This window comes from Marinilactibacillus psychrotolerans (assembly GCF_900101525.1).
Lineage (GTDB): Bacteria > Bacillota > Bacilli > Lactobacillales > Carnobacteriaceae_A > Marinilactibacillus > Marinilactibacillus psychrotolerans.
In genome coordinates, this window is sequence record NZ_FMZD01000001.1 from 173,014 (window position 1) to 229,026 (window position 56,013).

A 56,013-nucleotide genomic window follows, 5' to 3' on the forward strand; every position below is an offset into this window, starting at 1 on the left:
TGCGTATCCTGACCATCTTCACCCACATAAGTTAGATCAAACCTTTCTGGCAATAGGAAATCTAACTGTACAGTAGATAATGTTTCTTCAATTCCAAGAGCTGTTTTCACTTGAACGTCTAATTTTGGACCATAAAATGCAGCTTCACCAATGGCTTCAAAGTACTCAAGACCCATTTCGTCAAGTGTTTCTTTTAACATTGACTGTGCTTTTTCCCACATGGCATCATCATCAAAATATTTTTCAGTGTTTTTGGGATCACGATAACTTAGACGGAATCGATAGTCTTTAATATCAAAGTCATCATAAACAGCCAGCATTAACTCAATCACTCGACGAAATTCTTCTTTGATTTGATCAGGTCTAACGAATACATGCGCATCATTCAATGTCATCTCACGAACGCGCTGCAAACCTGACAAAGCTCCACTTTTTTCATAGCGATGCATCTGACCTAATTCTGCTATTCTGATTGGCAGATCACGGTAACTTCTTACATCATTTTTGAAGACCATCATATGATGTGGGCAGTTCATTGGTCGAAGTACGAGCATTTCGCCGTCCCCCATGTCCATTGGAGGAAACATATCTTCATGATAGTGATCCCAGTGTCCAGATTTCTTATAAAAGTCAACATTTGCCATGATTGGCGTATAGACATGCTGATAGCCCATACTAATTTCTTTATCTGTAATATAGCGCTCGATCACACGGCGAATCGTTGCTCCTTTGGGTAACCAAAACGGAAGACCGGATCCTACTTCCGGCGAAAGCATAAAGATATCTAATTCTTTTCCTAATTTACGGTGATCTCGTTCTTTTGCTTCTTCGCGCATCTTTAAGAATTCTTTCAACGCTTTCTTATCAAAGAATGCTGTACCGTAAATCCGCTGCATCATTTTATTGTCAGAGCTGCCTCTCCAATAAGCACCTGCTAATGAAAGTAATTTGAAGACTTGAATACGGCCAGTTGAAGGAACATGAACACCTCTGCACAGATCCGCAAATTCACCCTGCTCATAGATAGAGATTACTTCGTCTTCAGGTAAGTCAGTAATCAATTCAACTTTATAAGGATCATTTTTAAATAAATCAAGTGCTTCTTCTCTAGAAATCTCTTTACGAACAATGGGTAAATTTTCTTTAACGATTGCCATCATTTCTTTTTCAATTTTTTCCAAGTCTTCTTCAATAATTGGCTGTTCTGAATCAGTGTCATAATAAAATCCTGTGTCAATTGCCGGACCTACTCCAAATTTCACGTCTGGATATAGCCTTTTGATTGCTTGAGCCATTAAGTGGGCAGTTGAGTGTCTTAATACTTCAAGAGCATTTTCATGATCAGGTGTAACGATCTCCAGTTCCCCGTCTTCCTTTAAAGGTTGATTATAATCAACTAACTTCCCATTCCACTTTCCAGCCAGTCCCTTTTTTTCAAGTGACTTTGCGATACTGCTCGCTATATCTTTTGGAGTTGCACCAGATTCTACTTCTTTTATAGAACCATCTGGTAGTTTAACTGCTATTTCTGACATTGATTTTCCTCCTAGTTATAATGTGATTTCATTTATTCAATGAGTTTTATAAGTTTAAAATATACAAAAAGTCCCATTGAATAAGAAAAACTTACTCAATGGGACGTGATTTATAACGTGGTTCCACCCAACTTCATAGAAAATAAGAAATACTATCTTCTAACTTCGTTCAGCTCTTTAACGCAGAGTAACGTCTGCCTTTACTTGGTTCAAGACAGCGCTCGAAAGGGGTCAATTTCAGGTTTATTATAGAAGACTTTCAGCTATTGTCTTCCTCTCTTAATAATAAATTCCTAAAAAGGTTAGCTTTCTCTAAGCTTTTTAAAATTTGATTAATAGTAGAATAACACGCTTCTTTGATTCTTTCAATACTTTTTTATTCTATGAATGTCTTCTATTGTCACCTGTCATCTCTACTTCTTTTGACAGAAACTTAATTCGTTCCATAATTCTTTTTGCTTTTAATGGTTCATTTTCCCCTCGTTGGGTTACTCTGAAGTGTTCATCTTCTAAATGAGCCATATCAAAATTAGATGAGAAAAAGGTAGGCAGCTGTTCTTGCATTCTATATTGTAATATAACGCCTAAAATATCGTCACGAATCCAACTGGACATTGAATCAGCTCCTATATCATCAATCATTAGGATTTTAGCTTTTTTGAAAATGGTCAATTTTTCTTCTGTTGTATTTTGACCTATAGAATTTTTCATTTCAACAGCAAAGCTAGGAAAGTGGACAAGTGTAGAGGGGTGCCCTTGTTCAGAAAGCTCATGAGCAATAGCCCCAAGTAAAAAAGTTTTGCCTACGCCAAACTTTCCATATAAATAAAGACCTTGTTGGAATTCATCAGGGTTTTCAAGATATTGATCAATAAAATCATATGCTCTTTCAACAGCTTCATTCCTACCTGGAGTACTTTCAAACTGATCAATACTAAAATTTTTTATGTCTTTTGGCATGTACATAGAATGAATCCTTTGATTAATTGCTGCTTGTTTTTGGCGGTTGGTTAAATCAGTAGAGGGTTCATAAGTCACATCAATTCGCTTATTGTTGATTAACAGTTTTGGAACATACCCCGGCATTAGCTCTCCACTCTGAACAGCCGCTTTCTTTTTTTCAACAACAAACTCATAAAGTTTAGCTGCGCTTCGTTCAATGGCTTCTTTATCAAGAATCTTACTGTTTTCAGCTAAGAATTTTCTTACATCCGGGTCTTTAAAAACTTCATTTCGAATAATCTCTTCATATTTTTCAGTCATCTTATTTGAATTCATCATACTATCTAATTGCTTGCGAATACTTTCCACTACTCACCACCGCCTTTCTTACGGTTACGGATGCGTTCCAATCGCTTCCTGAATTCTTCTTGTTTCTCTTTATCAACTTCTTCACCTTTATTTTCTTCTGTAGCCCATTTTGGTAAAGTTTCTTTCTTGATATAAGCTTTTTTATTATTTGTTTTTGAAGAATAGGTACTTTGTCTTGTTCGCTTTGCTTCTCTTGTATCAGTATATAACTGCTTAACTTTTTTTAACGCTTCTTCAGGTGAAGTTATACCGCTTATAGCCCAGTCATTAGCCACCTTTAGTGCCAAACTTTTTTCTAATACTGGAGCATTTTTCCCAATTAAAACATAGTTAATCAGCATATTGATTACCGAGGTGGGAAGAGAAGATTGTTCTATTAGCTCTTTAATCAGATAAAGCTCATTACTCGAAACAAAGCCGCCCTTTTGCGCTTTGATAGAACTAAGGTATTCTCCAGGTTTCACTTCTTCAGCATGAAGAATCACTTCAATCTCATGATCATTAAATCCACTCTGACTCAGACGATATCGACGGTTAGATTCTTTTGTTTTTTCCGCTTTTATTGTTTGATCTACTTTATCCGTAAACTGAACTTTATTTGCTTGTTTTCGATGGAAGTCTTGCTGGACCTCCTGAGATAATTTATTACCATTAATAGTTGAAGATTCTATGTCCGTTGCCTGAAGTACATATTTCTGAAGTTCCATTTCATCTAATCCATATATTTCATGTAACGAAAGAATGATTTCTTTTATTTCATTAGTTATTGATTTTTTATCAATGAAATGATTATTCAGTCCTTCTATAAAAAATGACCAATCAAAATCACTTTGTTTAGCTACTTCTTTAACTGCAGAAAAAGTTGCAACTTCAATAACATCTTTTTCCAAGTCAGTAGTAGTTAGTTGATTATGCTTTTGGATATTAAAATGATAAACATCTAAAAATGATTTAGTGATCTCTTCGTACTCTTCCACAAGAGGTTCTTTGCTAGTAAATTGCCGTCTAATATCTTTAAACGTTTTTTCTCCAACTTTTTCAAATAAAATCAGTTTCATCATATGATCATTAAAAAATTGTGCGGCTGTTAATGGCGGCTTTAATTCAAATAAATACTGATCTGCTTCTTTTTTACTTTTATAGACGCTTAACAATCCAAGTCCTTCTAAGCGAATTCGTGCCTGGTACAATTCAGGTATTCCCATATCAAGTATGGTCAACAATTCTGATAACGGTTTTCCACTAGTCCACTCGGCACTGCTTTGTAAAGACTCTTTTAAGAGCATATAAAGTGCATATGCAGCATTACCGATTAGCGGTTGGTATATAGTTGTTAACACCCTGACATCTTGGTCAGAAAGGGGATGTGACTCTCTTAGGATAAAATAATCTTTTGGTTTTACATGCTGCCACGGATAATTCACTGTACTATTTCCCCTTCCCTTTCAGTTAATTATACCCATTTACTGATCTTTCCGTTTTTTTTCTAATTCCTGCATTTCTTTCATGAACACTTCGATATCTTTAAATTGTCTGTATACACTAGCAAATCTTATATAGGCTACATCATCTAATTCCGCTAGTTCGTCCATTACATACTCACCTATTTTAGTCGATCGTATCTCACTATCTCCATGATCTCTAATTTTATATTCTACACGATTAACAATTCTTTCCTGTTCTTCAGCAGTAACTGGACGCTTTTCAAAAGCTCTCCTTAATCCTCTTAATAGTTTTTCACGACTAAATTCTTCACGTGTTCCATTTTTCTTAACCACTAATATAGGTGGCTGTTCTAATCTCTCAAATGTTGTAAATCGAAAGGCGCATTGCTCACATTCTCTACGTCTACGAATAGCTTTATTATCATCAGCAGGCCGACTATCGACGACTCTACTTCCGTTATTTTGGCAGCGAGGACATTGCACAGTCATCAATCCTTTTATTATAATCTTTCTGATTTTTAGTTATATTTATTATACCATAGCTTTATTCGCTGTAATACCCTTTACTAACGAGCCACTTAACGACTTGTGCTTCTGTTTCCTCTATTGTCCCTTCATTGTAAATAACAATATCTGCCATTTCTATTTTTTCCGATAATGGTAACTGAGATTCAATTCTCATTTTTGCTTCTTCAACTGTAAGTTCATTTCGTTTCATTAATCTTTTTAATTGGGTTTCTTCACTGACTGCTACAACCATTATTTCGTCCACTTCATTTTCATAGTGTGCTTCAATCAATAAAGGAATATCTAAAATAATCAATGGCTCATTTCGTGCAAGTAATTTATTTTTTTCTGAAACTATCCATTCTCTAATATGATGAACTAGACATTCATCTAGTTGCTTTCTTTTCTTTGCGTCATTAAATATAATCTGTCCTAATTTAACTCTATCAAGGCTTCCAGAATCTAATAATATTTGTTTTCCAAATATTCTAACTACTTCTTCCAATCCTTTAGTTCCAGGATCTAATATCTTTCTTGCTCCAATATCAGCATCAACAATTTTGAAATGATACTTTTTGAAAATTTGGCTAACTGTTGATTTACCACTAGCAATTCCACCTGTTAATCCTAATACATTTGCCATTATCCTCTTCCTTTATTTAAAATTGCTCTCAACCTTCACTTGTCAGTTTCTGACAATTAGGGCATAAATGGGTACCTCTTTGAGCAACTTTTATTTTTTCTATAATTGTTTGACACCTTACACACGGTAGACCTGTTCTGCCATATACTTTTAGATTAGATTGGTAATTACCTAACTCTCCAAAGACATTTTCATACGTGCGAATTGTCGTTCCACCAGCTTTTACTGCTTTGTCTATAATTTCTAAAATTGAATAAGTTAATCTAGATAATTCTGATTTTGTGAGCGTGTTCGCTTTTCGAGAAGGATGTATTTTTGCATTAAACAAAATTTCGTCTGCATATATATTCCCAATTCCTGCCACAACAGATTGATCTAAAAGGGTTGCTTTAATAGTCTTTTTTCTTTTTTTCAGTGCTTGACTTAAGGCTTCAATCGTCAAAGCCTCTTTTATAGGTTCGGGGCCTAATTTTATTAATGAAGGATGTTTAGCAATTGCTTTATAAGAGACTAGTGACATTCTTCCAAATTTCCTGACATCCAAATATCTCAGTTCTTCTCCACTATCCAACTTGAAAATAACATGCGTATGTTTTGAAATTGATGAATTGCTTTTTTCAATTCTATATTTGCCTTCCATTCTAAGATGCGAAATCAGCACAAAATCTGTTAAATTAAACAACAAAAATTTACCTCTGCGATCAATTGAATGAATGATTTGGTCTTTTATTTCATTTTTAAACTGATTTATTTCTTTAGGTTCTGCTATGATACGATCCCACAAAACAATCGCTTCCGTAATTCTTCTACCTTTCAATAAACGTTCTAGACCCTCTCTTACACTTTCTACTTCTGGTAATTCCGGCACTTGTTTCTTCCTTTCATTTTCCCATTACACATGGAAAGAAGCGAGAGTTTCTCGCTTCTCACTTTTACTATTTCGCTTCATACCAGCTCTTACCCCAACTGCTTTCAACTTTCAAAGGAACTGATAAATCAACTGCATTTTCCATTACTTCTTTAACCAGCTTTTCTAGTACAGGAATTTCTTCTTCTGGAGCTTCAAAAATCAATTCATCATGTACTTGCAGAAGCATAGTAGCTTTCATACCTTCTTCTTTAATTCTTTTAGACATATCGATCATTGCGACTTTTAAGATATCTGCAGCGCTTCCTTGGATTGGAGTATTCATAGCTGTCCGTTCTGCAAAGGTTCTTAAGTTAAAATTTCTTGAATTGATATCTGGTAAATATCGTCTTCTGTGAAATAGTGTTTCAACAAATCCTTTATCCTTAGCTTCTCTGATAATATTATCGATAAATAATTTAACTCCGGGAAAACGATCGAAATACGTATCAATATATTCTTGTGCTTCTTTTCTAGTAATATTTAAACTTTGAGAAAGTCCGTAGTCACTAATGCCATATACAATACCAAAGTTAACGGCTTTAGCATCTCTTCTCATATTAGCTGTTACTTCACTAGGATCTGCCAAATCAAATACTCGCATAGCTGTACTTGTATGAATATCTTGTTCATCTATAAATGCTTGTTTTAAATGTTCATCGTTAGAAATATGAGCTAGAACACGCAGTTCAATTTGAGAATAATCAGAAGCAAAAATCTTCCATCCTTCTTCTCTGGGAATAAAAGCTTCTCTAATTTTGCGCCCTTCTTCTAATCTAACTGGGATATTTTGTAGATTTGGATCAACTGAACTTAATCTTCCAGTTCTGGCTACAGTCTGCAAATATCGCGTATGAATTCTTTTCGTTTCAGAATTAATCACTCTGAGCAAACCTTCAATATAGGTAGATTGTATTTTAGCAATCTGTCTATATTGCAAAATAAATTCTACTATTGGAGCTTGATCTTTTAATTTTTCTAATACATCTTGTGCCGTTGAATAGCCTGTTTTAGTTTTTTTAATGACAGGGTACCCCATTTTCTCAAACAATACAATTCCTAACTGTTTAGGAGAATTAATATTAAATTCTTCTCCAGCTTCTTTGTATATTCTTGCTTCAATTGTATTTAATGTGTCAGCAAATTCTGCTTTCATTTTTTCGAGACGTTTTGCATCTACAGTAATTCCCTGAATTTCCATTTCGGCTAATACGATTGCTAATGGAATTTCCATTTCTTTCAACAGGTTCTCTTGTTCGTTTTCTACTAGCTGTTCATTCATCTGATTTGACAATGAATAAATCGCACGAACTTTATGGGCTATATGATCTCGCATTAATTCAATATTTTCAGGAACCTGTTTCTTTTTCCCTTTCCCATAAACAACTTCATCAGGCGACAACCCTTTATGATGATGTTTATTTGCAATATCAGCAACATCCCCACTGCTACTATCTTCTGCGGTAAGTAAATAAGAAGCTAATAATATATCAAACGTCACCCCATTCAGTTTAGCACCTTTCCTATTTAGTGCTACATAAGTTCTTTTAACATCATAGAGCGTTTTGCTGACTTCCTCTGATTCGATCCATTCTTTAAGACTTTCAGATTCGAAGGCTACAGAAGGTTCTGCAACATATATCTTTTGATCATTTCCCCAGCCAACAGAAACGATCTCTGAATGATGGTAATTGTCTCCCAACATTTCAATATAAAGGGCCATATCAGATTCAAACATATCAGACTTTATTTCATTTACATATTCATAGTCAATTTCTTCGACCTCTTCTGCTAACTGTTCCATGTACTCTTCTGTATCTAGTTTATTTAGGTGAGACTGGAAGTCCATTTCTTTATAAAAAGAAATGAGCTTTTCCATATCCATTCCTGTATAAGTTAAATCTTTTACGGCTATTTCAATAGGTGCTTTTAGATCAATCGTAGCAAGTTTTTTACTTAAGAAAGCTGTATCTTTTTCTTTTATTAAATTTTCTTTTCTCTTGGACTGTTTCATTCCCTCTATATTTTCATATAGTTCTTCGATAGAATGATATTCTTTTAATAACTTCAGTGCGGTCTTCTCACCAATGTTTGATACACCGGGGATATTATCTGAAGCATCTCCAGCCAATCCTTTCATATCTATAATTTGTTTGGGTGTAATACCCATTTCCTGCATAATTGAATCTGTTGTAAACTCTTTAAGATCGCTTACCCCTTTTTTCGTAATATCTACTCTGACTTTTTCAGATGCCAACTGCGTAAGATCTCGGTCCCCAGTAAGTATAACTACATCATACCCTTCTGCTTCTGCTTGCATACTGAGTGTGCCAATTATATCGTCTGCTTCATAGTTCACTAATTGATAAGATTGCAAACCAAAACCTGCTAACAGATCTTTGATAAAAGGAATCTGTTCAGCAAATTCAGCAGGCATAGTAGAGCGACCACCTTTATAATCTTCAAAAAATTCATGTCGAAAAGTAGTCTTCCCGGCATCAAAGGCTACTAGCGCATGTGTAGGTTGCTCTTTATTTACGATTACTTCAAGCATATTATGGATTCCGTACAACGCATTAGTATGCAATCCATTACGATTTTTCATTCTCTCCAGCTGACTATGCAGTCCATAAAATGCACGAAAAGCTACACTATAGCCATCTATTAATAATAATTTTTTTTGTCTCGACATGTGCTTCGACTCCTCTTATTATCCGCTCTTAAAGACACTTTTAATTTATTTTAACAAAAATAAAGAACACAAAAAAGAGAACGCCTTTGTGTCATGTATTCTTTTGGAGAATACGACTAAAAACCAAAAAACTATCCCCATCGAGATAGTTTTTAAAATATATTTAGGTTTGGGCTTTTGATTGACTCAAGAGTGTCTCAAATGCATGTTCAAATTTTTCTACATCTCCAGCGCCCATAAAGACAAAAACAGACCCTCGATGTTTTAACAACGGAGACATATCCTCTTCTCCTAATACCGCTAATCCTTTTTCTGTTTTTGCTAATAAATCTTCGATCGTAATATCCCCTGACATTTCTCTAGCAGAAGTGAAAATTTCACAGAGATAAACGTAATCAGCTAAATCCAGAGATTCACCAAACTCACTTAGAAGGGCTACTGTGCGAGTAAATGTATGTGGTTGAAATACAGCTACAATTTCTTTGTCAGGATATTTCTGACGAGCAGCATCAAGAGTTGCTTTTATCTCAGCAGGATGGTGAGCATAATCATCAATGATGACTGTATCCATTACTTTCTTTTCAGTAAATCTTCTCTTTACACCAGAAAAAGTTTTTAATCGCTCACCTACTTTTTCCTGATTTACCCCTTCATAATGACAAAATGCAATAACACCTAAAGCATTTTGAATATTGTGTTCTCCATAAGAAGGAATCGAAAACTGTCCATAGAAGTCTCCTCTTACATAAACATCAAAAGTAGAACCTTCTATTGAGCGTATAATATTTTTAGCTTGAAAATCATTGTGGTCTTGGAAACCATAGAATACTACCGGTACCGAAACTTGCAGATTCTGTAGTCTTTCATCATCTCCACAAGCAAAAACAGCTTTTTTAATTTGAGAAGCAAATGTTCTAAATGCTTCTTCTACATCCTCAACACTAGTATAATAATCAGGATGGTCATAATCTATATTTGTAATTAAAGCATAATCTGTTTTATAAGCTAAAAAATGTCGGCGATATTCGCATGCTTCTAATATAAAGTATTCTGCATCTTCAACTCCACTACCTGTGCCATCACCAATCAGGTAACTTGTTTTTTCAATGCCACTTAATACATGTGATAATAACCCCGTCGTACTCGTTTTACCATGAGAACCAGTTATAGCTATACTGGTAAACTGATTACTAAATTCTCCTAAAAAATCATGATATCTAACAACTTTTAATCCGAGCTCTTTTGCACGAATAATTTCTTCATGAGAATCAGGAAAAGCGTTACCAGCAATGACAACCATATTTTCTCTAATGTTATTTTGATGAAATACATAAATAGGTATTTTTGCAATTTCTAAGTTTTCTTGGGTGAAAAAATATTTGTTTACATCTGATCCTTGAACTTTATATCCTTTGTCATGCAGAATTAATGCTAATGCACTCATTCCGGAACCTTTAATTCCTACAAAATGATAAATCATTGATTGATCCATTTTAAAAAGCCTCCAAATTTCTACTATACGTTTCACCATATAGTCTCTTACAAGAATAAACTAGACTAATAGCATACGATTTTATACTATAATGGAAACACTTAAAAAAATCCAGTATGAAACGCTTATCTTTCAATAAGACTTCACTCATTTTCATCTGAAAAGAATCCCGGAAGATTACTTTTGAATTTGTTTTTACCTAGTTGTTCTTCGTTGATTATGTTCATCAATGACCGTTGTAGTTTCATTCTTTTATTACGTGAATTTTGGGTTTCTTTTTTCATTTCTGTTTTAAACGGTACCTTAGTCTGAGCCAAGGTCGTTTTCTTACTGGTAGATAGCGAGTTTGTATTCTTATTTTTGGGAGATAGTTTTTTCTCATCGTCAAGTTGCATTTCCCAGTATTCAGTTAGTTCAGGCGTTTCAAATTCTTCAAACATCAGAAACTCAAAATGTTCTTTTTTTAGTTTTTCTTTCAATAGCCCATAATCCCAATCCTCATTATCTTTCTTTAGAGGTTTTTTATATCCAAAAATTGGAGAGGGTACCCTACTCGCCTCAAAAGGAGGTTCTATATAATGCTTAGAACGAGGCGGATTATAGATGCTTTTTTCTTCAAGATAATCTTGAAATCCTTTTTCAATCTCATCTCTTTTGATGATATGATCAGGAAGCGTATGTGAGCTTCTCTCGCTAAACAACTCTCTATCGCCAGTAGGCTGCTGATCAGTTGACTTAAAAAAGTGTAGGTTTTCTTTTAGTCGATCAGTTGAAGGATCTGATGATTGTCTTTTTGCATGCTTGAAAAAACTTGGTCCTTCATATTCTACCATTACGCTTCCTCCTCTTCCAAAGATCATACATCACTTAGTAAATTAATGTATAATTAAAATTATTATATCATGTATATGGTTTAAATAGAGAACATTCTACCTGTCTCTTCAGATCCCTCAAGTACAAGAATCCCTTTTGATTTTTGTTCTAAACCAAGTTCTTTTGCAGAACAAACCATACCGTTACTTTTAACTCCTCGAAGCTCTCCAGGCCAGATCACAAGACCATCCGGCATAATGGATCCAGGTTTTGCAACAACTACCTTCTGTCCAGCTTTTATATTTTCAGCACCACAGACGATTTGAACAACTTCATCATTATCTATTTCTATTTTAGTAATATTCAAATGGTCAGAACCCTCTAATGGTTTGCATTCTATGACATGCCCCACTACAAATTTAGGTGAGTTATCAGCTTTCAAGGTCTCAGTCCAATTATTTAATTTAATATACTCATTCAATATTTCAACTTGCTCTTCTGTCAAAGTAACCGGACCGTTTTCAAACAAATCTAATATCTCTGAAGCGTTAAACAGATTATATCCTACTGTTTCACCTGATTCTTTCTCGTAAATTTTAGTCATATTGCCTTTTCTTTCAATCATCTGGTTTTCAATTGTACATTCTCTTAATTGAATAATTAAAACATCTTTTAATCCTTTGTTATTGTAACTTGAAATTAACATAATAATCTCCTCTTGATCTATTTGACTAGTATTTTAAATCATTTAATTGTTTTTTAATGTATCTAATGTTGATTTATCCAATGTAAGGATAACCTGTTTCACCATTTCTTTGGCTGCTTCATAATCCTTAATATTAAATAATGTTTGATGCGTATGAATATAGCGAGCACATACTCCAATAACTGCACTAGGAACACCTTGATTCATCTGATGAGCTGCTCCAGCATCTGTTCCGCCTTTAGAAATGAAATATTGATAAGGGATATTATTAGTCTCTGCTGTATCCAGTAAAAAGTCTCTCATTTCTTTTGACAGTATCATACCTGGATCTTGAATACGAAGTAAAAAGCCTTTCCCTAGTTGCCCGAATGCTTCGTCATCTCCCGCTATATCATTGGCCGGAGAACAGTCCACAGCGAGGAAAACATCAGGATCAAATTTTGAGACTGCACCTTTTGTGCCTCTAAGTCCCACTTCTTCTTGTACATTAGCGCCTGCAATCAGTGTATTCGGTAAACTTTCTTTCTGCAATGACTTCAGTGCTTCTAAAACAACTGCTACTCCATACCGATTATCCCAAGCCTTTCCAAGAATCGTCTTTCCATTTGCCATTTTAATTGTTTCTACTTGAGGAACGATTGTATCCCCCGGTCTTACCCCATATTCAAATGCTTCATCTTTAGAATCAAATCCCGCATCAAATAAAATATCTTCTACTGTTATTGCACTAGCCTGTTTTCCTTTAAGTAAATGCGGCGGAACAGATGAAGACACAACTGGGTAGTCACCTTTACTTGTCTGAAGAGTAAAGCGTTGTGCGGATACGACATAAGGATTCCAGCCACCTAATGGTACTACTTTAAACAATCCTTTTTTAGTGATGGATGCAATCATAAATCCAACTTCATCCATATGAGCAGCAATCATTAACTTAGGTGCTTGTTTTTGTTTAGAGTGTCTAATTCCAAAAATACCACCTAATCCATCTTGCTGTATTTCATCTACAAGCGGTCCCATTTCTTCACGCATAAATTGTCTAACAGAATGTTCAAATCCACTTGTCCCCTGTAACTCTGTTACCTTTTTTATTAACTCAAATGTCTGATTATTCATCGTTATCAGCCAGTGACCTATATGGCTTTCCTCCTAGTTTAATATTTTTTCTAGTTGAACTAATCGTATAAATTTTAATAGGTTTAAAACTATTTAGTTCGAATATTTACCTTTTTGGTTCATTATCTAAAGCGATCTTGTTAATTATACACAAAAATCGCAAAAATTTTAAGCCTCTTTCCTATATATTCTATTACACTCATAAAATATATATGTTAAAATAAATGAGAAACGCACTAAAGCAATTAAATTTGGAGGCTAGACTATGGAAAATAAGTTAACTGAAAAGCAAACCACCTATTTATTTGGAGTAATTGGACTCCTTTTTTCTTTCCTTTTGGGTTTTTTCCTCTATCCTAAAGTATCTAAAAAACAAGCGATTCATGCTGATTCAATATTAGAAGATATTAAATCGCAGTTTCGGGAAGAAGGACCGATAGATGGTTCCTGGATAGAATTAACTAAGGTCCCATGGAAAAAGTTTGCATATACTACTGATGTATATTATGGTGGTATTTCTCGTTTAGAAGAAAATATTCTAGTACAGTACGAGTTTATTGCAGATGCATACACAGGTAGTTTAATTGATCTTTACAGAGTATAACTAATCAAAAATGCAGTATCTACATGATCATGTAGATACTGCATTTTTATCTTCTGCCATTTATTTGCTCTCAGGGAAATAAGCTACTGTTTTATATATCCGATTTCCTTTTCTTGAAAATTTTTCTTCGTACTCAGTCATAATGTTATTTTCTACCTCGCTATTATGCAAATCAAGATATAATTCTTTCAGAATCATTCCTTTTTCAGAAAAACTAATTAATGAGTATTCAAATAACTTTTGGTTATCTGTTTTAAAGTGCAGCTCACCTTGTTCATCAAGTATGGTTTCATAACTGTACAAAAAATCTTTATACGTTAATCTTCTTTTTTCATGGCGATTTTTTGGCCAAGGATCTGAAAAAGTAAGATAAATCCTATCGACTTCTCCTTTATCAAAGAAAGACTGCAAATTTTGTGCATTAACTTGCAGCAATTGCACATTCGGTAAATCTTCTTCAATCTGCTTTTCCAATGCTGATACTATTACACTAGTCTGTAGTTCAATTCCAATATAATTGATTCCCGGATTTTGTTTAGCCATTTCGATAAGAAACCGGCCTTTTCCCATACCAATTTCTATATGAAGTGGCTGTTTCTTATCAAAGCGTTCATTCCATCTGCCTTTCCATTCTTCAGGGGTGCTCACTACATATTGCCCATATGCTAAAAGTTTATCTTCCGCTCCAGGTTTATTTCTTAAACGCATAAATTTCTCCTTTACATAAAAAGCGGGACAGAGTATACGTCTGGCCCGATTTTTAGTTATATAAATGTTATTAATCTTATAATAGCTTAATTCTAAACCGACATTAGTTGATCGATTTTCACAATTGCATTATTCATTTTAATAAATTGCCCTTTTCGGTGTGCTTCTTTGACATCCATTAGCAAGGTCATAATAACATACCAGTTAATTCTTTGAAGAAATGACTCTGATATTTCATGGTCATATTCCCTCAACCAATCGTTCCATTCTTTCTTTTCAATATAACGACTAAATAATTGCCCTATATCATATGCTAAATCAGCAAGAATTGCTGAGTCCCAATCAACTAAATATAATTGATCTTCCTCAGAGAGTAACCAATTTTTCCTAGAAACATCTCCATGACACACGCTAATTTCTGAATCTATAATAATCTCCAATTTTGTATCAATTAACCACTGATGGGCTTTTTTTAACTGAGGATGCTCTATTAATTCACTTGCAAGATTAGCTCTGTACTCTGATAATAAATCTTTAGGATGAATGAATCTGCCCCCAACTCTTTGAAGCATTCGTTTCAAACTTTCAGACTGATGAACTTTTTTTAGTATCTTAGCAACTCTAGAAGAATGCATTTCATCTTTAAAAAGATTTCGACCATTGCACCACTCTTGCGCAGTTAGAACGTCTCCGTTCCCAATTCTTTTAGTCCATATCAATTTAGGAGAAATACCTTCTAAAGAAAGAGCAGCTAAAAAAGGAGAAGAATTTCGTTTTAAAAACAACTTTTCTTCATCCTTTGTGCCCATATAAGCCTGTCCTGTATCCCCACCGATCGGGTGTAGTTTCCACCCCGTTTCTCTCTCTAACTCCATACCCACTCAATCCTTTTATCCATAATTACTTAATTCATTTTCCCGTCTTGAATCTCTTCTCTATTGTAGAAAGAATTTATGAACTCGTCAAGCGGATAGATGTTCTTTTTTATAATCTAAATACAATTCTATTGATATAGAAGGAAGTTTTCGGTATCGAATTTATTAAGCTAGAATATACTTTGTTAAAACTAACTAGACTTTTCCACATACCTTCTCAATTTCCTCTTCAAATGCTTTAGCCAGCTTTTGAGTTACTTCTCCAATTTTTCCGCCATTAACTGCATAGCCATTAATCGTGTGTATAGGCATAACTTCTATTGTCGTACTTGAACAGAACACTTCGTCTGACTCGTTTAATTGTTCTAAAGTAAAGGGTTCTTCCTTAACTTCTATTCCTAATTTTTCTGCACATTTTAACCAGACTATTTTTGTTACTCCTGGCAGGATCAGATTACTATCTGGATGTGTGTATATAACTTCGTCTTTAACAATTGCCACATTTGAAGCTGAACATTCAGTAACAATTCCATCCCTGTGTAAGATGGCTTCTTCAGCATTTTTTTTATGTGCTTCATGCTTTGCCATGATGTTTCCAAGTAAGCTGATCGATTTGATATCACATTTCAGCCAACGTATATCTTCTTCAATGACTGTTTTAATTCCTGCCTTTATTTTTTCAGCATCTCTGGGCACCACAGTGATGTTTCCTGTTATGGTTGGTAAAACACTTAGGTCTGGATAAACATGGTTCCGAGGAGAGGCAATACCTCTAGTAACTTGCAAATATAGATTGCCCGTCTCTATACCACTTTCTTCTAATAATTGGTTCATTAGTCGTTTCATCTTATCCTTTGTCTGTGGTATGGCCATTTCGATTTTACTGGCACTTGTATATAAACGATCAATATGCTCATCTATACAAAAAAACTTACCATTATATGCTCTAACTACTTCGTAGATTCCATCTCCAAACTGATATCCTCTATCTTCAGGATCGATTTTGACTTCTTCTCTTTCAACTATTTGGCTATTCCAGATTACTTTCATGTCTCTTCCTCATTTCTAAAAGTGAAATTATTCTATTTTACTTAGTCTTCTTGGTAAATAATAACTAGTAAATCCATAAATAAATATCAAACTTCCAATCAACATGATGCCACTACTATATATTTCTTGTGTAAGATTAGCTCCGATAAAGAAAATTGCTACAATGCTCAAAATTTCGCCTATCAATCTCTGGATGGATTTTATTTTACCAGTCTCAGGTACCGGGTACAATTGGAAATAAAAATTTTGTTTAAATTGCTGATAGATCGTTGTAAGTTGAAAACCGATTAAGTATAAAAATAAAATAGTCAGTATCAACTTAATGATTACTCCTGAGCTGAACAAAATCAACAAAATTCCAATCAATGTCAACCTTAAAACTAGGCCACTGTAAGATTGGTTTCGATAAAACGATCGTACAATGTAATAATAATGTGGGTCATTGTTCTTCCTTGACTGGGTTTCAATCCATTTGTCTAACCATTTCAATCTGTTTGGGTGCTGTTCTAGAAAAGTAACTTCAGTAAATAAGTTAATGAATCGGTAAATTTTTTGTAGTCTATTCTCTTCTTTTTCAATTACAATAGTCCATTGCAAACTTTTATCTTTGCTATAAATTTTCTTCAAATAATAGGTCCCCACCAAACCAAAGAAAGCTACTAAAATCAATCCACTATACAGATTTACAAATATACTAAAAATTAGTCCAACAGCACTTAGTATTTTGCTAGCACTCATCATTAACAATCGCCTAGTGTGATCTTTCTCTAAAAAAGTTATATATTGAACTTTAAGATCAAAAAATTTCAGTAATAAAGCTGTCGCTAAAAAGATTGGCCAGCTATTAAATTCAATCTTTAGAGTTACGACCAACAAGGGCATTGCAGCTGCTGAAGCAAAAGCTATTGGGATTGCTAAAAAGATAAAACTTTTCCATATATTCTTTTTAAGTATACCTTTTACTTCAGCTTCAAGTGGCAATAGAAAAACAATGTCAGCTGATTGCATTAATGTCGTTATCCTTCCAGCAGATAGGACTAAAATCATAACGATAACCAAAATAACTCTGGGTAAAATGGCGCCGTTACTTACCGTTTGAACATAGTTAGAATATCCAAAACCTCCTGCACCTAATAGCAAGAGTACGGCTAAAACAAAGTGGTCATTCAGTACATATTTCATATATCTAGAAAGTTGCTTCTGATATATTCTAGTTCTTTGTTTAAAAAGTGAAATAACGGTCATATTAAAAACCCTTCTTCATCTGCTAATCGTCCGTACATATCATCCAAACTAGCTCCGGGCATCTTAAATTTTTCTCTTAATTGTGATAATGTCCCCTTGGCATATATTTTCCCGTTATGAAGAATTACAAAAGCATCACATATTTTCTCTGCATTATTCAGAACATGTGTAGACATTAAAATAGAAGCGCCTTGCTCTTTTTTTTCGTTCAACAGCTTTAAAAAATCCCTAATTGCTAAAGGATCTAATCCTAAAAAAGGTTCATCTATGACATAGAGACTGGGTTCAATAATAAAAGCACACACGATCATTACTTTTTGCTTCATTCCTTTAGAAAAATCCGATGGAAACCATTCTAAGCGATCATCCAATCGAAATAACTTTAAAAGGGGTGTTGCGCTTTTAAAGGCTCTATCTACATCTAGTCCATATGCCATTGCAGTAATTTCGATATGTTCTTTTAATGTTAACTCTTCATACAATACAGGTGTTTCTGGTATAAAACCTATGTTTCGTCTGTATAGTGTGCTATCCATATGAATTGTTTTATCATTTAAAAAAATTTGCCCCTTAAATGGCTCTAAAAGGCCCATAATATGCTTAATTGTCGTACTTTTACCTGCACCGTTCAGTCCTATTAAGCCAACTAATTCACCATCTGCTACATTGAAAGATAGATCATTTAAAATTGGTCTTCTGGTATAGCCACCTGTAACATGTTCAATTCTTAAACTCATTTAAAGTATCCTTCCTGATGTTGTTCTTTATATTTTACCACAAGTATGAAAAGACAAAAGGAAGTTTTGTGCTTCTTTTTATCAAAATATACTCTTCTGTGATAAACTAGAATAGATTAGAATGATATAATAGAAATAAGTAAGTAAGGTTGGAGGATTAAAAATGACAGACACTATTTTTGCCAAGATTGTTTCTGGAGAAATACCAGCAAGAAAAATATATGAGAATGAACATGTTATTGCAATCATGGACTTATCTCAAGTAACTAAAGGGCATACTTTGGTTATTACAAAAAAACCAGTTCGTAACATATTCGATTATGACGAAGAATTAGCATCGAATGTTTTTGCTGTAATTCCCAAGATTGCAAAAGCTATAAAGAAGCATAATCCCGATGTTAAAGGATTAAATATTTTAATGAATAATGAAGCAGTTGCATCTCAGACTATCTTTCATAGTCATATCCATTTACTTCCCCGTTATGGAGAGAATGATGGATTCGGACTAAAATGGGAAGATCATTCAAATGAATATACACCAGAAGAACTAGATAGAATAAAAGAAAAATTAATAAAATCACTGGAGGGCTTAAAATGAAACATTTTCTATTAGGTACACTAAGTGGCGTGGTATTGGGTGGCGTATACGGCTTATTGAAAACACCTAGAACAGGAAAAGAAAATCAAGATATGCTAAAAAACTATATTGATGATACAACAAATCATGTAAAAGATGTAAACGAAAAAGTAGGAGATCTGAAGATTGCTATTCAAAATTTAACTGATGAAGGAATGAAGTTACAGACTGAGTTTATGACGGATATTCAAAATCTTTCTAACGAATATCTATATGAAGCACAACCTAGGGTAGAGAGAATCAAGCGAAAAGCAGATAAAATCAATAAAGATATTGAAGTGGCTACAGTTAATATTAAAAGCACCACAACTAAATAAATAAACAGAGAGTGTTCAGGAATATTCCTGAACACTCTCTGTTTATTATTATAAAATTTATGGTTATTCAGCGTCTTCTTCTGTGCTATCTTCTTTACTTTCATCAGAATTCTTATCTTCTGTATCTGATGTGTCTTTATCTTCCGTATCTGCTGCATCTTTATCTTCTGTCGTTCCATCTTCAGCAGGTGCTTCTGTTTCTTCTGGTTTCATATATGCACTCATTGCACCTTTTAAGTCATCATCAGCAATCTGTACATTGGCATCCTCTACTAATTTAGAAATCACTTCTAAAATATAATTTTGATCAGCCATTTTCTCTTCAACTAATGTATCGATAACATTATCCCGTTCATCTTCAAGTGATCCTTTTTCCCCAGCTTTAATCAGTTTGATTACATGATAACCATAATCAGATTTCACGGGTTCTTGGGTAATATCCCCTTCGTTTTCTAAAGCATTAGCAGCTTCTTCGAACTCAGGAACAGTTTTCCCAGGAACTAGATCCATTTCACCATTATCAGGGACTGTGGCAGTATCAGTAGAATATTCTTTAACTAACTCTCCAAAATCAGCACCATCATTCAACTGTTTAATGATATCTTTAGCAGTCGCTTCATCTTCAACTAAAATATGTGCTACTCTACTTCCAGCAGTATAATCATCATAAGCTTTTTGGATTTCTTCATCAGAAAAGTCAGCATGTTCTTTTACTGCTGTTTCTACGAGAAGAGATGTACGAATTGTTTTTTTCAGATCTTCTACGCTCATACCTTGGGCTTTGATCATTTCCTCAAAAGCTTCAGTTCCTCCGTATTGCTCAGCTTCAACCTCAAACTCCGCATCAACATCTTTTTCAGTTACTTGATCGCCATAAGCATTTTCTAAAACATCTTCTAACAACATTTGTTGAAGAACTTGTTCACCAAAAGTTTGTCCAGTTTGAGTCTTTTCAGTTTTCATGCGTTCATAAAATTCATCTTGTCTAATTCTACCATTTTCAGTAGAAGCAACTTCAGGGCTACTAGAACAACTTGCCAATAATAATCCAGAACAAGCCATTGTAGCAATTAACCATTTTTTCATATATTACTTACACATCCTACTTCATTAAGTTTTATTATCAAAAGTCAACAATTCATCTAACCAATCAGACATATTTCTGATATTGATTTATCATTTACTTATTGATATACCATACTTTGAATAATATACCATAGCATTGACTAATTTTAAACCTTCCACACCATTTAAACAGCAACTTTCATTAAAAGAACAAGAAAATCTACATAAAGGTTTAAAAATTGAATATTTCAAGAAGAAAATACGATTAAAATTATTATAAAGACTGATCTGTTAAGTTAGATTTATAAAATGAACGATTTTCCATAGCCCATATACGATCTGAAAATGATCCTTTCTCTGTTTTATTCATAGCTGACTGCATCATATTAAGTCGAGCGTCAATCTGATCAATATAATATAATACTTCTGCTTCCGGTACTTGAGGACGGACCGGAGAACCATATTCAAACTCCCCGTGGTGAGCTAGTACCATATGTTTGAGTAAAATAACATCTTCATTGCTTTCATCGATTTTCAGTTGTTGGCAAGCTTTAGAGATTTCTTCATGAACAATTACAATATGGCCAATCAATTTTCCTTCTAAAGTATATTCTGTTGCCGTAGGTCCGGTAAGTTCAACAACTTTTCCAATATCATGTAAAATCAGCCCGGAAAATAACAAAGACTGATCTAAAAAATTATACTGTTCTGTAATGGATCTCGCAATCCCAAGCATAGAGATTGTATGAAATGCCAAACCGCCCATAAAAGCATGATGATTTGTTTTTGCAGCCGGACTTTGAAAGAAATCTTTCTGATATTTATTCATAATATGTCTAACAATACGATTCATATTCGCATTCGTAATATCAAAAATCGTTTTATTGAATTGCTCAATCATTTTTTCTTTCTTTATAGGGGCTCTTTCTACATATAGTTCCGGATTTGCTGGTTCTCCTTCTTTTAATAATCGAATGGAATTAATTCTCAGCTGTGGACTGCCTTTATACTCTTCTCTTTTTCCCCCAACCTTTACAACTGTACCTGCTCTAAATTTTTTAATATCTTCATCAGATGCATCCCAAAAATTTGCAGACATTTCTCCACTCGTATCTTGAAAAGTAAATGCTAGATAAGGTTTCCCGTTTCTCGTCGTTTTTTCTTCAGCAGATTTTATCAGCAAAAAAATATTGACTATTTCATCCATATGATATTCATATAATTTTTTCTCCATCCTACTCTTCCTTTCTTGATTTGTGATTTTTACTATAATTCATTTGTTAAGAATGTTATCTGGTTTTCTTCTAAATTTTTATAAGATGTGCTGTCAAATGAAAAATAAATTACTTGTGTTTTTTTACTGATTTCTTTCAGTAACTGGTACATCCTGGCTCTTCTATTTCTGTCCAGATTGACGAATCCGTCATCTATTAGAAGCGGCATTCGAATAGTATCTTGTATATTTGCTATAAACGCTAAACGTAACGCAACGTATAGCGGTTCGGCCGTCCCCCTAGATAATTCTTCTGCTTTTAAATAATTACCGTCTTGTGTTAGAACCCATACGGTTTCGTTATTAATAACAATTTTTTTATAAGCATCATTTGTCAGGTAGGTGAAATACCGTTCAGCATCCTTTATGGTTTCTGGAAAACGGTCTTTTCTTGCATATTTTAATGTTCTTTCGATCATATAAGAAGCCAGACGTTTTGAAATCCATTTATTCACTAATTCTTGCAGAAGACTTTTTTCATTCTCAAATTCTTGTAGTAAAGCTGTATACTCTCCCCCCTCTTCTAGTTTTTTTATATTTATTTCTAATTTAATTTTTTGTTCTGTTTGCATTTTAATTTTTTCTTTGATTTTGTTAATTTCTTCTTGCAACTGCACTCTATTATTTTCTATTTCTTCCTTTGAAAATGCAAAGTTTTCTACTGATTCTGCCGGAATTTGCTCTTTAAGGATCTTTAATCTTTCTTCCTTCTCATTCTTTTGCTTCAATATACCATATAAATGCCTGAAAACGTCCTCTGAATCTGCTCCAGCTTCTTGTAACAAGTTTTGCTTTTTAACGAGGTATTCTTTTTCGGTTTCAAATAACTGATTCAGTGCCCTTCTTACTTCTTGGCTTTCGATTACATATTCTTGTAAGTGATTTTTTTCTTCTTTTACCTTGCTATAATAATTTTTAAATCGATTTACTTTTTGCTCTGGAGTATCATCTTCAGAAAATAAATTTCCCATTTTTTTAAATGGCTCCATTTTTAAAAGAATATCCTTTTCTAATTCAAGAGCAGCTTTACGTAATCTTCGCAGTTCATTTCCCTGTTCTCTCAATACGATCATTTTGTCTTCATGTTTTAAAGCATCTATTAATTCAATAGACGTATTTATGTGTTTATATTTTTTGAAATTTATCCATTGCTCCAATATATTATTTTCTCTATGATATAAGATATCTCTTTCCTTTTGATTAGACCGTTTTTCTTCTTCAAGTTTATCAATATTAAAAAGATATTGTCGCCATTGCCTACGCATTTCTTTCTGTTCTATATACTCTTCATATGTTGAAAAGTCTTGATTTTTTTTCTGGTTTCTATTTTTCTTAAGTAAGGAACTAATTAGACTTCCAACTATAATAAATACGAATCCAAAACTGGCCCAAGGCATAAATAAGTTTAACATAGCCGTAACTAATACTCCTATTATAGAAGCACTTATAAAAATGATTTCTAAAGTTGTAGTCGGCTTATTTTGTTGATTATTTTTTATTTCATCATGATACTCTTCTTCTTTTCGGAATTTTTCATTTGACCATAGTGTTTTTTCAAGCTGGTCAATATTTTCTTCTAAAGATTCTTTTTTATATTCTACTTGGAACTGTGCTTCTTTTAATGTTGTTAACATTTGCTTTACTTCATTATATTCAACTCGCCATTGGTCCACTTGATTCCGTTCAGCAACTGATAGAGCTACTGATAGTTCTTCATTGCTTTCTAATCCCTCTTGTACTTTATTCTTAATAATATTTTGCTGTAATCGATCTGCTTCTTTATCAATAAACATTTTTTCTCTAATCATGTCGCTAATAGATTCTAATTGGATAGCTAAAAAATCTATATTTTTTTCATTCTCTTGATACATTATCAATTCTTTAGAAGGTTCATATTCTTTTTGGAACTCTTTCAATGTGCCTTGAAGTTTCAGAATTTCTTTTCTTATTTCTTCAATCTGTTTATTTAAATGATTTAACTCATATAGACCATTTTCTGATAGACCAGACGTGTTTAATTGCTCAATATCTTTTTCCAGCTGACTTATCTCTAAAATGCTTTCCCAATTCTGTTCTACTTGACGAAGACTCTCTATTTGTTTTTGAAAAGTACGCTTATCGATCTCACTCTTATCTATTTCTCTTGAAATATTTTCCACTTTTTGTAGTAAATCTAAATACTGAGTATTTTTACTTTTAGCCTCTTCCATAGAAGCTTTCTTAGCTTCTATTTTTTTTAGAGCCTGGTTTATCTCAGGAATACGCCCCGTAGGTTTATATAACTGATTAGCTTGTTGTTTGAGTTGATCTGATCGTTTTAAAAACTGTTCAGTCCCTAATGCCCCTGCACTTAAAAAATATCTGCTCAATTGATCTTTTGTCATTTCTTCTACTTGCTCAATACCTTTCAAGTGAAAAGAAAAAACGGACTGATATAAATTGCGGTCAATGCCATAAATAATCTTATGTAAAAGATCATCAGACCCTGTTGATCCATCTGCCAACAAAACTTTGACATCTCCCGTCGACTTACCTTGCACTCTTTCAATACTAACTATTCCAAATCTTTCATCATCAATGATGAGTTTTCCACCATAACGACTACTATCTTTTGGTTCGTATCTTAATAAAGCACTATGACGAGTAGGAAATCCAAATAAGATACTATGAATAAAGGACATTAAAGTTGATTTCCCAGCTTCATTTTCCCCATAAATCACATGGTATTCTGGAGAAAAATCAAAAGTTTTGTCTATCCATTTTCCATAACCATAGATCGTTAAGGTTTTAATCCTCACTGTTCTCTACCCCTTTAGTATCTGAAATCATCTGTAATTCTAAAATTGCTCTTTTTATCATTTCTTCCCTATAAAACTCCGATCTTTCCTGCATCATATATGCAGATTTAGATTGCTCAAAAAAGTCTGCCGTTAATTCATTGAAAACTTTGTCATTTGATACTTCAGTGAGTACTTTTTCCCAAGCGTCTGGAAATAAAGTGTTCATATCTAGTCCTTTTTCTTGATCAGCTATTGGTGTGACTTTATACTCTGTTATCCAAAGGAATTCTTTATCATTTAACCGTTGATGAATTTCGACAAACTGATTTTGATTTATCTTTTTAAGAAAAGATTCTGTGCTATCTTTAGAAACCAAAATTTCTAGAGAAACCAGGTAACTATATATGTCATTTATTATAGGTAAAGACGCTTGAATCAAATTATAATAAGCATCTACAGTTCTTATTTTTGTAGCATCTATATTAATTTTCTTCCATATGATAGGTGCGCTAGGAATAAATTGTATTTCTGGTGAAGCATGCGTGTTCAATTCAACTAACAAGAATCCTTTTTCTTCTGTTTCTTTCTTATTTCTGCCCTGTAGATTTCCTGGATAATAGGCAGGTGGGAAATCAGAAACTTTCTCCCTTAAGTGAATATGACCTAATGCCCAGTAATCATATTTTTTCTTTCTTAACTCACTAACTGTAAAAGGTGCGTAATGAGCATGTTCACTTTTTTTGCCTTCTTGATATCCATGCAGCAACCCTATGTGAAAATCCACTTGGTTATATCTTGTAGGATACTTATTGATCATTCTTTCTGTTATCCAGCGTTTATCATAACTGAACCCAGATAAAGCAATCACTTTACCTTCCTTAGTTACTAGGTTTACTGTTTCAACAGATGTGTTAAATATTGTAACGTTTGCTGGCAAAGAGATATGAAGCGTTTCATCTCCAGCAAAATCATGATTTCCATGAATAATATAGACCGGTATATTCTGTTTTTCAAGTCTCTCCATTTCTCGCTTAAATTGAACCTGAGCTTTTACACTTCTATCCTCTAAATCATAAATATCACCAGAAAATAAAACAAAATCTACTTGATTATGTATAGACGAATAAACCAAATTTGATAGTGACTGGAACGTAGATTGCTGAATAGATTTCATAATCTCTTCAGGTATATTCTTAAGACCTGAAAATGGACTATCTAAATGTAAATCTGCCGCATGTATAAATCTAACCATTCTTTTTCTCCCATCTCCAAACCTTGGGTACGTATGTTCTTTTTAAAATGAATGAAAAGGACTCACTACTTCAGCAAGTCCTTTTCACGTGTAGCGTTATTTAAAACGTATCTTACTGATATAACTCACGTACTGGTTTTAAAACAACTTGGTTAATATCATCGATCATTTGTCCAACTTGTTTTTCAGCCTCTAACAACCCTGAGATTGTTTCATTCTGACCAATTTTCCCAGAAATTTCTTGTGCATGTTGTGCTTCTTCTTCAGTAATTTCTTGGCCACTCATTTGTTTTTGCTGTAACACTTGTTGAACACTTCTAAATTCTTCAAAAATCTTACTTGCTTCTTCATCTTTTTTTACTGCTGTGAATGCTTCTTGCAGTTTCACAAATTGTTCTGTTTCTCTAATTTCTTTCTCTAATTGATTAGCCGTGTCATAAATATTGACAGACATAGTCTCATCCCTTCATTTAGCTAGTGATTATTCACTAGTTACTTTATGATACTAGTTTATCATGAATCCATATTCCTTACTAGTCTTAATCATTATCCTCTTAATACGCTTATTTCTACTATAAACTGGTTACTGGACAGAATTTTTAAAAAAGTCTATTACCTTATCTGCACCATCTAATAGATAATTCGTTCCTTTACGAATAACTTCTTTGGTCTCTTCAAATCCTTTATTAACTTGGTCTAGTATTTCTTGACCATTATTTGTATCTGTACCTTCCTTCTCAACGTCTTCAACCGCAAATGCTGTTTGATTCGTATATGGCAAAATATGTTCCAATTCTGATTTCATAACCATGCCAACTCCTTTTGAACTATTTTCCTGAAGATAATGTTCATCTGTTGTACGATCAAATCCCATCCAACTAGTTAAAACGATATCTGGCGTCATCCCTACAATCCATTGGTCGGTTGCTCCTGTCCCACTATTAGTCTGTGTAGTTCCAGTTTTTCCAGCAACTTGATACCCGCTAGGTTGATTGTTTTGGGCTGTTCCAGAAGAATAAACATTCAGCAACATTCTATTCATATCTTCTGTTACCTTTTCAGACATGACACGTTTAGTCTTAGGATTGCGATTATCTACTACCACTGCTCCAGTAGCATCTACTATTTTAGATATGAAATGGGGTTCGGTATAGATCCCGTCATTAGCAAATGTCGCATAAGCACTCGCAATTTCTAAAGGTGAAACGCCTTTATCCATTCCTCCCAAAGCAATCGCTCCTAAGTGGTTGTCTTTGTCTGTAACAGATAGACCAAAATCTTTTAATTTCTTAATCCCTTTATTTATACCGATCTCATTTAAAAGCCAAACTGTTGGTGCATTTAAACTATTCGCTAGTGCTTCATACATCGGTACTTCACCAGAATAAGTACCTGATAAATTTTCAGGCTGATAGTTTGTTTCTCCATAAGATGTCAATTCGTCATGTAAGAGCGAATCAATTTTATATCCGCTTTCCAGTGCTGGTACATAAACCCCTAGAGGTTTAATCACAGACCCTGGTTGTCGTTTCATTTGTGTAGCACGGTTATACCCTCTGAAGGTATATTCACCGCGCCCCCCAACTACAGCATTAATTCCCCCGTTTTTTGGATTGATGGCAATCGATGCACTTTGCACAAGCGTTCCATCTGAAGCATTCGGGAAAAGATAATCATTAGCATACGCGGCATCCATTTGCTTCTGATATGCTTGATCTAAATTTGTGTATATTGTATAGCCATTATTCAATAAATCTTCTTCTGGTATGTCATATTGATAAACAGCTTCGTTGATTACAGCATCAAAGTAATATGGATAGCGGTATCCGTCTTCATCAATATACCCGTCTGATACAGCTAAGTCTGTTTGCTGAGTAGCTTCTGATTCTTGCTCTGAAATAGCCTTCGTATCAGCCATCAAACTCAACACAACGTTCCTTCGTTCAATAGCTCTATCATAATGATCAATTGGATTATAATTTGATGGTGCTTTTAACATAGCCGCAATCGTTGCAGCTTCTGAAAGAGTAACTTCAGATGCTGTTTTACCAAAATATTTATGTGAAGCATCTTCAACGCCCCAAACACCATTTCCAAAGTAAGAATTATTCAAATACATTTCAAGTATATCTTCTTTAGAGTAATGTTTTTCAATTTCGATCGCTAGAAACAATTCTCGTAATTTTCTCATAACTGTCTGATCAGAAGATAAGTAAGCATTTTTTGCTAGCTGTTGCGTAATGGTACTGCCACCACCAGTAATGCCTCCGCTTGTTATAAATCCCAATGCTGCACGACCAATTCCAATTAGATCATAGCCTCTATGTCCGTAAAAGCGTTGATCTTCAGTGGATGTAACAGCTTTTTGTATGTCTGATGATATATTTTCCAGTTCAACAAAAGTTCCTTTTTGATCATATAGCGTGCCAGCTTCTTCTCCTTTATTATCGATTATCGTAGTAGTTTGTTCTAATCCAGCACGAAGAGAATCAACATTGGCAGTCTTGGCTAGATAAGCTAAATACACGCTAAAGAACAATGAAATAATCATTACAAATAACAGAATACTTTTTGAAAGATGATACTTTTTCCAAGTACGACGAAATTTTATAAAAAAACGTTTAAGAATAGGCTTCAGCCATATCCAGAATTTATTACTCCATTTTATTAAAAAATATTTGATTTTTTTCATTTTCATTATTTTTCCCTCAATATCTTTGTGAACAAAGAAGTTACTTCATTCCCTCTTTGTAGATAAAAGTACATATATCAAGTTTATTCTGCACTTATAGCTATCGTATCAAAAAATTCCTACAATCTAAATCAGGCTAAGGTATGATTTACTGTTTTGGAGGTGTCCAGTTTTTAGAAATTTCTTTCATTTCGTCTAATATTTGGTCAATTTCGTCTTCATTTCGTGCATTTGCTCCACTAGCTAGTGGATGTCCACCGCCATCATGCTGTTTTGCTATTTCATTAATAATGGGACCTTTAGAACGTAGACGGCATCTATAATGTCTATCCGTTTGTTGGACGAACACGCCCCATGATTTTACTCCCTCAATTGATCCTGGCAAAGAAACAATTCCATTTGTATCTTTATCTTCAATATTCAATTGATTTAACGTTTGCTGAGTAATTATGATATGTCCTACACCTTCATTAGATACAGAAAAATTCTCCAAAACATAACCCATTAGCTTTGCAACTGGGGGCTTAATTACATTCATCCGATTATTTAATGCACTTGCAGAAAAGGAAAATTTCATTAATTCTGCCGCAACTTGCATTGTATAACTAGAGGTTGCTTCATATAAGAAGCGGTTCGTATCTCCTACAATTCCTCCATATAGCAACCTTGCAGCTTCAGTATTCATTTTTAATTCATCAGGGAAAGTCAACCACAGATCAGCAATCATTTCACTACAGCTGCTAGCTTCTGTGTTTACCCATTCGCTTTCGCCATATGAATCATCTAAAGGATGATGATCAATTTTAATCCATTTTTTACCTAAAGCATAATTTTTATCATCAATCCTTTTAACATTGGCTGTATCTGTAACAATGACGAGGGCATTTTCATAGTCTTCTTTTACTGGTGGGTTCATTTCTGCCAGAAATGATAAATCTCCAGTACTTGATCCTGCTGTAAACACCTGTTTCATAGGAAAAGTGTTCTTGATTATTTCAGCTAGTCCACATTGAGATCCAATTGCATCAGGATCGGGTCTTTCATGTCGATGAATAATAATAGTATCCCATTTTTTTATAACCTCTAAAATTTCTTTTTTTATTTCTCTATCTTTTATATTTGCTGGTTGTAAGCTCACAATATTTTCCTCTCGGTTTAATTATTTTCAGTGTTTTTGTAATAGCTGACAGACTACAATTGCTTTTGCAGCTAATCCATTCTCTGAATAAACTTCAATATCCAATCGCGCAGAACGTCTGCTTTTGTCAAAAATTCTTGGTTTTATCGTTAACTGACTGCCAATTTGAATTAAGTTCAAATAATGTAACTGGATTTGCTCAACTACTAAGTTCCTTTTATTTTTTTTCGATAACATCAAATAGGCTGTTTCATTGATAATTTCACTCAATACACCAAAAGATATTGTACCCATACCATTTGTCATCTGCGGCGTTACATTAAATGTGAATTCTTCATCAGAAATCTCTTTAATTAATTGATTGATCTGGTCAGCTATCGTTTCTCCTGTCTGTGGTTGACGCTGTTGCGACTGCATAGCTTTCATAATATCTTGACGAGAAACAATACCTAGCAATTTCATTTCATCTGAAACTACAGGCATAACCTCGAGTCCATCCCAAATCATCGTATGTGAAATACTAGCTACACTCATATGTGTTGTTGTATAGGCTGGTTCTCTTGTCATTACACGCTTAATCAGCATAGAATCTTCTTTACCAATGATGTCTTTAGCTGTAACAATCCCAACTAAGCGATTACTCAATCCAACAACTGGGAAACGAGTGTGCTGACTATTTTGATTAACAATACGATAATCATAAATCGTATCCTCAACTGTTAGGTAATCTGTCTGATCCAATCTGGTATAGATTGAATCAATCAGCATGATCTCCTTTTTAATCAATTGATCAGTCATAGCACGATTAATCATAGATCCCACTGTAAAAGTATCATAAGAAGTCGTCATCACCGGAAGTGCTAATTCATCTGACAATGCTATAATGTCTTGGTCAGCTCTAAACCCTCCAGTTATTAAGACTGCTGCACCATTTTCTAGAGATAGTTTTTGAGCATCTTCTCTGTTTCCAATAATCATAAGAGATTCTTCAGTAATATAACGGAGCATTGCATCTTCTTCCATAGCCCCAATAATAAATTTATTCAAAGTTTTGTTGAGCCCTGATTTTCCTCCCAACAACTCTCCATCAATAATCTTTAGGATTTCTTCAAATGTCAGATTCTCAATATTTGCTTCACTTTTATTTTCGATCCGAATCGTACCAACTCTTTGAATTGTTGTAACTAATCCTATATTCTCAGCTTCCTTAATTGCTCTATAGGCAGTTCCTTCACTTACATTCAATTCTTTTGCAATCAGCCTAACAGATAATTTATCTCCTATAGGAAGTGATTCAATAAATGATAATATCTGCTCATGTTTTGTTGACATCTGAGTTTTCCTTCTTATTCATTTTATTTTGTTTAATCCACAACGGTAAAGGAATATTTTCAAAGAGTAAAGAATCCAGGTTTGTTACAGTAATACCAAGTAATCGAACTCCTTTTGTTAATGATCCTTCTTCTTCAAAAATTCTTAACGCTATAACAAAGAGTTCATCTGCATCTTGTATATAGTTTGGAAAAGTTTTTCGTCTTGTAAATGTACTAAAATCATTATATCTAATTTTTAATACAACTGTTTTTCCATGTTTTTGATTTTTCTTTAATGCAGCAAAAGTAAGATTAGCAATTTGTCGCAAGGATTGCGTAACTTCTTCTTCTGATTTTAGATCATCCAAAAATGTCTTTTCTTTTCCAACCGACTTTCGAATTCTGTCAGATTCTACCAAACTGTCATCAATTCCTCGTACTTTCCTATAAAGAGAATGGCCCATTTTCCCAAAGTGCTCCACAAGCTCCATTTCAGTCTTTTCATAAAGATCTTCACCTTTAAATATTCCTAATTCATGCATCTTTTCAACAGATTTTTTTCCTACGCCATAATATTTCTCAATCGGTAATTGTTTTAAAAAATCTTGAGCATCATCAGGTGGAATCACGGTTATACCAGACGGTTTTTTAAAATCTGAAGCTAATTTTGCAAGAAATTTGTTATAGGAAACCCCGGCTGAACATGTTAAGCGTAATTCTTCGTATATTTCTCTTTGTATCCTTTGAGCAATTAAGGTTGCACTATTTAAATTGATTTTATTTTCTGTAATATCTAAATAGGCTTCGTCTAAAGATAATGGTTGAATTAAGTCAGTGTATCTTTTAAAAATATCTCTAATATCTCGGGAAATTGATCGATACAATTCAAAATTGCCAGAAACGAAAACACCCTGTGGACATAATTCATACGCTTTTTGAGCACTCATTGCAGAATGAATACCATATTTTCGAGCTTCATAGCTAGCAGTAGCAACTACTCCTCTACCTCCGTTTTCTTTTGGGTGTCTTGCTATGATCACAGGCTTTCCTCTAAGAGAAGGGTTTTCTCTAACTTCAACAGAAGCATAGAAAGCATCCATATCAATATGAATGATTTTTCTAGTAACATCTCGTTTAGGTTCTTCAAATGTCAAGATTCCATATTTCAAATAATCCTCTCCTTAACAAAAGAATTTTCTTAACGATTCCATTTATTCCTTATTATAATTTTATCGTTTAATTTATAAGTTTATACTAATTATACTAGAAACAAAATGAAATGACGAACCACTTGTAATAAGAACTGTCCTTTAGCCCATTGGCACATACAAAAGGCCTCCAAAAATTAGAATATTTACTCTAACTTTTGGAGGCCGGCACCGACTAGAAATAGCAATCTATTCGATACCTGTTTTACTTACCTAATATGTCATTCAATTCCATTTCATCAAGTGATGAAACATTATAAACCTGTGCTTCAAGAGAAGCAAAGTTAAAGTAATCATTTATCACAATACCCATGATTGCTTTAACTTCTTCATGGTATCTTTCTGGGCGATGGTGCTTCCACAGAAAAGTATTACAATATTTCCATAAGTCTTCAACAGTAACTTGTTGATAACCATTTTTAAAAAACTCTTCTTGCTTCATTCTCAACCACGTCTCATAATTAGAAAAAGCATGTGTTTGATAACCCAAAAAGATACCCTCCTTTGTTGATTAACTATTTAATTTTTATTCTTCTTCATTGCTTGAACCAGGTGTATTTGTACCTAATTCTTCTGTAGTAGCTCCATTGTTAGAAACCGATTCTGCTTTAGTAACGATACGTGCAATTGCACGACGCTCAAAAGTTAGATAGATTCCTTCACAGTCAAGAACAACCGTTTTGTCATCTACTGAAACTTCATCAATTACTCCGTGAAGGCCACCAATTGTGACAACTGAATCTCCTTTTTGTAATGAGTTCAGCATATTCTGTGCTTCTTTTGCGCGTTTTTGCTGCGGTCTTACCATTAAAAAATAGGCAATCCCTATAATAACAACAAAAGGTATAGCTGTGCTTAATAATCCTGCTAAAGCTTCCATTTTTTTCATTCCTCCGTTTATATCATTTCTATATTCGAGACAACTTAACTAGATTAAATCCAAAATGAGTGAATAATCAAGTATATTGGAAATCTTTCAATAGTTTATCTCATGAGTCGATTAAGTGACTATTCAATGACACTTATTACCTTATCAGATTTTGAAAGCGAATGCTACAAATATTGAAGTGATTCTAAAAGTTTTTTGCATTCGGTTTGTTATATCCATATTCTTCAAAAAATCTTTCTTTAAACTCTAATAAGTTATCTTCTCTAATTGCCTGACGGACTTTTTTCATAAGATCAAGTAAAAAATATAAATTATGATAACTTGTCAAGCGCAGTCCAAACGTTTCATCTGATTTGATTAAATGGCGAATATAAGCTCTAGAGTAGTTTCTACATGTATAGCAGTTACACTTTTCATCCAATGGTCTATAGTCTCTAGCATATTCCGCATTTTTTATAACAACTCTGCCTTTACTTGTCATCGTTGTTCCATTACGCGCGATTCGAGTTGGAAGTACACAATCAAACATATCAACTCCTCTTATCACACCTTCAATTAAAGCATCTGGTGTTCCTACACCCATTAAATATCTCGGTTTATTTTCAGGCAACAAAGGTGTAGTGAAGTCTAGTACTCTATACATTTCTTTTTTTGGTTCTCCTACTGATAATCCACCGATTGAATATCCCGAAAAATCCATACTCACAAGATCTTTAGCAGATTGTTTTCTTAGATCTTCGAAACCAGCGCCTTGTACAATTCCAAACAATCCCTGTTTATTCAGTTTTTCATGTGCATTCAACCCACGTTCGGCCCATCTGGATGTTCTTTCAACAGACTTTTTAACGTAGTCGTAGCTTTCATCGAATGGAGGGCACTCATCAAAGCTCATCATGATATCAGAGCCCAGTTTGTTCTGGATTTGAATCGCTTTTTCCGGAGACAAAAATAATTTGGATCCATCCAGATGACTTCTGAAATGTACGCCTTCTTCTTTGATATCTCTCATATCTGACAATGAGAAGACTTGGAATCCGCCCGAATCAGTCAAAATCCCTCTGTCCCAATTCATGAATTCGTGTAACCCACCAGCTTCATCAACAATATCTTCACCGGGTCGTAACCATAGATGATACGTATTACTTAAAATAATGCCCGCACCCATTTCTTCAAGTTCTTCAGGAGCCATGGTTTTCACACTAGCTAATGTTCCTACTGGCATAAACATTGGTGTTTCAAATGTTCCATGTGGTGTTTCAATTTTACCTAATCTGGCACCCGTATGTTTTTCTTTCTTTTCCAAATGATACTTTACTGGATGATCTATCATTGCAATCCTCAATTTCTATCAATTAATATTTGATTATTTTTTTAAAAACATAGCATCGCCAAAACTAAAGAAGCGATACCGTTCTTTTACTGCATGATTATAAGCTTCTAAAACAAATTCTCTTCCTGCAAATGCACTCACTAGCATAATTAAAGTTGATTTTGGCAGATGGAAATTAGTTAAGAACGCATCAACGACTTTGAAGTTATAGCCTGGCGAAATGAAAATGTCTGTCCAACCACTATCCGCTTTTAGCTTACCATCAAATTTTGTTCCAATTGTCTCAAGGGTCCGGATGGACGTTGTTCCAACAGCAACGATTTTCCCATTATTTTCCCGGGTTTTATTCAACACTTGTGCTGCCTCTTCTGTTAATTGGTAAAACTCTTCGTGCATCTTATGTTCTTCTAGGTTATCTACGTTTACCGGGCGGAATGTCCCCAATCCAACATGCAAAGTTAGAAAGACAATTTGAACTCCTTTACTTTTTAACGCAGTCAATATATCTTCTGTAAAATGAAGTCCCGCAGTAGGGGCTGCTGCAGAGCCATTTTCTTTTGCATATACAGTCTGATAGCGATCAGGGTCATCCAGTCTTTCTTTGATATAAGGAGGTAATGGCATCTCACCTAATGATTCTAATGTTTCCAGAAAAATACCTTGATAGTCAAACTCAATTATTCTACCACCATGATCTAGTTCTTTCCGCACAGTTCCGGTTAACCTACCATCACCAAATTTGATTTTTGATCCTACTTTTACTTTCTTTGCAGGTTTAGCAAGTGTTTCCCATTGATCTCCATCTATATTTTTCAAGAGCAACAATTCGATATGGGCACCCGTTTCTAGTTTTTCTCCGTGAAGTCTTGCAGGAAGCACTCGAGTATTGTTCATAACTAATGCATCCCCAGGATTAAGTTCATCCACAATATTTTCAAATTGTTTATCTTTAACCACTTTTTCATTTTTAGATAAGACCATCATTCTTGAAGAGGATCGATCTTTTAATGGGGTCTGAGCAATCAGTTCTTCTGGAAGGTTAAAATCAAAATCGTCTGTTACTAATGTCACTATTCTCTCTCCTCTTTATCCATAAACATTTATTAATTTATTTCATTTTCATTCAAAGGAATGTTGAAATGCTGATAAGCTTTTGCTGTTGCTACTCTACCTCTAGGAGTACGTTGAATAAATCCTTCTTTCAAAAGAAACGGTTCAACCATATCTTCAATCGTATCCATTTCTTCCCCAATATTTGCAGACAAGGTGTTCAAACCTACAGGTCCGCCATTATAAATTTCAATCATTGTTTTTAGTAGTTTCTGATCGACTATATCTAAACCTTGGTGATCAACGCGTAGTAAATCAAGTGCTTTAGAAGCAATCTGTTCTGTGACGACTCCTTCACCGATAACTTCGGCATAATCACGTACTCTTTTAAGCAAGCGATTCGCGATTCTAGGCGTTCCTCTAGACCTTCTGGCAACTTCAATAGCTCCGGTCTGATCAGTTTTAGTGCGCAACACATCTGAGGTTCTTTCTACAATCTCTTTTAAATCAGATTCAGTGTAATATTCCATATGTGATAATATACCGAAACGATCTCTTAGTGGAGCTGATAAATTTCCTGCTCTAGTCGTAGCACCAATTAATGTAAATGGTGGCAAAGGAAAGTGAACAGGATGAGCGGTTTCTCCCTGACCAATAATAATATCAATAAAATAATCTTCCATGGCCGAATACAGAATTTCTTCAACCACTCTTGGCAGGCGATGAATCTCATCTATAAATAGAATGCCTCCTGGCTCTAAATCGTTCAATAAAGCAACTAAATCTCCTGGTTTTTCAATAGCAGGTCCACTGGTTGTACGAATTGTTGTATTCATTTCATTTGCAATTACCATCGCCATAGTTGTTTTCCCCAGCCCGGGAGGTCCATATAATAGCACATGGTCTAAGGCTTCTTCTCGATTTTTTGCAGCTTCTATATAAATCATCAGTTCATTTTTTATTTTATCCTGTCCAATATACTGATTAAAATATTGAGGTCTTAAAGTTTTTTCCAAAGACCTCTCTGTCTCATCCATGATCTCTTCTGAACTCACTCTATCTTCATTTTCCATTATTTCACCTCCGTTTACCTTTAATACAACTTTTCTAAAGTTCTACTAATTATTTCATCAATAACCTTAACCCTTCACGAATATAAGCGTCGGTTGTAGTGCGTTCCAGTTCTTCTAATATCTTTTCTACTTTATTCACTTCTCTCTTAGCATATCCAAGAGCATATAAAGCTTCTATTGCTTCTTGTAAAGAGAGATTACTCTGTTCTGAATCAATCCGTAAATCTTCTGACAACTGTCCAGTAAAGTTGTCTACACTCAATTCTCCTAACTTTCCTTTTAAGTCAAGAACGATCTGAGAAGCAGTTTTTTTCCCTACCCCTGGAAATTTCTGTAAAAATTTTATATCCTCATGTTCTATTGCCTGAATCAATCCCATATGATCTTCGTTCGCCAATATTGCTAAAGCACTTTTAGGACCGATACCGGAAACATTAATCAGTTTCAAAAAAAGGCCTTTTTCTTCATGGGACTTGAACCCGAATAATCTCATATCGTCTTGAGAAACATTTTGATAAAGATAAATCATTACTTCTTTAGAATGATAATCGGTATATCTAAACGGATTAGCCATTAAAATATGATAACCCACCCCATACGCTTCCACTACCAAGTAGCCAGGGTAGATATGAGTGAGGACACCTTTTATGTATTCGTACATTTACGCGCTCCTATTCTAGTTAAATTCCTTATTAGTGTAACATAGAAATACCCAGCCCGAAAAATCACTTTGGGCTGGGATGACTTATGCAAATTAGTTGAATTCTGAAATGTACTCTTCGTATCCTGTTTCTTTTAATTTTGATTTAGGAATAAATTTCATTGCAGCTGAATTAATACAGTAGCGCATGCCACCTTTTTCTTGCGGTCCATCATTAAATAAGTGCCCTAAGTGAGAGTTCGCTTCATTACTTCTAACTTCTACTCTTTCCATACCGTGCGAAGTATCTCTTAACTCTTTTATGCCTCGCTTTTGTATTGGCTTAGAAAATGATGGCCAACCACATCCTGCATCATATTTATCATTAGAAGAAAACAAGGGTTCTCCACTTACAATATCAACGAAAATACCCTCTTCATAAAAATCATCGTATTCTCCAGTGAACGCTCTTTCTGTTGCACTATTTTGAGTTACTTCATATTGTTCTTGAGTTAGTCGCTGTTTCAATTCCTCTTTCGAAACCTTTTCAGTCATTAAAACCCCTCCTATTCTTTTCTATTGTACCAATTTATAGTAAGGAATAAAAGTTTGTGCTCTATTAAATTTTGCTTAATGAGGATCTTGGATTCGTTTAAACATCTTTTCCATGTCCTTATTAGTCATTTTAACAAGTACTGGTCTCCCATGTGGACAATTATAAGGATTCTCTGTATATTTCAAATCTTCTAAAAGTCTTCTGGCTTCATTGGGAGTTAAAAAATGATTGGCTTTGATGGAACGTTTACAGCTCATCATAATGGCTGTTGCCTCTCTGAATTTTGCAATAGAGATTTGATTAGTTTCAAGCAGAAAATCAATCATTTCTTTGACAATTTCTTCTTCTTGCCCAGCTTTGAACCATGAAGGATGGCTCCTAATTAAAAAACTGTTTTGTCCGAATTCCTCTAGAGAAATCCCGGCAGTCTCTAATTTATTTAAATTTTCCCGAATCGTTATAGCATCATTGGCAGGATATTCCAATACGACTGGTACTAATAGGTTTTGTTGCACAGTCCCATCTTTTTCGATTTCTTTTCTATAATATTCATATTTGATTCGCTCTTGTGCGGCATGTTGATCAATAATAAATAAACCTTCTTCATTTTGAGCAAATAAGTAAGTACCATGCATTTGACCAACATAATCTAGAATCGGAAATGACTGATTGGCTTTTGATTCATTCATTACCTTATTTGCTGTTTGTAAAGGTGTTTCATTTATATGTGTATAATTATCCTCAAAATTTTTTTCATTCAATAGATTAGAATTATTCTGATTAGTATTTGTATATTCTTTAAACTTTTCAGACTCTAGGGATGAACGACTTTTTTCTTGACTCAACATACTTGATTCACTTTGTCCGTTTACATCATCTATTTGCTGATTTTGAAGATTTACGTTGTTTTGATTGTCTCTTTTATAATCATCAAAATCTGCTGAGAGATCTGATCCGTTTCTATTATCACTTTTATTCCAGTCAAACGATGTCTGAGTCGGTTTAGCATTTTTATGACCTTCACTTGAATAAATATTACCCATTGCATTCGGTATTCGTTGTTCAACACTCATTAGGTCATTTACAGCTTTTTTGACTAATTCACCTAATTCTTTTTCATTACTGATTCGAACCTGCTGTTTCGTTGGATGAACATTTACATCCAATAGTAATGGATCCATCTCAATATTTACGACTGCTAATGGATATCTTCCCACCATCAATTTAGAAGAATAACCGTCAACTATCGCTTGTGCCAGGGCGTAATTTTTTATATGTCTACCATTAACAATGATGGTCATATAAGATTTGCTTGCTCTAGTAGATTCCGGGAGTGATACATAACCGTAGACTTTAAAATCAAAGCTAGTTGCTTCGATTTTTTTCATTGTCTTAGCTGTCTGCACACCGTATACACCCGCAATGGCTTGCCGTATATCTCCATTACCTACTGTTTTTAGTAATGTCGTTTCATCACTGAATAAACGAAAGCTGATTTCTGGATGTGCTAAAGCTAAACGGTTAATCGTATCACTTATATGCGCTAATTCGGTTTTAATTGTCTTAACATACTTCAATCTAGCTGGTGTATTAAAGAAAAGTTGTTCAACTTTTATGGATGTTCCTCTTCTGGAAGAAGCAGGTTTATCCTCTATTAATTTTCCACCTTCAAGTTTTATATGTCTTCCAGCTTGACCTTCTTGAGCCGATTCAATAGTCACCATAGAAACAGAGGCTATACTAGGTAATGCTTCTCCCCTAAAACCTAAAGTCCGTATTCGGAATAAGTCTTCATTGGAAATCAATTTACTTGTAGCATGCCTTTCAAAAGCTTGCTCTACTTCGTTTGAATGAATACCTTCTCCATTATCAGTAACTTGAATCAATTTTAATCCTGCTTCTTCAACATGAATATCTATTTGCGTACTATTTGCATCTATTGAATTTTCAACGAGTTCTTTGACTACAGAAGCAGGTCGTTCTATGACTTCTCCTGCTGCTATTTGATTGGCTAATACGGAAGACATAATTTGTATTTTGGCCATATCGATCCTCTTTTCTGAATGATTCCAAAAATTATTTTAATTCATTTTGCAGTTCATTTAATAGATTGATTGCTTCTAGAGGTGTTAAATTCAAAATATTAGCTTTACGCAAAGATTCAATAACATTCCCTTCAGCTTCTTGCTTTTGAGCTCCAAATAAGGACAATTGTTCATCCACAGCAGAATTTTCCATTGCTAAATTTATTGCAGGTTCAGGAGTTGATTGTGCTTCAATTTCTTTATTTTTAAATAAATTTTCTTCTTTTTGCTCTAGCTGAGATAAAATATCTGATGCTCGTTCAATCAAAGTATCAGGTAGCCCAGCAAGTTTTGCAACTTGCACCCCATAACTTTTATCTGCTGGACCATCAAGCATTTTATGCAAGAAAACTAGTCGGCTGTTCTCTTCTACAGCACCAACATGAATATTTTTTAATCTAGATAGTCGCTGGTCTAAAATAGTCAACTCGTGATAATGCGTCGAGAACAAGGTTTTTGCTCCGATTTCATTATGGACAAATTCTATAATTGCTTCAGCCAATGCCATACCATCATATGTTGCTGTTCCTCGTCCGATCTCATCAAATAAGAGCAAACTTCTATTTGTGGCAAATTCTAACGCATTGTTTGTCTCCGTCATTTCAACCATAAATGTACTTTGGCCGCCAATTAAATCATCCATAGCTCCAATGCGTGTAAAGATACGATCAAAGATAGGTAACTTGGCATATTGACTTGGAACATAACATCCCATCTGTGCCATAATAACCGTTAATGCTAGTTGTCTCATATACGTACTTTTACCAGACATATTGGGACCAGTAATCAATAATATATCTGTTCCTTCTTCAAGATTAACATCATTAGGTACGTAAACTTGTTCTTTCATAACTTTTTCAACAACTGGATGGCGGCCGTCTTTGATCAATATATCTTGTGATTCTGTGTTAAATTCTGGTCTTACATAATTATACGTTTCACTAATGAAAGCGAAAGATTGCAAACAATCTATTTCAGCTACAATTCCCGCTAATTTTTGAAGTCTTTTAATATGAAATCTTACTTGTTCTCTAATTTTCACAAAAAGTTCGTATTCTAGTGCTTTGGATTTTTCTTCTGCTTCTAATATTAAAGATTCTTTTTCTTTTAGTTCAGGGGTGCTGTATCTTTCCGCATTGGTCAATGTTTGTTTTCTCTGATATCTATCATCATCAATTTTATCTACATTTGCTTTGGTAACTTCGATGTAGTAACCAAATACTTTATTAAATCCTATTTTTAAATTTTTGACTCCTGTTATCTCTCGTTCTTTTGCTTCCAAATTTGCAATCCATTTTTTCCCATTGATCATAGCATCTTTATATTCATCGAGTTTCTCATTGAACCCAACTTTAATAATTTCACCATCAGTAATGGATAAAGGGGGCTCTTCTTCAATAGCCTGATCAATAAGAGTGGCGATTTCTTCAACTGGATCTAATTCCTTTAGTAAGGAATCCCATTTATGAGATGCATTCATTGAATTGATAATTTGAATAAGATTTGGTATCTGATTAAGGGAATTTTTAAGTTGAATTAAATCGCGTGCGTTCACAGTTCCAAATGCTACTCTTCCGGCTAATCTTTCTAAATCATAAATACTGGTAAGTGTGTCCGACAAATCTGTTCGTTCAAAAAAATGATCAATTAGCACATCCACGATACTTAATCGATTTTCAATAGTATTTTTACTAATCAGAGGTTTCTCAAGCCATTGTCTAAGCATCCGTCCGCCCATCGCTGTTTTTGTTTCATCTAACAGCCAGAGCAATGTACCTTTTTTTGAACCATCTCTTAGAGAAACTGTCAATTCTAAGTTTCTACGAGCTTCTTGCCCATAAATTAAATAATGCGAAGTTTCATATTCTTCAGCGGGTTGGAGGTGATCCAAACTACGCATTTGCGTACTCATTAAATAAAGTAATAGTAGATCAAGTACTGGATAAAGAGATTTATTTGAACAGTTCTCTTTTAAATTATTTAGATTTTTGTCTTCTAAGTCATCTAGATGACTTTCTGAAACGACCATGTTTAATTCATCAATTAGTTTCTGCTGAAACATTTTCTCTTGATTAACTTGAAATAAAACTTCTTTTATCTTCAGAGACTGAAGTTCTGTTTTCACTTCTTGTTCATTACTCAAACTAGTGACTTTTAGTTCACCAGTCGTCAAATCAGTATAAGCGAACAAATAATCTTGTTCATTTTTTAAAACAGCTGCGATATAATTGTTTTCTTTAGCATCTACAGAAGAGGCATTCATGACCGTTCCCGGTGTAATAACTTGTACCACTTCTCTTTTGACCATGCCTTTAGCTAATTTTGGATCTTCGACTTGTTCACATATAGCTACTTTATGCCCTAGTTCTATTAGTGTATCAATATATCTTTGTGCAGAATGATGTGGTACTCCACACATTGGGATTTGTTCTTCAGCATTCTTGTTTCTACTGGTTAAAGTTAATTCCAATATCTGAGCGACTTCGATGGCATCATTAAAGAACAGTTCATAAAAGTCTCCTAATCTATAAAACAGATACACATCAGGATATTTTTCTTTAATTTCTAGATATTGAATCATCATTGGTGTATGTTTTGTCTTTTGAGGCATTAATCTCCTCACCCCTTTTACCATAAAATTACTAGTCAAATTTCAGTTTTGCTTATTTAATCATAAAACGGTGTATCGTCATCTATTCGAATTGATTCGATTATTTTTGTCTTACCAGTTACATTATCAAATTCTATGAAACAGCCATTTAATTTTTTACGTCCGTTATCTGGCACTTCAAATCGAGCAGGAAGCTGCGTTAAAAATTTGTTAATTATCGCTTCTCTTTTCATCCCTAAAATGCCATCGTAAAATCCAGTCATCCCCACGTCCGACATATAGCCAGTTCCAGAAGGAAGAATCCTCTGATCATTTGTCTGTACATGGGTATGTGTCCCGAGTACAGCAGAAGCATGTCCATCCATATACCATCCCATAGCTTCTTTTTCACTCGTTGCTTCTCCATGAAAATCTATCAATATATGTGGGGTTCTTTTCTTAGCCTCTTCAACTAATTTCATACCAATTTGAAAAGGATCTTCAAAATCTCCCATAAAAACTCTTCCATGTAAATTGATTACAGCTAGTTCTTGTTGATTGATTTTAATATAGGCGATACCCTTACCAGGAACTCCAACTGATGAAGGATAGTTTGCTGGTCGAATCAATTTTTTAGCATCATCTATGAAATCAAATATTTCTCTTTGATCCCAAGTGTGATTTCCCATTGTTACGGCATCTACTCCATTTTGCAAAAACTCTTTATAGATTTTTTCTGTAATCCCTCTTCCTCCAGCGGCATTTTCTCCATTCACTATTGTTGCTTGAGGCTTATATTTACTCTTTAATTTCGGTAAATACTCTCGAACCATTTCTTGCCCCACTGAGCCTACTACATCGCCTATAAATAATACTTTCATTTAATATTCCTCTTCTCCGTTAGGTACTTCTTATTTTACCAGTATTTACATAATAAAATCAAAGTGAAATAATGGTTTTTGTTTTATCACTTAATAACAAACTAACCTATATCTTAAGCACAAAAAAGCTAGAACAAGTATTTTGTTCTAGCTTTTTTGTTATTTAACTATTTTGCATATTCAACGGCTCTTGTTTCGCGTATAACCGTTACTTTAATGTGTCCAGGATAGTCCATATCTTCTTCAATTTGTTGACGTACACTGCGTGCCAATTTTGCCGCCATGCTATCATCAAGTTGATCCGGTCTTACAATAATTCGAACCTCTCGACCTGCTTGAATTGCATAACTTTCTTTAACGCCTTCAAATCCGTTTGAAATTCTTTCAAGATTTTCTAGTCGTTGTAAATAGTTTTCAAGTGATTCGCTTCTAGCGCCTGGTCTGGCAGCAGATATTGAATCTGCTGCCTCTACCAATACCGCAATAATCGAACTTGCTTCTACATCACCGTGATGTGAAGCAATAGCATTGATGACCGTCTCATTTTCTTGATACTTCATAGCAAGTTGAGCACCAATTTCAACATGAGATCCTTCGACTTCGCTATCTAATGCTTTTCCAATATCATGTAACAATCCAGCTCTTTTAGCAAGCTGTATGTCTTCGCCTAACTCTGCTGCCATTACACCAGCAACTTTTGCGACTTCTATTGAATGGTTCAAGACATTTTGACCATAGCTTGTTCTGAAATATAGGCGTCCAACTATTTTAATCAGGTCAGGATGTATCGAGTGGATTCCTAAGTCAAATATAGCTTCTTCCCCAATCTCGCGGATTCGTTCATCCATTTCCTTACGAGACTTTTCAACAGCCTCTTCAATGCGGCCCGGATGAATACGTCCATCAGAAATCAACTTCTCAAGTGCCATTTTTGCTATTTCTCGACGAATAGGATCAAATCCACTTAAAACGACTGCTTCAGGTGTATCGTCAATAATTAAATCCATTCCTGTTAAACTTTCTAGCGTGCGTATATTCCGACCCTCTCGACCAATAATGCGACCTTTCATGTCGTCATTTGGTAGATTGATTACGCTAACGGTTGTTTCAGTTACTTTGTCAGCTGCAGAACGTTGGATAGCTTGAGTTATCAAGTTTTTAGCTCTACGATCCGCTTCTAATTTAGCTTTGTCTTCATATTGTTTTACCATAACAGCTAACTCACGAGATAAGTCTTTTTCAGTTTGAGTTAATATGATTGATTTTGCTTCTTCTTGAGACAATGCTGCAATTGACTGTAATTTTTCTTGTTGTTTCATGATCAATTCTTCAGCTTCATTCTCTAGATCTTCTAGATTCTTTTGTCTAGTATTCAATCGTTCTTCTCTACTTTGTAAAGAACTTTCTCTTTTGTCCATTGTGTTAGCTTTACGCTCCAGATTATCTTCTCTCTGGTCTAAACGATTTTCTTGACGTGCTACTTCAGAGCGTCTTTCTTTTAACTCCCATTCTATTTCCGTACGGTAAGAATGGATTTCCTCTTTTGCCTCCAACAACGCTTCTTTTTTCAAGGTTTCAGCTTCTTTATTTGCATCTTCTACAATGTTATCAGCCGTTTTTCTTGAATCAGCTAGTCTTTTTTCGAAGCTTCTTTTATTAAAATATGCTCCTGCAACTATTCCGATAATTAAAGTAACGATAGCGAAGGCTACTGAGTAAAATAGAGTAATCATTTGGTCACCTCCGTATCATTATTTAGTTTTACATTTTATTCATATATATAAAAGTCAGGTACGATTTATGTTAAAGGTTTTTTTGTTAAAAAAATAACCAATCTAAAATTTAATTTATTTTATTTTAACATAATTGTGTAACAGACATACTAATTTTAAAGGTCTTCAGTCAATGTGTCAATACAGTTTAAAAAAAGAGGCGTATTTTAAATAGTTTTATTGATAAAAGTTAAAATATTCTTACTTGTTTAATCGCATAATCAAATTGTGTTATTGATTTCTTTATATGCTTTTTTTTATTAATATATATAACAAAAAAGCATGATCTAAAAGCAGAAAAGCTTTTAGATCATGCTTAGAATAGTTGACTAAATTAAATATCCAATGCTTCTGGTTCAGAACTTTTAGCATCCTGTTTTTCATTATTAGAATTGTCTGTCTTTTTAGATTTGCCTTTTTCACTTGCTTTATTCAAATCATTCACAAATTTAATATCTTCTTCGCTGCCAACTTCGAAAGCAACTCGAACTTTTCTTTCAATTTCTTTCAATAAGTCCGGATGTTCTACTAGATATTGTTTAGAATTCTCTCGTCCTTGGCCGATACGCTCGTCACCATAAGAGTACCAAGCACCAGCTTTATCAATAATTTCAACTTCGGCTCCCATATCTACAAGTTCTCCCACTTGAGATATTCCTTCTCCGTACATAATATCCACAAGGGCCACTTTAAATGGTGGAGCAACTTTATTCTTAACAACTTTTATCTTAGTTTTGTTCCCCGTCATATCTTTACCAGATTTGATAGATTCTCCACGACGAACTTCTAATCTTACAGTTGAATAAAATTTCAATGCACGTCCACCAGGAGTAGTCTCTGGACTACCAAACATAACACCTACTTTTTCACGAATCTGATTGATGAATAGAGCAATCGTTTTAGTTTTATTGATTGAGCCAGATAGCTTACGAAGTGCTTGAGACATTAAGCGTGCTTGTAGTCCAACGTGAGATGCGCCCATTTCACCGTCAATCTCAGCACGTGGTACTAAAGCAGCAACAGAATCGATAACTACCATATCGACTGCCCCACTGGAAACTAAAGCATCTGCAATTTCCAAAGCTTGTTCTCCAGTATCTGGTTGAGATAGTAGTAATTCATCAATGTCTACCCCTAAAGAACTAGCATACTTAGGATCTAGAGCATGTTCAGCATCAATAAAAGCAGCAATCCCACCATTAGCTTGAACTGATGCTATGGCATGTAAAGCTACTGTCGTTTTACCAGAACTCTCTGGTCCATATACTTCAATTATACGCCCACGTGGATATCCACCAACACCTAAAGCAACGTCAAGAGCTAATGATCCAGTTGAGATTGTTTTAATTTGAGTATCAACTTTTTCTCCCATTTTCATAATGGAGCCCTTACCAAAGTTTTTCTCAATTTTGCTAAGCGCCATTTCTAAAGCTTTTTTACGATCATCTGTCATTAATTAGTTCCTCCTATTATTTCATCAGGACAATTTAATATTATCTATTAACTACCATATACAGCAACTTTTTTAAGTAGAGATTGAGAAATATCTTACAAATCTAATTGACATTGCACTATAAAGTCTAGCAAATTTTCTTCACCGTGCAAACCACTGTTCTCACTGCTACTATTATAGTTTACTGTTTTTTCAAATAAAACGCAATAGTAAATCGAACATTTATTCGCTATATTGAGCAGGATGGTTTTCTCTTATTTATAGGCTATCTTCATCACAATAAACCCTTTTACTGATGGGCATCTCTAATAAAACTCGTCTAACCAAATCTAGTGCATTTTGCACTGCCAATCTACGATTTTTATTACGTTTATAAGCAAAATGATAATGTTTAGCAAAAGATTTACTTTCATTTAGTGCAATTCCAATCCATACTGTTCCAGGTATATTTCCTTCTAAAGCACTAGGTCCAGCTACTCCTGTTAACGAGACAGCAACATCCGCTTCAAACATATCTTTAACTCTCTCTGCCATTTCAATTGCACATTCCGGACTTACCACTCCAAAATTATCAATAACTTTCTGAGAAATACCTAAGGTCTTGTGTTTATGGTCCGAACTGTAGGTAACAATCCCACCATCAAAAATAGATCCTGCAGCTAAATCACTTGAAATACTACTTAAAAATGCACCGCCAGTTAAACTTTCAGCAGCCGTAATTTTTTTTTCTTGTTCGATCAGTATATCCTTGATAACATCTGATAATGTTTTTTCTCCGTAGCCGAACACAAACTCTTTTACTTCTTTATTTATAGCTTTTTCTACTTTATTAATCATTTTATCGCATTCTTCTTTAGATTGACCTTTTGCTGTAATACGAATTTTTAGCTCTCCACCTTCTGCATATATTGCAATTGTAGGATTCATTTGATTTTGAATTACTTTTTCTAATTTTAACGCCAATTGAGATTCCGTTAGGCCAAAAAGACGGATAATTCTCGAAACTAATTTCTGCTCATCTAAAATATTATCCACAATAACTTGAGTCAAGTAATTTTCTACCATGGGTTCTAATTCATCTGGTGGTCCTGGTAGTATTATATAAGAATGGTCTCCTTTTTCTAAGAAACTACCAACTGCCAGCCCGGTATCGTTAAGTAAAGGGATTGCGCCCATTAACATTAATGCCTGTAATTGATTATTCTTTGGCATTTCAAAATCAGAATTTTTATGATACGTAATTATTTTATTTTGTGTATCTTCATGTAAGACTAACTCTACATCAAGATATTCTGATAATACTTGCTTAGTGATATCATCTTCTGTAGGTCCTAAGCCACCTGAAAGTATAATCATATCTGACCTTGACTCAGCTGCTTTTATCGCCTCTTTAATTCTTTTAGCATTATCACCCACTGTTATATGATGATAAACCTCTATACTTAGTGATGCTAGTTTCTTTGCTATATAAGCTGAATTAGTATTAACCACTTGTCCGAGTAATAATTCTGTTCCTACTGATATAATTTCAGCTCTCACTATTTTACCTCCTACATAATATATACTTACCCTTTTTTAAAAAAATAATTTTTTATAGTATAATCATTTTAACATATCCATTTTTCTACGACTCTGATTATGATTATAACAAAAAACAGGTAACTCAATTGAGGTACCTGCATTTGCTAGAAATCAATGACTAAAAGTTCCTTTAAAAAAATGTCTAGCATTATAAAAATAATCTACTCCAGAATAAATAGTGAAGATAAGACTAATGTAAAGAAGGATCGTTGCAACTGGAACTCCCGTTAGATTAAAAGGGAAATTATCAATTAGCAACAATATGATCGCAAACATTTGTGCATTAGTTTTAACTTTACCTGGCCATGATGCAGCTAGAACTGTTCCTCCCTGCTCTACTAAAAGCAGTCTCAACCCTGTTACAGCTAGTTCTCTGCAAACAATTATCGCAATGACCCAAGCAGGAGCAAGCCCCAACTGAATGAGTAAAATAAAAGCTGTCATTACGAGCATTTTATCAGCAAGTGGATCTGCAAACTTGCCAAAATTGGAGACGATATTCATTTTCCGCGCTAAGTATCCATCTAACCAGTCTGTAATACTTGCTAGTGAGAATATAACTGCCGCTAAAAATAGATGAAGTTCTACACTTGATCCAAGTAATTTAATAGTCCCAAGATCATAGGGCCATAAGACCAGTATGATGAAAATTGGAATCATAATAATTCTTAATAAAGTTAATTTGTTAGGTAAATTCATTATTTCCTCCTACGCATTCAAATGAAAGACCAGAGATCAATCGTCTTTTCCCTCTCTGGTCTTTAAAAGATTAGATCAACAGCATCTTTCGATCACTCAAATTCAAATATCAATTCCTGTCTTACAGCGTTTGCTGACTCTTCTGCATAAGAAACACCTTGATCATTCAATTGAACTGAAGTTACCGCTGCATTACCAATAACAACTGTAACCGTTGAACTATCTTGATCAAATTTTGAAGAAAGTGAATTCCCATCAGTTAACAAAGACTGGTCAACTGTTGTACCATCTACCGATACACTTACCCACGATTCTCCACCTTCAGCAGTTAAAGTAATTTGTTGTTCTGCCGGTATAGTTCCACTTACCGTAAAGTTTGTTGTTCCACCATTACTGGAAGTTTGAGTAATATTCAACTCTTCTTTCTCATCATTTTCCTCTTCTTTTGGTTCTTCCTTTGGTTCTTCTTCAGCTGGCTGGTCTTTTTGATCAGTACTATCGTCTGTTTCACTTTCAGAATCAGTACTTTCGTTACTGCCAACTTCAACGTCTTGTTTCTCAGACGTTTTATCTTGTATCACTGGTGTATCACTATCATTAGAACCTTTGACAACAGCCCAGTAAAAAACTACTGCAATTGACAATACTAATAATATAATCAAAATAGTTGGTAAACTGTCTTGTATAGTATCCATAATGCTACTACTTTTAGGCTTGGATCTTGTTTGAGTCGTTATTACTTTTTCAGAATATTCATCGTTTTTAGCTTTAGGAATGTCAGAATGATCTTTTAAAAGCTGTTCTCCATCTAAACCTACTGTATCAGCATACTGTTTAATAAATGCTCTTGCATAAAAGTTACCTGGCAATACTTCAAGATTGCCTTCTTCAACAGCGATTAAATATCTTTTTTGAATTTTTGTCATTTGTTGTAAATCATCCAGTGTATAACCTTTGGCTTTTCTAGCTTCTTTAAGCTTTTCGCCTACTTCATTCAATCTTTGTCACCTGCCCTAAAGTATTTCTTTATACTCGTTACTCAATTATTTTTATTTAGATTTTATATTTTCATATATTTGTACTCTATATACTCAATATATTGTACAGAAATGAATCATCTGTTCTAGTAAAAATGAAACAATGGAGAACGTTTCATTTCTAAAAGTATACCATATGAAAAACTTAGAGTATAGGGTGATTATTCTTACAAATTCCATAATTCTTAAGATTTTATTAGGATAACTAAAGGAGCTTTTTTTAAACTTAATGGACTATTTAGATTTAGGCAGCACACGAAATTCTGACATGTTTTCTTTATGGATATATTGTACTGCCATTTTTTCTATATCCTTCAGTTCAATAGATTCCATCAAAGGAACAATATCAAAAATTGTTACATTTTCAAATTGAAGATCACTAAACTGATGAGCAATAAATTCTAACGAATTAAATGATTGAAGAATTTCTCCAATACTACTTTTCTTAACAATCTCAAAATGTTTTTCATTCATATCTGGATTATTTTCTATTGTTAAAAGTAAATTTTTTAATATATTTATCAATTGTTCAGGTTCTTTAGTATCACCACCTACACTTAAGTAATCTATTTCTCTCTCAAAAGTATACTCATAATTAAAACTATCATCTATAAGGCCTTCATCATATAATTTTAGATAAGTAGAAGATGTTTCTCCAAATAATAATTTTAATAAGAATTCTATACCTATAAGTTGCCTTAATGCTGCTTCTCCATTTAAATGATGTTTTTTGCCTTTTATTCCTACTAACACTTTTGGTTTACTTATAGGTAATGTAATTTCTCCTCTTGGAATGACTTTAGTTTCTTCCTCACTAGGAAACTTTCTTTTAATTTCTTGAAATTCATTAAAGTTTTTTTGATTCTGATTCTGTCTGATCCATTCAATTGTTTGTTCCAATTCAAAATTACCTGTTATAAACAATTGCATATTATGTGGATGATAAAAAGTTTGATAATTTTTATATAATAGGTCTGCATTAATATCTTTTATGCTTTCAACTGTTCCTGCAATATCAACACTGGCCGGATGATTAGGATACAAATTCTCTAACAATCCAAACATAACTCGCCATTCGGGGAGGTCATCATACATCTGAATTTCTTGTCCAATAATTCCTTTTTCTTTATTAACTGATTCATTAGTAAAATAAGGTTTTTGGACAAAATCAAGCAATGTAACTAAATTTTCTTTGAAGTGACTTGTGCTTGAAAATAAATAGGCAGTTTTTGTAAAACTGGTAAAAGCATTTGCAGAAGCGCCAAAGTGTGAAAAGTCATCAAATACGTCGCCATTTTTATTTTCAAACATTTTATGTTCAAGAAAATGCGCAATACCACCAGGCATTTTCACAAATTCAGTTTCTCCTATAGGAACAAATTGCTGGTCGATAGATCCAAAATTTGTACTAAAAAGTGCATAAGTTTTATAAAAATCTGTTTTTGGAAGGAGCCTAACAGTAAGTCCATTCGGCAAAATTTCTTCATAGATCGTTTCATCCATGCTTGTATACTTTGTTCTTTCCAAATTATTCTTCCTTTCCAATTAATAAAAATTCAGCTTTTAACTGTACCTCTTTTGCTGCATTCATAACTTCTGCTTTTGTTACTCCCTCTATTCTTTCCACCCATTCTTCAATTCTCATTTGTGGCTCTTTAATTATCATACTAGCATATGCTCTTTCGATCATACTATTTGCATTATCTGCAGAATGATATAAAGAATTTTTCAATAATTCTTTCGTTTGTTTCATAGCATCATCATTAAAATCTCCTTGTTTTAGTGCATCTAATTCTCTTAAAACAATTTCTCTGACATGAGATGCTTCTTTTTGATCAATTCCCGAATAAACAAACATTGAACCAGTAAATGTATCAATCCCACTAGAAATAGTATAAGCTAAACTTTCTTTTTCTCTTACATTCATAAAGAGTTTAGAGTGAGGATATCCTCCAAATAGTCCATTAAATACCTCTCCGACATAATAATTGCTTTGATGATAAAAAATATTAGTATTAAATGCTAAATTATATCTAGACTGTGTTAAGTCTTGTTTTTCTGTTTTTCTTTTTATATCAGTGGCTTTTTTTAATTTATAGAAAGGATTTTGAGTATTGATTTCTCGATCGGCAAACTTAAATCGCTTGAATGTATTAAAAATATTTTCTTCAATCACATCCCCTAAAACAAAAATATCAATTTCATTTTTGTAAAGCATCCTCTTATATGCTTTATAAAGATTTTCTGGAGTGATGGCGTTAAGATCTTCTTCCCTACCAAAGGACGGAATCTTTTGTTCTTCTGTATCAAAGTATAACTCATTTAGTGCAATAGCAGAGTAGTCCTGTTTGTCATCATAGATTGCTTCATATTCATCTCTTAAATTATTGATTTCTCTCTTAAATGTTTCGCTGTGAAAAGCTTCATGATAAGCATTAGGATAGTAAAGTATATTTTCTAAAAACGCAATTGCTTTTTCTAATATATCTTTTTCTCTTAAATACTTTTCATTTACAATACTCATACTTACCGAAATAATATGATACTTACCTTTTTTAGAAACACTTGTAGATAAACGCGCTCCATACAATTCAGAAAGAGCATTTCTAAAATCAGTCTGTGTTGGATAATGTTGACTGTTAGTATTTATCAAATTAGAAATTAATGTTCTTTTAGTCATATGACCAGCATCCAGAATTTCCTTAAATTTTATAGTTATAGTAACTGTTTTAAACTTTTCTGTCGGCATGACGTGCAATTTCACGCCTTTTGCTAAATTAATTTGCATAATTTCATCCTTACATAATTATTTATTTTAATTATCCTCTAGTTTTAAAAATGGTAACTCAAAGAGGCTAGAACTGTAACGTTCTAGCCTCTAATCACTTTATATGAATTCTAGAATAGTAACGCTTTTAATTGATCTACTCTATCTATATGCTCCCATGGCAAATCGATATCGGTGCGTCCAAAATGACCATAAGCAGCCGTTTGTCTATATATTGGTCTTTGCAGATCAAGCATCTTGATAATACCAGCTGGTCTAAGGTCAAATATCTGACGAATAGCTTCAATAATTTTTGTATCAGAAAGTTTACTTGTATTAAAAGTATCTACTGCGATTGAAATAGGTTGAGCAACTCCTATAGCATAGGCAAGCTGTACTTCAACTTTTTCTGCAATACTAGCCGCAACCAAATTTTTCGCAATATAACGTGCTGCGTAACTTGCTGAACGATCCACTTTAGTAGCATCTTTTCCAGAAAATGCACCACCACCGTGTCTAGCGTATCCACCGTACGTATCAACAATAATTTTACGCCCCGTTAATCCTGCATCTCCTTGAGGTCCACCAACCACAAATCTACCAGTTGGATTAATATAATATTTAGTATTTTCATCTAGCCATTTAGAAGGAATTACTTCCTCGATAACATGTTTCATCACATCACTCTTCAATGTATCATAATCAATATCTGGAGAATGTTGAGTGCTTACTACAATAGTATCTATCCGTTTAGGTCTATCTTGTTCATCATATTCTACTGTTACTTGAGCTTTTGCATCAGGTCTTAAGTATTTCAAAATATTTTCTTTCCTAACTTGCGCGATTCTTCTGGTTAACTTATGGCTTAACGAGATAGGCAACGGCATTAATTCTGGTGTTTCATTTGAAGCGAATCCAAACATTAATCCTTGATCTCCAGCACCAATTTTATCTAATTCATCTTGTCCTACAGATGCTTTAAATTCTGCAGAGTCATCTACTCCTATTGAAATATCAGGAGACTGATCATCAATTGATACTAGAACTGCACATGTCTCAGCATCAAATCCATATTTAGCACGAGTATAACCAATTTCCTTAATTGTATCTCTAGCAACCTTTTGCATATCTACATAAGTATTTGTCCTAATCTCACCTGCTATTAGAACTAATCCTGTAGTAACCATCGTTTCACAAGCAACACGTGCATCAGGATCTTTTTCTAATATCGCATCTAAAACTGCATCACTGATTTGATCAGCAATTTTATCTGGATGTCCCTCAGAAACAGATTCTGAAGTAAATAGTTTTCTTTCTACCATTTTTTTTATTCCCCCTATTTCAGTATCGGTTACAAGGCTTCCGACCTGGTCTGTGGCCGTCCTATCGGGAATTCATTGTAAACCTATATTAGTTTACCATATAAATTTAAAACATTCATTCTCATTTTAAGAATATTTTATATAGTCTTCTAAAATTGTGTTATGATAAAACAAATGACTGCTAAAGGATGGAACAAAAGTGAAGTTAAGTCTATTAAACTCTAAAAAAAATGCAAAATTTTTTTATTTTATTTTTCCAACCTTTTATATATTGTTTGGATTAATTTATGCAATTCCATTTTCCACTTTGAATATTATCTCTTTTTTCGTCCTCTACTTGTTTGTCTTATTAAATCAACTGCTCGAAACATATTTTAGAAATTACTTCATTTTAAAGATGAAGTTCCACAAAAAAAATATTGGGATACTAGAATTTTTTATTGGGTTGAGCTTACTGTATTTCATCATAATGCATTCTTGGGTATCGGGTTTGTTACTAGTTTGCTACACACTTATGGTACAAGGTAAATATCTATTTATTCACTACGGATTAGATTTCTTATCAATTTCTTTAACGACATTATTCAAAAGTTTATTACTAAATATATTTGGATTTTATATTCATACTGGATTTATCTCAAACACAATATTTATTTATTTACTTCCATTAATTATACCGATATTTTCATATGAATATTATACTTGGAATAAGGTGATTCCTAATAACGTAAAATATCTGATAGCTATCCTTTCATACTTATTAACGATCACTTTAACATGGTCTATATTGTCATGGTGGAGCTTACTTTTACTACTATCTGCGATCCTGCTTCCTTTATTTTTATTGAGTAACAAAAAACAATCAATTTTATTTTTCAGTACAACATTTACACTGAACTACTTTATTTTGTTATTAGTTTTTATTTTAGTATATTCGTAGTATTTTTATAAAAATGGTTTATCTAATATTTAAGAACATTATAGATGATATAAATTTAAACTATTTACGATATCTTTTTTAGTAAGTTTGAACTTAAGAAAAATAAATTTTAAAAATGTTACTCTAAAAACTGAATTATTTTAACTTGGTTCTATAATATTATAGAACGCTTTTTTTAGTTGTTTCACCAAAACAACTAAACTATTATTTTGTACTAAAAAAAGAGTATAATTTCATTTACGCGAAATGTAGTGACCCCCAAATGTTAGACTTACTCGGAGTGGAGAAATCCACTCCGCTTTTTTTATATAATTGAAAAACTTCACGCTTTTTTTTGATACGCTATTCTGTATGCTATCGGACTCATCCAATTTAATTTCTTTTTCATACGCTTTTGATTGTAATAGTCAATAAATCTTGTAATTGCTTGTTCAAGTTCTTCGTAGCTATAGAAGATTCTTCCATGGTAAATTTCTTGTTTTAATAAACTGAAGAAATTCTCCATTGGAGAATTATCCAAACAGTTTCCTTTTCGGGAGAAGCTTTGAAAAATCTTATGCTTTTTAAGCTCGGCTTGATATTGATACATTTGATAAGCCCAACCACGATCAGAATGAAACGTTCTACGATACTTACAATCGTCAGTGACTTTGATGGCTTCTTTTAAAGCTTCTAAAATTGAGCCTGCATTAGGACGTTTAGCTATCTGGAAAGAGAGAATATCAAGATTAAACAGATCCATAAACGGGTCAAAATAGAGTTTTCTTAGTGAGCGTTTCCCTGTATGATCTACCTCATAATACTTCAATTCAGTCGTATCTGTGGTAATTTTTTGGTGAACGATGGATGTATTGAAACGTTGATCCACTAGATTTTTTTTAGGGCTTCCAGTGTCTCCTTTGTAAGAAGAATATTTACGAGATTTTCGAGTATACGAAGTAACGTTTAGTCCATTCTCTCTCATTAATCGCTCAACTTTTTTCTTATTGTCTCGTTTGTCAAATTAAGCTAGACGGTTTCCAATCTGATACATGCTCATGAAAAACTTCCATAGGGGTTCTATAATCTAAAGACTTTCTAGGAATCGTATTTCTGTAGTTTGAAACAGAAGAAATAAAGGATTGATCGGTTTTATTAAAGTCCATCTGTTTTGGCAGTCCGTCACGTCGAAGCAATCCGTTAGAGTGTTCATTCAGCCCACGCTGAGACGGACAACCAGGATCTGCAAAGAAAATAGAAATATCATGGTGGTTACTAACTGATTTCCAATTAGAGAACTCTTTTCCACAAT

47 protein-coding genes, 1 pseudogene, 1 riboswitch and 1 other annotated feature (1 of these 50 only partly in view) are annotated in these 56,013 nt (G+C 33.8%); of the genes and pseudogenes, 3 read left to right on the top strand and 45 right to left on the bottom strand.

Features of this window, described 5'->3' with window-relative positions:
* The 11 genes from thrS to pepA form a co-directional block, all read right to left on the bottom strand.
* Nucleotides 1-1,535, bottom strand: the 5' portion of a protein-coding gene (thrS, locus tag BLT22_RS00850) for a threonine--tRNA ligase (RefSeq protein WP_091759558.1). The gene continues 394 nt to the left of window position 1, outside the view; the window shows 1,535 of its 1,929 coding nt (coding positions 1-1,535); its start codon is at nucleotides 1,533-1,535; its stop codon lies beyond the left edge, outside the window.
* A 96-nt stretch (nucleotides 1,536-1,631) separates the two neighbouring features.
* Nucleotides 1,632-1,859: a binding site (T-box leader), on the bottom strand.
* 57 nt (nucleotides 1,860-1,916) lie between these two features.
* Nucleotides 1,917-2,846: a primosomal protein DnaI gene (gene dnaI / locus BLT22_RS00855; RefSeq protein WP_087057877.1), complete on the bottom strand. Its 930-nt coding sequence runs from the start codon at nucleotides 2,844-2,846 to the stop codon at nucleotides 1,917-1,919.
* Nucleotides 2,846-4,270, bottom strand: coding sequence for a replication initiation and membrane attachment family protein (locus BLT22_RS00860; RefSeq protein ID WP_091759561.1), 1,425 nt, complete (start codon nucleotides 4,268-4,270; stop codon nucleotides 2,846-2,848). Before BLT22_RS00860 ends, dnaI begins: the two co-directional genes overlap by 1 nt.
* Before the next feature lie 39 nt (nucleotides 4,271-4,309).
* Nucleotides 4,310-4,774 carry a transcriptional regulator NrdR gene (gene nrdR / locus BLT22_RS00865; RefSeq protein ID WP_087057881.1) on the bottom strand — a complete coding sequence of 155 codons (465 nt, stop codon included), beginning with the start codon at nucleotides 4,772-4,774 and terminating at the stop codon, nucleotides 4,310-4,312.
* Nucleotides 4,775-4,835: 61 nt separating this feature from the next.
* The gene (coaE, locus tag BLT22_RS00870) at nucleotides 4,836-5,441 is read right to left on the bottom strand and encodes a dephospho-CoA kinase (protein ID WP_087057883.1); all 606 of its coding nucleotides are present in this window, start codon (nucleotides 5,439-5,441) and stop codon (nucleotides 4,836-4,838) included.
* A gap of 28 nt (nucleotides 5,442-5,469) precedes the next feature.
* Nucleotides 5,470-6,309 carry a DNA-formamidopyrimidine glycosylase gene (gene mutM, locus BLT22_RS00875; RefSeq protein ID WP_091759565.1) on the bottom strand — a complete coding sequence of 280 codons (840 nt, stop codon included), beginning with the start codon at nucleotides 6,307-6,309 and terminating at the stop codon, nucleotides 5,470-5,472.
* 67 nt (nucleotides 6,310-6,376) lie between these two features.
* Nucleotides 6,377-9,040, bottom strand: a complete 2,664-nt coding sequence (gene polA, locus BLT22_RS00880; RefSeq protein ID WP_091759568.1) for a DNA polymerase I — start codon at nucleotides 9,038-9,040, stop codon at nucleotides 6,377-6,379.
* Nucleotides 9,041-9,203: 163 nt separating this feature from the next.
* Nucleotides 9,204-10,532 carry a UDP-N-acetylmuramate--L-alanine ligase gene (gene murC / locus BLT22_RS00885; protein WP_087057889.1) on the bottom strand — a complete coding sequence of 443 codons (1,329 nt, stop codon included), beginning with the start codon at nucleotides 10,530-10,532 and terminating at the stop codon, nucleotides 9,204-9,206.
* A 143-nt stretch (nucleotides 10,533-10,675) separates the two neighbouring features.
* Entirely contained in the window at nucleotides 10,676-11,365 is a 690-nt protein-coding gene (locus BLT22_RS00890; RefSeq protein ID WP_091759572.1) for a hypothetical protein, read from the bottom strand.
* 80 nt (nucleotides 11,366-11,445) lie between these two features.
* On the bottom strand, nucleotides 11,446-12,051 hold the full coding sequence (ytpR, locus tag BLT22_RS00895; protein WP_091759575.1) for a YtpR family tRNA-binding protein: 606 nt from the start codon (nucleotides 12,049-12,051) through the stop codon (nucleotides 11,446-11,448).
* Nucleotides 12,052-12,093: 42 nt separating this feature from the next.
* Nucleotides 12,094-13,164 (bottom strand): glutamyl aminopeptidase, encoded by a 1,071-nt coding sequence (gene pepA / locus BLT22_RS00900; RefSeq protein ID WP_091759578.1) that lies wholly within the window; start codon nucleotides 13,162-13,164, stop codon nucleotides 12,094-12,096.
* A 265-nt stretch (nucleotides 13,165-13,429) separates the two neighbouring features.
* Here pepA and BLT22_RS00905 point away from each other — a divergent pair, with 265 nt between their 5' ends.
* Entirely contained in the window at nucleotides 13,430-13,768 is a 339-nt protein-coding gene (locus tag BLT22_RS00905; RefSeq protein WP_087057897.1) for a hypothetical protein, read from the top strand.
* A 60-nt stretch (nucleotides 13,769-13,828) separates the two neighbouring features.
* Here BLT22_RS00905 and trmB read toward each other — a convergent pair whose 3' ends face one another.
* From trmB to BLT22_RS00930, 5 genes are all read right to left on the bottom strand, one after another.
* On the bottom strand, nucleotides 13,829-14,476 hold the full coding sequence (gene trmB, locus BLT22_RS00910; RefSeq protein ID WP_091759581.1) for a tRNA (guanosine(46)-N7)-methyltransferase TrmB: 648 nt from the start codon (nucleotides 14,474-14,476) through the stop codon (nucleotides 13,829-13,831).
* A gap of 92 nt (nucleotides 14,477-14,568) precedes the next feature.
* On the bottom strand, nucleotides 14,569-15,351 hold the full coding sequence (locus BLT22_RS00915) for a phosphotransferase family protein (RefSeq protein WP_087057901.1): 783 nt from the start codon (nucleotides 15,349-15,351) through the stop codon (nucleotides 14,569-14,571).
* Between the two features lie 195 nt (nucleotides 15,352-15,546).
* Nucleotides 15,547-16,401, bottom strand: coding sequence for a D-amino-acid transaminase (gene dat, locus BLT22_RS00920; protein ID WP_087057903.1), 855 nt, complete (start codon nucleotides 16,399-16,401; stop codon nucleotides 15,547-15,549).
* Nucleotides 16,402-16,428: 27 nt separating this feature from the next.
* Entirely contained in the window at nucleotides 16,429-17,646 is a 1,218-nt protein-coding gene (locus BLT22_RS00925; protein ID WP_091759584.1) for an ABC transporter permease, read from the bottom strand.
* The gene (locus BLT22_RS00930) at nucleotides 17,643-18,383 is read right to left on the bottom strand and encodes an ABC transporter ATP-binding protein (RefSeq protein WP_091759587.1); all 741 of its coding nucleotides are present in this window, start codon (nucleotides 18,381-18,383) and stop codon (nucleotides 17,643-17,645) included. The genes BLT22_RS00925 and BLT22_RS00930 overlap by 4 nt, the downstream gene beginning before the upstream one ends.
* A 163-nt stretch (nucleotides 18,384-18,546) precedes the next feature.
* Between BLT22_RS00930 and BLT22_RS00935 the strand changes: the two genes are divergently transcribed.
* Entirely contained in the window at nucleotides 18,547-18,981 is a 435-nt protein-coding gene (locus BLT22_RS00935; RefSeq protein WP_091759589.1) for an HIT family protein, read from the top strand.
* A complete protein-coding gene (locus BLT22_RS00940; protein WP_091759592.1) occupies nucleotides 18,978-19,337 on the top strand; it encodes a YtxH domain-containing protein in 360 nt (119 codons plus the stop codon). The genes BLT22_RS00935 and BLT22_RS00940 overlap by 4 nt, the downstream gene beginning before the upstream one ends.
* 63 nt (nucleotides 19,338-19,400) lie before the next feature.
* On the opposite strand, the gene BLT22_RS00945 is transcribed toward BLT22_RS00940, so the two are convergent.
* From BLT22_RS00945 to BLT22_RS01090, 29 genes and pseudogenes are all read right to left on the bottom strand, one after another.
* A complete protein-coding gene (locus tag BLT22_RS00945; protein WP_091759595.1) occupies nucleotides 19,401-20,423 on the bottom strand; it encodes a peptidylprolyl isomerase in 1,023 nt (340 codons plus the stop codon).
* A gap of 253 nt (nucleotides 20,424-20,676) precedes the next feature.
* Nucleotides 20,677-21,636, bottom strand: coding sequence for a 3'-5' exoribonuclease YhaM family protein (locus BLT22_RS00950; RefSeq protein WP_091759597.1), 960 nt, complete (start codon nucleotides 21,634-21,636; stop codon nucleotides 20,677-20,679).
* Nucleotides 21,637-21,668: 32 nt separating this feature from the next.
* Nucleotides 21,669-24,473, bottom strand: coding sequence for an ATP-binding protein (locus BLT22_RS00955; protein ID WP_091759600.1), 2,805 nt, complete (start codon nucleotides 24,471-24,473; stop codon nucleotides 21,669-21,671).
* Nucleotides 24,463-25,707, bottom strand: coding sequence for a metallophosphoesterase family protein (locus tag BLT22_RS00960; protein WP_091759603.1), 1,245 nt, complete (start codon nucleotides 25,705-25,707; stop codon nucleotides 24,463-24,465). The genes BLT22_RS00955 and BLT22_RS00960 overlap by 11 nt, the downstream gene beginning before the upstream one ends.
* Before the next feature lie 112 nt (nucleotides 25,708-25,819).
* Entirely contained in the window at nucleotides 25,820-26,161 is a 342-nt protein-coding gene (locus tag BLT22_RS00965) for a YlbF/YmcA family competence regulator (RefSeq protein WP_087057922.1), read from the bottom strand.
* Nucleotides 26,162-26,290: 129 nt separating this feature from the next.
* On the bottom strand, nucleotides 26,291-28,399 hold the full coding sequence (locus BLT22_RS00970) for a PBP1A family penicillin-binding protein (RefSeq protein ID WP_236048727.1): 2,109 nt from the start codon (nucleotides 28,397-28,399) through the stop codon (nucleotides 26,291-26,293).
* Between the two features lie 148 nt (nucleotides 28,400-28,547).
* Nucleotides 28,548-29,537 (bottom strand): DHH family phosphoesterase, encoded by a 990-nt coding sequence (locus tag BLT22_RS00975; protein WP_236048724.1) that lies wholly within the window; start codon nucleotides 29,535-29,537, stop codon nucleotides 28,548-28,550.
* Nucleotides 29,538-29,564: 27 nt separating this feature from the next.
* Nucleotides 29,565-30,869 carry a DRTGG domain-containing protein gene (locus BLT22_RS00980; protein ID WP_091759609.1) on the bottom strand — a complete coding sequence of 435 codons (1,305 nt, stop codon included), beginning with the start codon at nucleotides 30,867-30,869 and terminating at the stop codon, nucleotides 29,565-29,567.
* On the bottom strand, nucleotides 30,853-32,019 hold the full coding sequence (dinB, locus tag BLT22_RS00985; protein WP_176935254.1) for a DNA polymerase IV: 1,167 nt from the start codon (nucleotides 32,017-32,019) through the stop codon (nucleotides 30,853-30,855). Before dinB ends, BLT22_RS00980 begins: the two co-directional genes overlap by 17 nt.
* Before the next feature lie 244 nt (nucleotides 32,020-32,263).
* The gene (locus BLT22_RS00990; protein WP_226910237.1) at nucleotides 32,264-32,548 is read right to left on the bottom strand and encodes a post-transcriptional regulator; all 285 of its coding nucleotides are present in this window, start codon (nucleotides 32,546-32,548) and stop codon (nucleotides 32,264-32,266) included.
* Between the two features lie 36 nt (nucleotides 32,549-32,584).
* Entirely contained in the window at nucleotides 32,585-32,947 is a 363-nt protein-coding gene (gene yajC, locus BLT22_RS00995) for a preprotein translocase subunit YajC (RefSeq protein ID WP_307723884.1), read from the bottom strand.
* Nucleotides 32,948-33,131: 184 nt separating this feature from the next.
* On the bottom strand, nucleotides 33,132-34,277 hold the full coding sequence (gene tgt, locus BLT22_RS01000; RefSeq protein WP_091759614.1) for a tRNA guanosine(34) transglycosylase Tgt: 1,146 nt from the start codon (nucleotides 34,275-34,277) through the stop codon (nucleotides 33,132-33,134).
* Between the two features lie 33 nt (nucleotides 34,278-34,310).
* The gene (gene queA, locus BLT22_RS01005; RefSeq protein ID WP_236048723.1) at nucleotides 34,311-35,348 is read right to left on the bottom strand and encodes a tRNA preQ1(34) S-adenosylmethionine ribosyltransferase-isomerase QueA; all 1,038 of its coding nucleotides are present in this window, start codon (nucleotides 35,346-35,348) and stop codon (nucleotides 34,311-34,313) included.
* Nucleotides 35,349-35,380: 32 nt separating this feature from the next.
* Nucleotides 35,381-36,400, bottom strand: a complete 1,020-nt coding sequence (gene ruvB, locus BLT22_RS01010) for a Holliday junction branch migration DNA helicase RuvB (protein WP_087057934.1) — start codon at nucleotides 36,398-36,400, stop codon at nucleotides 35,381-35,383.
* Nucleotides 36,401-36,449: 49 nt separating this feature from the next.
* Nucleotides 36,450-37,061 carry a Holliday junction branch migration protein RuvA gene (gene ruvA / locus BLT22_RS01015; protein ID WP_091759617.1) on the bottom strand — a complete coding sequence of 204 codons (612 nt, stop codon included), beginning with the start codon at nucleotides 37,059-37,061 and terminating at the stop codon, nucleotides 36,450-36,452.
* Between the two features lie 93 nt (nucleotides 37,062-37,154).
* Nucleotides 37,155-37,595, bottom strand: a complete 441-nt coding sequence (msrB, locus tag BLT22_RS01020; RefSeq protein ID WP_091759619.1) for a peptide-methionine (R)-S-oxide reductase MsrB — start codon at nucleotides 37,593-37,595, stop codon at nucleotides 37,155-37,157.
* A gap of 75 nt (nucleotides 37,596-37,670) precedes the next feature.
* On the bottom strand, nucleotides 37,671-39,641 hold the full coding sequence (gene mutL / locus BLT22_RS01025; RefSeq protein WP_091759621.1) for a DNA mismatch repair endonuclease MutL: 1,971 nt from the start codon (nucleotides 39,639-39,641) through the stop codon (nucleotides 37,671-37,673).
* A 31-nt stretch (nucleotides 39,642-39,672) separates the two neighbouring features.
* Nucleotides 39,673-42,291 (bottom strand): DNA mismatch repair protein MutS, encoded by a 2,619-nt coding sequence (gene mutS / locus BLT22_RS01030; RefSeq protein ID WP_091759624.1) that lies wholly within the window; start codon nucleotides 42,289-42,291, stop codon nucleotides 39,673-39,675.
* A 56-nt stretch (nucleotides 42,292-42,347) separates the two neighbouring features.
* Nucleotides 42,348-43,151: a TIGR00282 family metallophosphoesterase gene (locus BLT22_RS01035; RefSeq protein ID WP_087057945.1), complete on the bottom strand. Its 804-nt coding sequence runs from the start codon at nucleotides 43,149-43,151 to the stop codon at nucleotides 42,348-42,350.
* A 167-nt stretch (nucleotides 43,152-43,318) separates the two neighbouring features.
* Nucleotides 43,319-44,884, bottom strand: a complete 1,566-nt coding sequence (gene rny / locus BLT22_RS01040; RefSeq protein WP_091759627.1) for a ribonuclease Y — start codon at nucleotides 44,882-44,884, stop codon at nucleotides 43,319-43,321.
* A 373-nt stretch (nucleotides 44,885-45,257) separates the two neighbouring features.
* Nucleotides 45,258-46,376 carry a recombinase RecA gene (gene recA, locus BLT22_RS01045; protein WP_091759629.1) on the bottom strand — a complete coding sequence of 373 codons (1,119 nt, stop codon included), beginning with the start codon at nucleotides 46,374-46,376 and terminating at the stop codon, nucleotides 45,258-45,260.
* A gap of 258 nt (nucleotides 46,377-46,634) precedes the next feature.
* Nucleotides 46,635-47,915 (bottom strand): competence/damage-inducible protein A, encoded by a 1,281-nt coding sequence (locus tag BLT22_RS01050; protein WP_091759632.1) that lies wholly within the window; start codon nucleotides 47,913-47,915, stop codon nucleotides 46,635-46,637.
* A gap of 153 nt (nucleotides 47,916-48,068) precedes the next feature.
* Nucleotides 48,069-48,656: a CDP-diacylglycerol--glycerol-3-phosphate 3-phosphatidyltransferase gene (gene pgsA, locus BLT22_RS01055; protein ID WP_091759635.1), complete on the bottom strand. Its 588-nt coding sequence runs from the start codon at nucleotides 48,654-48,656 to the stop codon at nucleotides 48,069-48,071.
* Nucleotides 48,657-48,748: 92 nt separating this feature from the next.
* Nucleotides 48,749-49,654 carry a helix-turn-helix domain-containing protein gene (locus BLT22_RS01060; RefSeq protein ID WP_091759638.1) on the bottom strand — a complete coding sequence of 302 codons (906 nt, stop codon included), beginning with the start codon at nucleotides 49,652-49,654 and terminating at the stop codon, nucleotides 48,749-48,751.
* Nucleotides 49,655-49,927: 273 nt separating this feature from the next.
* The gene (gene yfmH, locus BLT22_RS01065) at nucleotides 49,928-51,220 is read right to left on the bottom strand and encodes an EF-P 5-aminopentanol modification-associated protein YfmH (RefSeq protein WP_091759641.1); all 1,293 of its coding nucleotides are present in this window, start codon (nucleotides 51,218-51,220) and stop codon (nucleotides 49,928-49,930) included.
* Nucleotide 51,221: 1 nt separating this feature from the next.
* Complete coding sequence (gene yfmF, locus BLT22_RS01070) at nucleotides 51,222-52,481, bottom strand: EF-P 5-aminopentanol modification-associated protein YfmF (RefSeq protein WP_091759644.1); 1,260 nt, start codon at nucleotides 52,479-52,481, stop codon at nucleotides 51,222-51,224.
* 110 nt (nucleotides 52,482-52,591) lie between these two features.
* Complete coding sequence (gene metK / locus BLT22_RS01075; protein ID WP_091759646.1) at nucleotides 52,592-53,782, bottom strand: methionine adenosyltransferase; 1,191 nt, start codon at nucleotides 53,780-53,782, stop codon at nucleotides 52,592-52,594.
* Nucleotides 53,780-53,868: riboswitch (SMK box riboswitch) on the bottom strand. (Overlaps the previous gene by 3 nt.)
* Nucleotides 53,869-55,044: 1,176 nt before the next feature.
* Nucleotides 55,045-55,710 (bottom strand): annotated as a pseudogene (locus tag BLT22_RS01085) (IS3 family transposase); the annotation flags it as partial.
* A 10-nt stretch (nucleotides 55,711-55,720) separates the two neighbouring features.
* Nucleotides 55,721-56,013, bottom strand: a 293-nt coding sequence (locus BLT22_RS01090; protein WP_143020609.1) for an IS30 family transposase, incomplete at its 5' end; no start/stop codon positions are given.

Coding starts and splice junctions, on each gene's coding strand:
- coaE (WP_087057883.1), bottom strand. CDS start 5,441: ATGGCAAATGTATTAGGATTAACAGGTGGAATTGCTAGTGGTAAATCA.
- polA (WP_091759568.1), bottom strand. CDS start 9,040: ATGTCGAGACAAAAAAAATTATTATTAATAGATGGCTATAGTGTAGCT.
- murC (WP_087057889.1), bottom strand. CDS start 10,532: ATGGATCAATCAATGATTTATCATTTTGTAGGAATTAAAGGTTCCGGA.
- BLT22_RS00890 (WP_091759572.1), bottom strand. CDS start 11,365: ATGGTAGAATATGAAGGACCAAGTTTTTTCAAGCATGCAAAAAGACAA.
- ytpR (WP_091759575.1), bottom strand. CDS start 12,051: ATGTTAATTTCAAGTTACAATAACAAAGGATTAAAAGATGTTTTAATT.
- pepA (WP_091759578.1), bottom strand. CDS start 13,164: ATGAATAATCAGACATTTGAGTTAATAAAAAAGGTAACAGAGTTACAG.
- BLT22_RS00905 (WP_087057897.1), top strand. CDS start 13,430: ATGGAAAATAAGTTAACTGAAAAGCAAACCACCTATTTATTTGGAGTA.
- trmB (WP_091759581.1), bottom strand. CDS start 14,476: ATGCGTTTAAGAAATAAACCTGGAGCGGAAGATAAACTTTTAGCATAT.
- BLT22_RS00915 (WP_087057901.1), bottom strand. CDS start 15,351: ATGGAGTTAGAGAGAGAAACGGGGTGGAAACTACACCCGATCGGTGGG.
- dat (WP_087057903.1), bottom strand. CDS start 16,401: ATGAAAGTAATCTGGAATAGCCAAATAGTTGAAAGAGAAGAAGTCAAA.
- BLT22_RS00925 (WP_091759584.1), bottom strand. CDS start 17,646: ATGACCGTTATTTCACTTTTTAAACAAAGAACTAGAATATATCAGAAG.
- BLT22_RS00930 (WP_091759587.1), bottom strand. CDS start 18,383: ATGAGTTTAAGAATTGAACATGTTACAGGTGGCTATACCAGAAGACCA.
- BLT22_RS00935 (WP_091759589.1), top strand. CDS start 18,547: ATGACAGACACTATTTTTGCCAAGATTGTTTCTGGAGAAATACCAGCA.
- BLT22_RS00940 (WP_091759592.1), top strand. CDS start 18,978: ATGAAACATTTTCTATTAGGTACACTAAGTGGCGTGGTATTGGGTGGC.
- BLT22_RS00945 (WP_091759595.1), bottom strand. CDS start 20,423: ATGAAAAAATGGTTAATTGCTACAATGGCTTGTTCTGGATTATTATTG.
- BLT22_RS00950 (WP_091759597.1), bottom strand. CDS start 21,636: ATGGAGAAAAAATTATATGAATATCATATGGATGAAATAGTCAATATT.
- BLT22_RS00960 (WP_091759603.1), bottom strand. CDS start 25,707: ATGGTTAGATTTATACATGCGGCAGATTTACATTTAGATAGTCCATTT.
- BLT22_RS00965 (WP_087057922.1), bottom strand. CDS start 26,161: ATGTCTGTCAATATTTATGACACGGCTAATCAATTAGAGAAAGAAATT.
- BLT22_RS00970 (WP_236048727.1), bottom strand. CDS start 28,399: ATGAAAAAAATCAAATATTTTTTAATAAAATGGAGTAATAAATTCTGG.
- BLT22_RS00980 (WP_091759609.1), bottom strand. CDS start 30,869: ATGTCAACAAAACATGAGCAGATATTATCATTTATTGAATCACTTCCT.
- yajC (WP_307723884.1), bottom strand. CDS start 32,947: ATGAAAAAAATGGAAGCTTTAGCAGGATTATTAAGCACAGCTATACCT.
- tgt (WP_091759614.1), bottom strand. CDS start 34,277: ATGATAGATCATCCAGTAAAGTATCATTTGGAAAAGAAAGAAAAACAT.
- ruvB (WP_087057934.1), bottom strand. CDS start 36,400: ATGGAAAATGAAGATAGAGTGAGTTCAGAAGAGATCATGGATGAGACA.
- ruvA (WP_091759617.1), bottom strand. CDS start 37,061: ATGTACGAATACATAAAAGGTGTCCTCACTCATATCTACCCTGGCTAC.
- msrB (WP_091759619.1), bottom strand. CDS start 37,595: ATGACTGAAAAGGTTTCGAAAGAGGAATTGAAACAGCGACTAACTCAA.
- mutL (WP_091759621.1), bottom strand. CDS start 39,641: ATGGCCAAAATACAAATTATGTCTTCCGTATTAGCCAATCAAATAGCA.
- mutS (WP_091759624.1), bottom strand. CDS start 42,291: ATGCCTCAAAAGACAAAACATACACCAATGATGATTCAATATCTAGAA.
- BLT22_RS01035 (WP_087057945.1), bottom strand. CDS start 43,151: ATGAAAGTATTATTTATAGGCGATGTAGTAGGCTCAGTGGGGCAAGAA.
- rny (WP_091759627.1), bottom strand. CDS start 44,884: ATGATTACTCTATTTTACTCAGTAGCCTTCGCTATCGTTACTTTAATT.
- recA (WP_091759629.1), bottom strand. CDS start 46,376: ATGACAGATGATCGTAAAAAAGCTTTAGAAATGGCGCTTAGCAAAATT.
- pgsA (WP_091759635.1), bottom strand. CDS start 48,656: ATGAATTTACCTAACAAATTAACTTTATTAAGAATTATTATGATTCCA.
- yfmF (WP_091759644.1), bottom strand. CDS start 52,481: ATGCAAATTAATTTAGCAAAAGGCGTGAAATTGCACGTCATGCCGACA.
- metK (WP_091759646.1), bottom strand. CDS start 53,782: ATGGTAGAAAGAAAACTATTTACTTCAGAATCTGTTTCTGAGGGACAT.